Source organism: Allofournierella sp. CML151, assembly GCF_027853465.1.
GTDB lineage: Bacteria > Bacillota > Clostridia > Oscillospirales > Ruminococcaceae > Allofournierella.
This window is the reverse complement of the sequence record NZ_JAPNNW010000013.1, coordinates 57,672-99,980: the sequence shown is the minus strand read 5'-3', so window position 1 is coordinate 99,980 and position 42,309 is coordinate 57,672. Positions and strand designations below refer to the sequence as shown.

At 60.2% G+C, this 42,309-nt stretch carries 43 protein-coding genes (1 of these 43 cut by a window edge); 8 read left to right on the top strand and 35 right to left on the bottom strand.

The genetic code is table 11. The features are described 5' to 3' along the window. Window positions 1–77: 77 nt before the first annotated feature. The 4 genes from PH256_RS10560 to PH256_RS10545 form a co-directional block, all read right to left on the bottom strand. Window positions 78–431, bottom strand: coding sequence for a hypothetical protein (locus tag PH256_RS10560; RefSeq protein ID WP_270914141.1), 354 nt, complete (start codon window positions 429–431; stop codon window positions 78–80). Window positions 432–544: 113 nt separating this feature from the next. Further along, window positions 545–784, bottom strand: a complete 240-nt coding sequence (locus PH256_RS10555; RefSeq protein ID WP_270914140.1) for a hypothetical protein — start codon at window positions 782–784, stop codon at window positions 545–547. 41 nt (window positions 785–825) lie between these two features. Then, window positions 826–1,038 carry a hypothetical protein gene (locus PH256_RS10550; RefSeq protein ID WP_270914139.1) on the bottom strand — a complete coding sequence of 71 codons (213 nt, stop codon included), beginning with the start codon at window positions 1,036–1,038 and terminating at the stop codon, window positions 826–828. Window positions 1,039–1,042: 4 nt separating this feature from the next. After that, window positions 1,043–1,330, bottom strand: a complete 288-nt coding sequence (locus PH256_RS10545) for a hypothetical protein (protein WP_270914137.1) — start codon at window positions 1,328–1,330, stop codon at window positions 1,043–1,045. Window positions 1,331–1,632: 302 nt separating this feature from the next. Here PH256_RS10545 and PH256_RS10540 point away from each other — a divergent pair, with 302 nt between their 5' ends. From PH256_RS10540 to PH256_RS10530, 3 genes are all read left to right on the top strand, one after another. Beyond that, window positions 1,633–2,481 carry an aldo/keto reductase gene (locus PH256_RS10540; protein WP_270914136.1) on the top strand — a complete coding sequence of 283 codons (849 nt, stop codon included), beginning with the start codon at window positions 1,633–1,635 and terminating at the stop codon, window positions 2,479–2,481. Window positions 2,482–2,519: 38 nt separating this feature from the next. Further along, on the top strand, window positions 2,520–4,046 hold the full coding sequence (gene garD / locus PH256_RS10535) for a galactarate dehydratase (RefSeq protein WP_270914135.1): 1,527 nt from the start codon (window positions 2,520–2,522) through the stop codon (window positions 4,044–4,046). Window positions 4,047–4,117: 71 nt separating this feature from the next. After that, window positions 4,118–5,335 (top strand): NAD(P)-dependent oxidoreductase, encoded by a 1,218-nt coding sequence (locus tag PH256_RS10530; protein ID WP_270914134.1) that lies wholly within the window; start codon window positions 4,118–4,120, stop codon window positions 5,333–5,335. A gap of 49 nt (window positions 5,336–5,384) precedes the next feature. On the opposite strand, the gene PH256_RS10525 is transcribed toward PH256_RS10530, so the two are convergent. After that, a complete protein-coding gene (locus tag PH256_RS10525) occupies window positions 5,385–5,642 on the bottom strand; it encodes a LysR family transcriptional regulator (RefSeq protein ID WP_270914133.1) in 258 nt (85 codons plus the stop codon). Further along, the gene (locus tag PH256_RS10520) at window positions 5,639–6,619 is read right to left on the bottom strand and encodes a LysR family transcriptional regulator (RefSeq protein WP_270914132.1); all 981 of its coding nucleotides are present in this window, start codon (window positions 6,617–6,619) and stop codon (window positions 5,639–5,641) included. Before PH256_RS10520 ends, PH256_RS10525 begins: the two co-directional genes overlap by 4 nt. A gap of 247 nt (window positions 6,620–6,866) precedes the next feature. Between PH256_RS10520 and PH256_RS10515 the strand changes: the two genes are divergently transcribed. Both PH256_RS10515 and PH256_RS10510 read left to right on the top strand, forming a co-directional pair. Beyond that, the gene (locus PH256_RS10515) at window positions 6,867–8,150 is read left to right on the top strand and encodes an SLC13 family permease (protein WP_270914131.1); all 1,284 of its coding nucleotides are present in this window, start codon (window positions 6,867–6,869) and stop codon (window positions 8,148–8,150) included. A gap of 27 nt (window positions 8,151–8,177) precedes the next feature. Next, the gene (locus tag PH256_RS10510) at window positions 8,178–9,101 is read left to right on the top strand and encodes an alpha/beta hydrolase (protein ID WP_270914130.1); all 924 of its coding nucleotides are present in this window, start codon (window positions 8,178–8,180) and stop codon (window positions 9,099–9,101) included. A 157-nt stretch (window positions 9,102–9,258) separates the two neighbouring features. Here the strand turns inward: PH256_RS10510 and PH256_RS10505 are convergent, their stop codons facing one another. The 18 genes from PH256_RS10505 to ppdK all read right to left on the bottom strand — a co-directional run bounded on the left by PH256_RS10505 (window position 9,259) and on the right by ppdK (window position 29,670). Beyond that, window positions 9,259–10,611, bottom strand: a complete 1,353-nt coding sequence (locus PH256_RS10505) for an enolase C-terminal domain-like protein (RefSeq protein WP_270914129.1) — start codon at window positions 10,609–10,611, stop codon at window positions 9,259–9,261. 323 nt (window positions 10,612–10,934) lie between these two features. Next, window positions 10,935–12,167 (bottom strand): glycerate kinase type-2 family protein, encoded by a 1,233-nt coding sequence (locus PH256_RS10500; protein ID WP_270914128.1) that lies wholly within the window; start codon window positions 12,165–12,167, stop codon window positions 10,935–10,937. A gap of 31 nt (window positions 12,168–12,198) precedes the next feature. Beyond that, complete coding sequence (gene garR / locus PH256_RS10495; RefSeq protein ID WP_270914127.1) at window positions 12,199–13,080, bottom strand: 2-hydroxy-3-oxopropionate reductase; 882 nt, start codon at window positions 13,078–13,080, stop codon at window positions 12,199–12,201. Window positions 13,081–13,136: 56 nt separating this feature from the next. Next, entirely contained in the window at window positions 13,137–13,559 is a 423-nt protein-coding gene (locus tag PH256_RS10490) for a PPC domain-containing DNA-binding protein (protein ID WP_270914125.1), read from the bottom strand. Window positions 13,560–13,581: 22 nt separating this feature from the next. Continuing rightward, a complete protein-coding gene (locus PH256_RS10485; RefSeq protein WP_270914123.1) occupies window positions 13,582–14,502 on the bottom strand; it encodes a dihydrodipicolinate synthase family protein in 921 nt (306 codons plus the stop codon). A 6-nt stretch (window positions 14,503–14,508) separates the two neighbouring features. Further along, window positions 14,509–14,679: a hypothetical protein gene (locus PH256_RS10480; RefSeq protein ID WP_270914121.1), complete on the bottom strand. Its 171-nt coding sequence runs from the start codon at window positions 14,677–14,679 to the stop codon at window positions 14,509–14,511. A 77-nt stretch (window positions 14,680–14,756) separates the two neighbouring features. Continuing rightward, complete coding sequence (locus PH256_RS10475; RefSeq protein ID WP_270914119.1) at window positions 14,757–16,652, bottom strand: sigma 54-interacting transcriptional regulator; 1,896 nt, start codon at window positions 16,650–16,652, stop codon at window positions 14,757–14,759. A gap of 183 nt (window positions 16,653–16,835) precedes the next feature. Next, window positions 16,836–18,167, bottom strand: a complete 1,332-nt coding sequence (locus PH256_RS10470) for an enolase C-terminal domain-like protein (protein ID WP_270914117.1) — start codon at window positions 18,165–18,167, stop codon at window positions 16,836–16,838. A gap of 204 nt (window positions 18,168–18,371) precedes the next feature. Next, a complete protein-coding gene (locus PH256_RS10465) occupies window positions 18,372–19,370 on the bottom strand; it encodes a mannonate dehydratase (protein ID WP_270914115.1) in 999 nt (332 codons plus the stop codon). 95 nt (window positions 19,371–19,465) lie between these two features. Further along, complete coding sequence (locus PH256_RS10460) at window positions 19,466–20,314, bottom strand: MBL fold metallo-hydrolase (protein ID WP_270914113.1); 849 nt, start codon at window positions 20,312–20,314, stop codon at window positions 19,466–19,468. A 28-nt stretch (window positions 20,315–20,342) separates the two neighbouring features. Beyond that, entirely contained in the window at window positions 20,343–21,185 is an 843-nt protein-coding gene (locus PH256_RS10455) for an MBL fold metallo-hydrolase (RefSeq protein WP_270914111.1), read from the bottom strand. 57 nt (window positions 21,186–21,242) lie between these two features. Further along, window positions 21,243–22,424, bottom strand: a complete 1,182-nt coding sequence (locus PH256_RS10450; RefSeq protein ID WP_270914109.1) for an SLC13 family permease — start codon at window positions 22,422–22,424, stop codon at window positions 21,243–21,245. A gap of 834 nt (window positions 22,425–23,258) precedes the next feature. Continuing rightward, window positions 23,259–23,591, bottom strand: a complete 333-nt coding sequence (locus PH256_RS10445; RefSeq protein ID WP_270914107.1) for a hypothetical protein — start codon at window positions 23,589–23,591, stop codon at window positions 23,259–23,261. A gap of 25 nt (window positions 23,592–23,616) precedes the next feature. Next, window positions 23,617–25,005 carry a relaxase/mobilization nuclease domain-containing protein gene (locus PH256_RS10440; protein ID WP_270914105.1) on the bottom strand — a complete coding sequence of 463 codons (1,389 nt, stop codon included), beginning with the start codon at window positions 25,003–25,005 and terminating at the stop codon, window positions 23,617–23,619. Window positions 25,006–25,008: 3 nt separating this feature from the next. Then, window positions 25,009–25,287, bottom strand: a complete 279-nt coding sequence (locus tag PH256_RS10435; RefSeq protein WP_270914103.1) for a plasmid mobilization protein — start codon at window positions 25,285–25,287, stop codon at window positions 25,009–25,011. A 198-nt stretch (window positions 25,288–25,485) separates the two neighbouring features. After that, window positions 25,486–25,839, bottom strand: a complete 354-nt coding sequence (locus PH256_RS10430) for a TnpV protein (RefSeq protein ID WP_270914101.1) — start codon at window positions 25,837–25,839, stop codon at window positions 25,486–25,488. A gap of 13 nt (window positions 25,840–25,852) precedes the next feature. Then, window positions 25,853–26,728, bottom strand: coding sequence for a ParB/RepB/Spo0J family partition protein (locus tag PH256_RS10425; RefSeq protein ID WP_270914100.1), 876 nt, complete (start codon window positions 26,726–26,728; stop codon window positions 25,853–25,855). Window positions 26,729–27,027: 299 nt separating this feature from the next. Further along, entirely contained in the window at window positions 27,028–29,670 is a 2,643-nt protein-coding gene (ppdK, locus tag PH256_RS10420; RefSeq protein ID WP_255396691.1) for a pyruvate, phosphate dikinase, read from the bottom strand. Between the two features lie 322 nt (window positions 29,671–29,992). On the opposite strand from ppdK, the gene pth reads away from it, so the two are divergent. The 3 genes from pth to PH256_RS10405 all read left to right on the top strand — a co-directional run bounded on the left by pth (window position 29,993) and on the right by PH256_RS10405 (window position 33,119). Further along, window positions 29,993–30,583 (top strand): aminoacyl-tRNA hydrolase, encoded by a 591-nt coding sequence (gene pth, locus PH256_RS10415; protein WP_087184501.1) that lies wholly within the window; start codon window positions 29,993–29,995, stop codon window positions 30,581–30,583. Between the two features lie 64 nt (window positions 30,584–30,647). Then, complete coding sequence (locus PH256_RS10410) at window positions 30,648–31,649, top strand: WG repeat-containing protein (RefSeq protein ID WP_270914098.1); 1,002 nt, start codon at window positions 30,648–30,650, stop codon at window positions 31,647–31,649. A gap of 90 nt (window positions 31,650–31,739) precedes the next feature. Beyond that, window positions 31,740–33,119 carry a D-alanyl-D-alanine carboxypeptidase family protein gene (locus tag PH256_RS10405; protein ID WP_270914097.1) on the top strand — a complete coding sequence of 460 codons (1,380 nt, stop codon included), beginning with the start codon at window positions 31,740–31,742 and terminating at the stop codon, window positions 33,117–33,119. Window positions 33,120–33,189: 70 nt separating this feature from the next. Here PH256_RS10405 and PH256_RS10400 read toward each other — a convergent pair whose 3' ends face one another. The 11 genes from PH256_RS10400 to PH256_RS10350 all read right to left on the bottom strand — a co-directional run. Beyond that, window positions 33,190–33,933, bottom strand: a complete 744-nt coding sequence (locus PH256_RS10400; RefSeq protein WP_270914096.1) for a nitroreductase family protein — start codon at window positions 33,931–33,933, stop codon at window positions 33,190–33,192. Window positions 33,934–34,039: 106 nt separating this feature from the next. Further along, the gene (locus PH256_RS10395) at window positions 34,040–35,314 is read right to left on the bottom strand and encodes an ABC transporter permease (protein ID WP_270914094.1); all 1,275 of its coding nucleotides are present in this window, start codon (window positions 35,312–35,314) and stop codon (window positions 34,040–34,042) included. Then, window positions 35,311–36,024, bottom strand: a complete 714-nt coding sequence (locus PH256_RS10390; RefSeq protein ID WP_270914093.1) for an ABC transporter ATP-binding protein — start codon at window positions 36,022–36,024, stop codon at window positions 35,311–35,313. The genes PH256_RS10395 and PH256_RS10390 overlap by 4 nt, the downstream gene beginning before the upstream one ends. Then, window positions 36,021–37,007, bottom strand: coding sequence for an efflux RND transporter periplasmic adaptor subunit (locus PH256_RS10385; protein ID WP_270914142.1), 987 nt, complete (start codon window positions 37,005–37,007; stop codon window positions 36,021–36,023). The genes PH256_RS10390 and PH256_RS10385 overlap by 4 nt, the downstream gene beginning before the upstream one ends. A gap of 36 nt (window positions 37,008–37,043) precedes the next feature. Next, entirely contained in the window at window positions 37,044–37,187 is a 144-nt protein-coding gene (locus PH256_RS10380) for a hypothetical protein (RefSeq protein WP_270914092.1), read from the bottom strand. A 249-nt stretch (window positions 37,188–37,436) separates the two neighbouring features. After that, entirely contained in the window at window positions 37,437–38,435 is a 999-nt protein-coding gene (locus PH256_RS10375; protein ID WP_270914091.1) for a helix-turn-helix transcriptional regulator, read from the bottom strand. Window positions 38,436–38,438: 3 nt separating this feature from the next. Continuing rightward, window positions 38,439–39,305, bottom strand: a complete 867-nt coding sequence (locus PH256_RS10370; RefSeq protein WP_270914090.1) for a prephenate dehydrogenase — start codon at window positions 39,303–39,305, stop codon at window positions 38,439–38,441. Further along, window positions 39,298–40,572 carry a 3-phosphoshikimate 1-carboxyvinyltransferase gene (gene aroA / locus PH256_RS10365; RefSeq protein ID WP_270914088.1) on the bottom strand — a complete coding sequence of 425 codons (1,275 nt, stop codon included), beginning with the start codon at window positions 40,570–40,572 and terminating at the stop codon, window positions 39,298–39,300. The genes PH256_RS10370 and aroA overlap by 8 nt, the downstream gene beginning before the upstream one ends. Before the next feature lie 24 nt (window positions 40,573–40,596). Then, window positions 40,597–41,628, bottom strand: coding sequence for a 3-deoxy-7-phosphoheptulonate synthase (gene aroF, locus PH256_RS10360; protein ID WP_087181292.1), 1,032 nt, complete (start codon window positions 41,626–41,628; stop codon window positions 40,597–40,599). A 46-nt stretch (window positions 41,629–41,674) separates the two neighbouring features. Further along, the gene (gene aroQ, locus PH256_RS10355) at window positions 41,675–42,118 is read right to left on the bottom strand and encodes a type II 3-dehydroquinate dehydratase (RefSeq protein ID WP_087184492.1); all 444 of its coding nucleotides are present in this window, start codon (window positions 42,116–42,118) and stop codon (window positions 41,675–41,677) included. Further along, a protein-coding gene (locus tag PH256_RS10350) for a shikimate kinase (RefSeq protein ID WP_270914086.1) crosses the window boundary here: on the bottom strand, window positions 42,084–42,309 show its 3' end. It continues 1,043 nt past the right edge of the window; 226 of the gene's 1,269 nt are visible here — the last part of the coding sequence; its start codon lies off the right edge, out of view; it ends in the stop codon at window positions 42,084–42,086. The genes aroQ and PH256_RS10350 overlap by 35 nt, the downstream gene beginning before the upstream one ends.

The following is a 42,309-nucleotide window of genomic DNA, read 5'->3' as shown; positions in this document are numbered from 1 at the left end:
AACCGCTCTGGCTTGATTGTCACAGCAGGTTTTTCTACAAGCTGAGGCGCCACAGCAATAACTGTGGCGCCTTTTTCTTAGCTATGATTGCTTTCCAAATGCCGCCGAACATCCTCTTCATAAATCAAGATCTCTTGCAAGCATTTGTCCAGACAAGCAAAAATCTCTTCTTTGGTTGGATTCTCACTGAAACGCATTGTTTTTGTTCTGAACAGTGTGCGCCATTGCCATTCCTTTCTTTCCAATTTTGCCGGATTCAGCTCATTAATCTTATCACTTAACTCAATAAAACTTGACGTTGCATTTTTTGCGCTGACTGCTAATTTGATATATATGCTGTTTCCTGTGGAATTCACGATTTCATAGAAATACCGATTGGGTGTATTCCATCCACTAACAGCATCTGGCGTATCCGGAATAATCTTTGACATTGCTTTTGTTGTAAATCGTGTCAGCTTACTCTGATACATCCGATGATGCAGACAACCTTTCCTTTGAAACGGAATAGTTTTCAATCTATGTAGCAACAGGAATTCACCGTCTATCAATCTATTTTCTCCGCCATAACCCAATTAATATTCCCTTTGGAGTTGCACCGGCAGGCAAGGCGAATCTTCTCGCCGGTATCCTCATCGGTGAAGCAACAGAACAGGTACATCCGCTTGTCCCAAGTGCGATAGTTCAGACGCAAATTGAAAGTCCCGGCTTTCTCGGAGCGGCTGTACTGCTCCAGGTTGGCTTCCATTAGCTCTTTGTCGTTGGTCAGAATTCCGTAGTAGTTCATAGTCGTTTGTCCTTTCTTCTTTTGTGTTATCGTTCTACATGTTACTGCTCCTGGGCGTTCAACAAATCAATTCTTTCCCGCATCCGGTCTGCCCGGGGCGGGATTTTTTGTGCGGTGCGCAGCTCTTTGTGTACCGCGCAAATTTTTTTGGTGAGCTGGTCTTTCTCGGTATGCAGGGCGGCGCATTCTGCCGGATCGTGGCAGCGGCGCAGTCGGTTTTGGCAGTGGGTGCGCCGGGCTTCCAGAGTTTGCACTTCCTCAGTTTTCTGCGTGATGAATCGCTCCACTTCCTCCCGGGTTTGCAGCGAATATCACTCCAGCAGATGCAGCTGGGCTTCGATCTGCTCCCAGTAGCGCAGATTCCTCCCGCATGGCCGGATGGGGCCGACGATGGTTGGGAATCTTCTCAGGCAATCTTCCCAGCAGATAGCAATAGTACAGATAGGTGCGGTAGATGCCCAGCGTTTTGAGCAGGGCCTTTTTGAACTCCTTCTTTTTCCACCGGTCGTGGGGATAAACCGGGGGATAGCATATGGTAGACGACACCGTTGTCCACAGTAGTGTTCACGCAGTGTATGTGCTGTCTCCATTCTACAAGTTCCTGACTATTCCATCACAATTTATGAAAATCACAGCACAGCGGAACTGTATTTTCGCTCCCCCAGTCGTGCTTTCCTGTGCCATTTCATTTCACATCATTTCATTGAAAACGAAACATTATACCTCGCTTGTGCAGTCTTTACAACTTTATCCAACACAGCTGTACAATTTATCCATTGTCTGCCTTGCTGGGCGGCGACTACAATAAAAGCGGAGTATTGTTCTTTAGCACGAAAGGATGAAGCACAATGGAATTCATCACGGAAAACGGCCGGGCGGTAAGCCGGGTGGGCCAGGGCACCTGGTACCTGGGTGAAAACGCCGCCACCGCCGCCCGGGAGCGCAAAGCCCTGCAGGCGGGCGTGGAGGCCGGTATGAATCTGATCGATACCGCCGAGATGTATGGCGAGGGCGCGGCGGAGCATCTGATCGGCAGCGCCATCCGGGGCATGGACCGGGCCTCGCTGTATCTGGTGTCCAAGGTTTACCCCTTCCACGCGGACCGGCGCAACATCTTTTTGAGCTGCGAAAACTCGCTGCGGCGGCTGGGCACCGATTATCTGGACCTGTACCTGCTGCACTGGCGGGGCGCGGTGCCCCTGGCCGAGACGGTGGAGTGCATGGAGCAGCTGAAGGCGAAGGGACGCATCCGGGCCTGGGGCGTTTCCAACTTTGACGCGCTGGACATGGACGAGCTGATGGAAGTGACCGGCGGCAGCCGGTGCGCCTCCAACCAGGTGCTCTATCATCTGGGCAGCCGGGGCGTGGAGTTTGACCTGCTGCCCTGGATGCAGCAGCGGGGCATGCCCATGATGGCCTACTGTCCCCTGGCCCAGGCGGGCAGCCTGCGCCGGGACCTGGCGGGCTGTGCCGCAGTGCAGAACGCCGCCAAGGCCCACGGGGTCTCGCCCTGGCAGGTGCTGCTGGCCTTCCTGCTCACCCGGCCGGACGTGTACCCCATTCCCCGCAGCAGCCGGGCCGAGCACACACTGGACAACGCCGCCGCCATGAACCTGGTGCTCAGCGCCGAGGAGCTGGCCGCGCTGGACGCCGCCTTCCCCGCACCCACCCGCCGCACCCCACTGGATATTGTGTAAGATAGCTGGAATTTGATCACAGAAGGAGCGAATGAAACATGCCTACCGAATCCCCGAAAATCATTCAGATCAAGCCCCAGGACAACGTGGCCGTGGCCGTGCATGACCTGGAGGCGGGCGTGGAGGCCGCCCCCGGCCTGGTCACTCTCCAGCCCATTCCCCAGGCCCACAAGATCGCCCTGACCCACATTCCCGCCGGGGGCGAGATTCTGCGCTACGGCGTGGTGCTGGGCTACGCAAAGGATGACATCCCCCGGGGCAGCTGGATCAACGAGCACATGCTCACCCTGCCCCAGAGCCCTACCCTAGACGACATGCCCTACGCCATCAATCTGGTGCCCGCCGAGCAGCTGCCCGCCCCCACCCGCACCACCTGGATGGGCTACCGGAACAAGACCGGCCCCGCCGGTACCCGCAACCTGCTGGGTATCGTGACCACAGTACAGTGCGCCGCCGGCGTGCTGAAGGTGGCAGTGGAGCGCATCAAAAAGGAGCTGCTGCCCAAATACCCTCACGTGGACGGCGTGGTGGCGGTGACCCATCCCTACGGCTGCGGCGTAGCCATCAACGCGCCCATGGCCGAAATCCCCATCCGGGCGATCACCAACCTGATCCGTCATCCCAATTTCGGCGGCGAGATCATGGTGGTGGGCCTGGGCTGCGAAAAGCTCACCTACGACCGGGTACTCCCGCCCGAGGACATCACCCCGGAAAACGTGCTCACCCTGCAGGACTGGGCGGGCCACGACGCCATGATGCAGGCGATTCTGAACATGGCCGACAAAAAGCTGCAGAAGCTGGACCAGCGACGCCGGGAGGAGCTGCCCTTAAGCGAGCTGCTCATCGGCATGCAGTGCGGCGGCAGCGACGCCTTCAGCGGCATCACCGCCAACCCCAGCGCGGGCTATGCGGCCGATATGCTGGTGCGGGGCGGCGCCACCGTGATGTTCAGCGAGGTGACCGAAGTGCGGGACGGCGTGCGCCTGCTGGCCGCCCGCTGCGTGGACAAGACCTGCCGGGACAAGCTGGCCGCCGAGATGAAATGGTACGATGACTATCTGGACGCGGGCGGCGTGGACCGGGACGCCAACCCCACTCCGGGCAACAAAAAGGGCGGCCTTGCCAACATTGTGGAAAAGGCCATGGGCTCCATTGCAAAATCCGGCACCAGCCCCATTGTGGAGGTGCTCAGCCCCGCGGAAAAGCCCACAAAGCACGGTCTGATCTACGCAGCCACCCCCGCCAGCGACATCGTGTGCGGCCCCAGCCAGCTGGCCAGCGGCATCGGCCTGCAGGTGTTCATGACTGGCCGCGGCACTCCCTACGGGCTGGACGTGGCCCCGGTGATCAAGGTGTGCAGCCGCAACGAGATGAAGGAGCACTGGTTCGATCTGATCGACATTTCCGCCGGCGGCGTGGCCACCGGTGAAGCAACCATCGCTCAGGTGGGGCAGGAGATCTTCGACTTCATTCTGGACGTGGCCAGCGGCGAAAAGCAGCCCTACAGCGACCAGTACGGCTTCCACAACGACCTGTGCATCTTCAATCCCGCTCCTATTACCTGACCGCCGCACCCCGGCTTTTGCCGGGGTGCTTTTCCACCCTTTTTTCACCATTGGCAAGGAGGAAACACAATATGGCCATCCATGTGGTAAACGAAGCCCGGCGCTGTTTGCACTGCAAGGTACCCCAGTGCCGCACCGGCTGCCCCATCAACACCCCCATTCCGGACATGATCCAGCTGTTTCTGAACAGCCAGCTGGACACCGCCGGCGAGATGCTGTTTGAGAACAACCCCCTGAGCGTGGTCTGCTCGCTGGTGTGCGACCACGAGAAGCAGTGCGAGGGGCACTGTGTGCTGGGCCGCAAGAGCGCCCCGGTGCATATCTCCAGCATCGAGAACTACATCTCGGACACCTATCTGGACCGGATGAAGATCCAGCGGGAGGCAAACAAGGGCAAGCGGGCGGCCATCATCGGCAGCGGGCCCGCGGGCATCACCATCGCGGTGCTGCTGGCCCAGAAGGGCTACGATGTGACCCTGTTCGAAAGCCGGGAGAAGATCGGCGGCGTGCTGCGCTACGGCATTCCTGCCTTCCGGCTGCCCAAGTCGGTGCTGGACCGGTACAAGGATCAGTTGGTGAAGCTGGGGGTGAAGATCCGGCCCAACACCTCCATCGGCGGGGCACTCACGGTGGATGATCTGCAGCGGGACGGCTATCAGGCCATCTTCATCGGCACCGGTGTGTGGCGGCCCAAAAAGCTGGGCATCCCCGGCGAGAGCCTGGGCCATGTACATTTTGCCATCGACTATCTGGTGGATCCGGATGTGTATGATCTGGGCGATGATGTGGCGGTGATCGGCGCGGGCAACTCGGCCATGGACGTGGCCCGCACCGCCCTGCGCAAGGGGGCAAAACATGTGACCATCCTCTGCCGGTCCGACAGGGCCGCCGCCAGCGTGCGAGAGGTGGACTACGCGCTGGCCGACGGAGTGGAATTTCTTTACGGCATCCACAGCGAGCGCATCACCGATCAGGGCGTGGAGTACCGGCAGGCATCCTTCGATGAAAACGGTCAGGTAACCCAGCTGAGCGAACCGGCGCTCTTTCCGGCGGACAGCGTGATCATCGCGGTGAGCCAGGGCCCCAAGGACAAGATCGTGAACACCACCCACGGCCTGAACACCACCGATCACGGTCTTCTGGCCACCGACGAGACCGGCCACACCAGCCGCCCGGGCATCTTCGCCAGCGGCGACGTGGTGCTGGGCGCCCGCACCGTGGTGGAGGCGGTGAAGTATTCCAAGACCGTGGCCGCCGCCATGGACGAATACCTGCAGAGCCTGACTTAAGACCCATACAAAAAGAGCCTGTGCACCGCACAGGCTCTTTGTTTGCCGCTCACATGTGATAAATTTGATACAGTGCCTTGTTGTAAATATCCAGTACACGGCGGGCTCCGTTCACATAAACGCGGCCCGCATCGGTGAGCACCAGATGACCGTGCTGGCGCTCGAACAGCTTGGCATCCAGCTCTGTTTCCAGCCGCTTCACATGCTGGCTCAGGGCGGCCTGGCTGATCAGTAACCGCTCCGCCGCCCGGGAAAGGCTTTTTTCCTCGGAAATGGCGATCACATATTCCATACTCTGCAGGTTCATCGTGCGTCCTCTCCTCCAAATTCCTTCAGAATTTGCTGGGCTTTCACATTCAGGCTTCGCCGGTAAACCGGTTTTTTCAGATCGCTCTGAATCACCAGATAGGCCAGATACCGCTCTGCTTCGCTCAGCTCTGCCCGTCCGGGAGGAAGCAGCATGCCCAGATGAATATAATAACGGGGATAAATGGAAAAGTAAGTCACCGCTTGCCGGTTGTCCTCCATGGCACTCACCGGCACCAGTGCCGCTCCCACACCCTGACGAACCATCCGGCAAAGCACCTGCATGTTGTTGGTCTCAAACACCTCGGTGGGGCGCAGGCCCTCCTTTTCCATGATCCGATCGTAAACCGTGCGCACCGTGTTTCCCTTTGCCGCAATCACGAAGGGGGAATCCGCAAAACAGCTGATGTCCACACAGGGCAGCGCGTCACCCCGTTCCCTCGCCATAGCCGCCATGGGGTGAAAGTCCGGCACTGCCGCCACGATCTCCTCCTTCATGGTGGCAATCGCCTCAAATCCCTCCTCGCCGCTCACATAGCTGGCAAGGGCGCAGTCCACCTGACCTCGGCGCACCCAGTCCTTGATGTCCCGGGTATAGCCCTCCCGGATCACCAGCTCCACATCCGGAAAGCGCCGACTGAAAGCGGGGAAGATCTCGGCCACCAGCAGTGAACCTCGCAGCGGGCTTGCCCCGATCACAATGCGGCTGCTTTGGCGGTGGGTCAGCCAGTGGATGGTCTGATAGGTATGCTCCTTCACCGCCACGATCTCCCGGGCGGCATTCAGCAGCACCCGGCCCTGCGCGGTGGGCACAAGGCAGCGACCCTCCCGCCGGAACAGCGCCGCGCCCAGCTGCTGCCCCAGCCCCTGCACAAACACCGTAAGGGTCGGCTGCGAAACCTTCAGCAGCCGACCCGCGGCGGAAAGGCTGCCTGTTTTTTCAATGGCCAGCAGATATTCCATTCCCCGCACATTCATGCCCGCTTCCTCCCGTTTTCCGTTCTGACTTTATTGTATCGCTGCGAATGGTCAGGCGCAAGAGCATCCATAGTTTTTGCTTATAATTTGTATAGTCTTCGCTGGATTGTGCGTCCGTCATTTTCTCTGTAATATAGTGATATAGAGAAAAAACAACAGATATTTCGCACAATTTTGCGGCCGCACCCCCAGGGGAATCGTCGATTTTTTCCTGTTGTTTTTCAACCAAACAATCAGGAGGATCATCATGACCATAGAAATGATTATCGTTTTGGCCATTCTTGCCTTCATGGTCGTCATGCTGCTGACCCGCGCCATCCCCTACGGCGTCACCGGCATGATCTGCTGTGTGGCCTTTGTGCTCACCGGCGTATGTGATTTGAGCACTGCCTTTTCCGGTCTTTCCAACAGCACTACAATCATGGTTGCAACCATGATTGTAGTGGCCAGCGCCTTGGGCAAAACCAGCCTGGTGCACCGCCTGCGCGGTATAATGACCAATTTACAGGGCAAACAGGGTATTTTTCTGGTGGTTGCGCTGTATGTGATCACCATCGCCCTGTCCCAGCTGATGGGCCAGATCGCCTGCCTGTCCATCATGCTGCTGTTTGTGCAGACGCTGGACGAAAAGAGCTCCATCTCCCCCGCCCGCATGCTGTTTGCGGTAGCTTGCATCAACACCATCTGGACTTCCAAAATTCCCATCGGCATGGGCGCCACCATACCCGGCACCATCAACTCTTTCTATCAGGGCATGGTAGGCCCTGAGGATCTGCTGGCTATCACCGATTACTTCAAAGCAGGCATTCTGCCCGCCATTGTCGGCACCGTTTACTGTATCCTGTGTTATAAGCTGATTCCCAGTGGCAAGATCGACAACTCCCAGGTAAAGGACGTGAAGGAAACCGAAGCCCTCAGTCGGCGGGATGAAATCATCACCTTCTTGGTATTCTTCCTTGTTATGGGTGGTTTCATGCTCTCCAATCAGCTGGGCAGCGATGTCACCAATGTTCTGCCCGCCGCCGGCGTACTGATCCTGATCCTCACCAAGGTTCTCAGCGTTAAGGAAGCCGTTTCCACCCTCACCAGCGACATGGTCTGGATGATCGCCGGCATGACTGTGATGTCCTCGGTTCTGGGCAGCACCGGCGTGGGCGATTTGATCGGCAACACTGTATTGAACATTCTGGGCTCCAATCCCAGTGGCTTGTTTGTGTCTATCGTGTTCTGTGTGGTCACCACCATCCTCACCAACTTCCTTTCCAACATGGGCACCATGGCCCTCATGTGCCCCATCGCCGCGGCCACAGCACAGGCTGGTGGCATGAATGTGAAGGCCGTGGTTCTGGTGGCGGCTGTTTCCAGCTGGTTCGCCATTGCAATGCCCACCGGCTGTGCCGGTGCCATGATGGCCTTTGGCATTGGTAATCACAATGCCTTCAAGGTGATGAAATTCACCCTGCCTCTGGTATTGCTGCTCATGATCTCGCTGATTATCGGCGTGAATCTCTTCTTCCCCATCTATAATTAACCCTTATCAAACATACGAGGCAACAACATGAAACAGTACATCGACCCGGGCCATAAGCGCAAGGCCCTGAATCTCATCGACAACGTGGTCTATGCCACCCGCACCGATCTGGAGGGCAATCTCCTGGAGCTGAAGCTCTCGGTGCTGCTGCAAAACGGCAACAGCGAACAAAAGCTCGCTATCGGCGAAGACGATCCCCGGGAGGACCACTCCCCCAAGCCCGCCCTGGTCTGGATTCCCGGCGGCGGCTGGCGCGGCGCAGACAAAAACCTGATGCTGGGCGAGATGAGCGCCTTTGCCGACGCAGGCTATGTGGTGGCGTCCATCTACTACCGCAGCAGCACCCAGGGCCACTACCCGGATCAGATCCGGGATGTGAAGGAAGCCATCCGCTTCCTTCGGGCCAACGCCACGAAATTCGAAATCGACCCCGAACACATTGGTGTGTTCGGCCGGTCGGCGGGCGGCCATCTGGCGGCCATGGCAGCCATGAACCTGGACGGTGACGACGTGGGTGAACACCTGGACCAGTCCTCCAGGGTGCAGGCCTGCTGCGATATGTTCGGCCCGGTGGATGTGCTGGCCCTGATGGAAAACGAGGAAAAGCGCTTTTCCGACCCCTCCTTCCGCTGGCACCGTTTGGAGGACACCCACGGCGGCGCGCTGCTGGGCGGCGATCCCGCCACCATGAAGGAGCGTGCAGTGGCAGCCAGTGTGCCCGGCAAGATCAACCCAGGGATGTGCCCCATCCAGATCCTCCACGGGGACAACGACCCCATTGTTCCGCTGGAGCTGAGCAGCGAGCCCTTCTATCAGGCCATCTGTGACGCCGGGCTGGAGGACAGAGCCGAATTTTATGTGCTGCGCCACGGCGGCCACGGCTCCCGTGAATTCTTCCAGCCTTCGGTCAAGGAGCTGATGATCAGCTTCTTCGACCGCCATCTGAAATGATTTTCCCCCTTTTCAACCTTGCGTTTTTGGAACCGTCTTTCTCACAAACTCTCCGGTCCAAATAAAACGAAGAGCGCCCCGGCGAAAACCGGGGCGCTCTTCGTTTTGAGAGAGGTTAAAAAGAGAAAAGGAGAAATCCATTCATTTTCCGCCCTGCTCAGCGCACCAGGCAGGGCTTTTTGTGATCGTACTTCCAGCCGGGAATCAGGTACTGCATGGCCATGGCGTCGTCCCGGTCGTGGCTGGGCAGGCTGTTGTACAGGGCGTTGGCCTGCATCACCCGCTCCATGTTCAGGTGCACGCCCAGGCCCGGGGCATCCGGTACCTGCAGCTTGCCGTTCACGATCTGGGGGGTGTCCACCAGCAGATTCTGGCCGTCCTGCCAGATCCAGTGGGTGTCCAGCGGGGCGGGCTCGCCGGTAGCCGCCGCGCCCACCTGGGCAAAGGCCGCCAGGGTGATGTCGAAATGATTGTTGGAGTGCACACCCCAGGTCAGGCCCCATTTTTCCAGCAGCTGCGCCATGCGAATGGCCCCGTCGAAGCCCCAGAAATGGGGGTCGGCCAGGATGATGTCGCAGGCGTTCAGGCTCACGGTGTGGTAGAACTGCCGCCAGTCGGTGGCGATCATGTTGGTGGCCACCTGGAACTGGGTGGCGTTCTTGAACTCCCGCATGATCTCCCGGCCGGAATAACCCGCTTCGGGGCCGCAGGGGTCCTCCACATAGGTGATCACATCGTGCATGTTCTTGCACAGGCGAATGGCCTCCTCCAGGCTCCAGGCACCGTTGGGGTCGATGTTGATGCGGGCCTCGGGGAAGGCCTTTTTCACCGCCCGCAGCGTTTCCATCTCCTCCTCGCCCCGCAGCACGCCGCCCTTGAGCTTGAAGTTGTTGAAGCCATATTTTTCGTGCAGGGCCTGGGCCTGCTCCACCATCCGCTCAGGGGTGAGCATCTCCTGGCGGCGCAGCCGGAACCAGGCATCAGAGCTGCCGCTCTCGTCCAGATACTGCAAGCCGGGGGCGGTGTACTTTTCCTTGTCGGACACATAGAACATGTAGCCCAGCATTTCCACCTCGGTGCGCTGCTGGCCCTCGCCCATCAGCTGGCACATGGGCACACCCAAAAACTGGCCCATCAGGTCCATCATGGCGCACTCGATGGCCCACTCGCTTTTCACCACGAATTTCAGCTTGGAGATATCCAGCGTCTGGATACCCTCGCCGTCGTCGCCCTCGGCCCGCTTGGCCAGCTTGTGGATGCGCTGCAGTACCTGGCGGTAGCAGGCCACCGGCTGGCCCTCCACCAGAGGCTTCACCGCGTTCAGGCACTCGCAGGTGTAGTCGCCGCCGTGAATCTCGCCGATGCCGGTGTGCCCGGCGGTATCGGTCAGAATCACCAGGTTGCGGGTGAAGCAGGGCGCGTGGGCGCCGCTCAGGGTCATGAGCATGCTGTCGTAGCCCGCCACCGGGATGACCTGCATAGTTTTGATAACAGGGGATGTTGCGTTCATTCTTATTTCCTCCGGTATACTGGGCCCCACCGTGGGGCCGGGCATTTTTTCTGCCTTTATTGTAGCCCGTCGTGCCCCGCTCTCACAAGCGGCAAACCCGACGGGATATACCCTTCCGTGCTGTGCGCTTTGGCAAACCGTTCATTTTCCTTGCAGCTTCCTTTCATCCGGCATTCATTCCTGTACCGGGTATTTCAATCCTGCAAAAAAGCAAACACCGCCCGCGCTCCGGGAACCCCGGAGCCGGGCGGCGCCTGCCTTATAAGGAGAATATTAAAATGAGAGGTATGATAACAGTTCGGTTGGGTGTGTATCGGCTCGGCTCAGCGCACCAGCGCCAGAGCCACGTCGTTCACATTGGTGCCGGTGGGGCCGGTCACAATCAGTCCCCCGGTCTTCTGCAGGGCATGGTAGGCATCGTTGTCTGCCAGTACCCCGTGCACGGTCAGTCCCTCAGCCAGCAGCGCGGCGCGGGTGCTTCCGTCCACATAGCCGCCCGCGGCGTCGGTGGGGCCGTCGGTGCCGTCGCTGCCCACGCTGAACACCGCCGCATTCTCCATGCCCGCGATGCCCTCGGCGGCGGCCAGGGCAAGCTCCTGGTTGCGGCCGCCCTTGCCCTTGCCGGTGAGCTGAACCACCGTTTCACCCCCGGCGATAAAGGCCATGGGGTGCTCAGGGCAGGCGTGGGTCTTGACGATGGAGGCCAGGAAGCTTCCCGCCTCCTTGGCCTGGCAGCACAGCTGGTCGGTGAGAATCACCGGCTCGTAGCCCAGCTGGCGGCAAGCTTCGGCAGCGGCGGCGCACAGCTGGCGTACGCTGCCGGTGATCTGTGTTTCCACATTGTCCAGCTGCTTGGGGGTTTCCTGCTTCAGGCACTCCATGGCAGCATCGCTCAGGTTCAGATGGTACTTTTCCACCACCGCCAGTGCCTGGGCGCAGGTGGAGGAATCCGGGCAGGCGGGACCGGAGGCAATCATATCCAGCGGGTCGCCCAGAATGTCGCTGAGCACCACCGCGAACACCTTCGCCGGCGCGCACAGCTGGGCAAAGCGCCCGCCCTTCACAGCACTCAGGCGCTTGCGCAGGGTATTCATCTCCACAATGTCCGCCCCGCAGGCCAGCAGCTGGCCGGTGATGTTCTGCAGCTCCTCGCCGCTCACCAGCGGCTTTTCAAACAATGCGCTGCCGCCGCCGGACAGCAGGAACAGCACGGTGTCGCCCTCGCCCGCGTCCTTGACCAGGTCCAGTGCGGCCTGGGTGGCGGCGAAAGAGTTCTCGTCCGGCACCGGGTGGCCCGCCTCGTAGCAGGTGCAGCGGGGAATGGGCCCCTTCACGTGGTCGTATTTGGTCACCACCACACCGGCGGTGAGCCCGTCGCCCAGCTGGGCCGCGGCGGCACTGGCCATCTGCCAGGCCGCCTTGCCCGCTGCCACCAGCAGCACCCGGCCGGAAAACGCCCGGCCGCTCAACGCACGGCGCACTGCCTCGTCCGGCAGAACAGCCCGGATGGACTGTTCAATGATGGTATTCGCATCGCTGCGCAAGCTGCTGTTCATGGCACATTCCTCGCTTTTTTCTTGAATGGAATCAGCGGCCGATCTGAATGTCGGTCAGCTTCTCGTAGTACTGGGCAATGGCGCTGTGGTCCGCCTGACCCTTGCCGTTGTTGTGCAGCCACTGCATCACTTCCTGCACGGCGGCGGTCATGGGCAGCGGAGAGCCAACGGTGTGGGCGCAGTCCAGCGCGTTGTTCAGGTCCTTGATGTGCAGGTCAATCTTGAAGCCGGGCTTGTCGTTGCCAGCGATCATCATGGGAGCCTTGGCGTCCATAACGGTGCTGCCGGCCAGGCCGCCGCGGATGGCCTGGAACACCAGCTCGGGGTCCACACCGGCCTTCTGGGCCAGGGTCAGGGCCTCAGCCAGAGCCTGGATGTTGCAGGCCACGATGATCTGGTTGGCCAGCTTGGTGGTGTTGCCGGCGCCCACGTCGCCGCAGCGCACAACAGAAGCACCCATGGCGCCCAGCAGGTCCTTGTACTTGTCGAACACTTCCTGCTTGCCGCCCACCATGAAGGACAGGGTGCCGTCGATGGCCTTGGGCTCGCCGCCGGAAACGGGGGCGTCCAGCATGTCGATGCCCTTGGCCTCCAGCACAGCGGCGATCTCCTTGCTGGCAACCGGGTTGATGGAGCTCATGTCGATGAAGGTGGAGCCCGCCTTCATGTGGGCGGCAACACCGTCGTCGCCCAGCATAACTTCCTTCACCTGGGGGGAGTTGGGCAGCATGGTCAGTACCACGTCGCAGGTCTCGCCGATCTCAGCCTGAGTGGCGTAGGTGGCACCGGCGGCCACTACCTCGTCGATGCTGGCCTGGTTGCGGTCGTTTACCACCAGCTCGTAGCCGGCCTTCAGCAGATTCTTTGCCATGGGCTTGCCCATGATGCCCAGTCCAATCAAACCAATTTTCATGATAAATTACCTCGTTTCTTTTGTATAGTGTTTCTCCGAAAGAAGTTCGGGGGAAATCATAAGAATTTGAACAGGTTCAGCCCGATCTCGTCGCTCAGCTGGCGCTCCACCGTGCCGTCCACCACATCCAGCACCATCTCGCAGGTGCCGCCCACCACTGCGTGGCTCATGTGGCCGCCCAGGGCCTTGTTGTCCAGCCCTGCGGCACTCAGATGCAGGTGAGCGTAGTGCTCGCCCTCCTTGGTGGTCACGGTGCCCCACAGGCTGGTGATCTCGGTCAGCTCGTGGTAGGTGTGGCTGTCGTATTGTTTGGTGTCGGGGTTGAACAGGCCCACGGTGAACTCGCTCAGCGCGCCCAGGGCCTTCACCTCGGCCAGGGTGATGTGCTCGGCCTCACACAGCTTTTTCAGCTGCTCCAGGATCTCCTCACCCCGGTCGATGCGCACAAACACCTTGTTTTGAAAGCGGCGGTATTCCATCGGTCCTCGCTCCTTTCTCGGATCAAAGCAGGTCCATATCCTCCAGCACCTTGCGCAGCTTTGCCTTCTGGTCCGCGTTCAGCTCCTGGATGGGGTCCAGACATTTGCCCACCGGCAGGCCCTGCATCACCAGTGCCTCCTTGATGGTCTGGGGGAAGGTGCCCATGTTGGTGGCGATGCGCAGCGGAGCCAGCTTGTACTGAGCCTCCAGCGCACCCGCCAGATCGCCGTCCTCCCATTTGTCGTAGATGTCGGCGGTGATGCGGGGGGCCACGTTGGCGCAGCTGGCAATGGCGCCGGTGGCGCCGTACATCAGGGCAGCGAAGATCAGGGTGTCGCGGCCCATGAGCACGTTGAAGTGATCCCGCTGGTCACGGGTCAGGCGCAGGTACTCCTCGCTGTTGGTCATGTCGCCGGTGGAATCCTTCACCGCCACGATGTTGGCGCAGTCCCGGGCCAGGCGGGCCACCGTCTCGGGAGCGATGGTCACGTTGGTCTTGGGCTTGTTGTTGTAAAGGATCACCGGCATATCGGTGCTGTCGGCAATGGTCTTATAGTAGGTGTACAGCTCGTCCTGGGTCTGGCTGATGAACATGGGGGTGAGCACACTCACCGCGTCGTAGCCGCCCACCTGCTCCACCAGGCGGATCAGATGGATCACGCCTCGGGTGGTAATGTGGTTGCAGCCGGCGAACAGCTGAATGGGCCGGCCCTTGCGGGTGGTCATGCCGGCCACCGCATCCTTCACGGTGGTCAGGATCTTCACGAACTCCTCGTCGTTCACCGCGTAAAACTCACCGGTGGTTCCCATGGGGAACAGGCCGTGCACGCCGTTTTCCACCAGCCGCTTGCTCATCATGGCCAGGGTCTCATAGTCCACCGATCCATCCTCATGGAAGGGGGTGATAATGGGGGGCGTGATCCCATAGGGTACAAAAGCCACGGTTTATCATCCTTTCTTTCTCCATGGCGCATCGGCGCGTAGCGCCGCCGCCTTATTCTTGACACTACCCATTATAGAAAAAAGGCCCGTCAAAACAATTGACGGATAAGCCAAAGCACCGCTTTCCCTTTCATTGCAAATTGCCAGTCTTTCAAAAGAGAGCGAAAAGCGTTTCATTTTTATTTCATCCTGAAATGAAAGGTCTGTCAAAGCAGTAAAAAAGCCGCATCCTGTTTGCAGGATGCGGCTTGGGTTTAAAGCTCAATGCCCAGCTTTTTGATTTTCCGCCACAGGGTGGTGGTGCTCATGCCCAGCTCCTGAGCGGTGAGGGCCCGGTTGCCGTCGTTGCGCTCCAGCGCCTCCAGAATGCGCTGGGCCTCCCGGCTCTGGCGGGGTTCGGCGGGCTGCTTGACATCGTCCGGCTGGCGGGGGTACATCTCATCATACAGGCTGCGGATGGCCGTCTCGTCAATGCTGCGGTGGCGGGCGGTGAGCACCAGCCGCTCCAGGAAGCCGTTGATCTGGATGATGTTGCCCGGCCAGTCCAGGCTTTTCAGCAGCTCCATGCCGCCGTTTGTGATCACATGGTAACGGCGCAGGTTCTCGCACAGCCGCTGGAAGGTATCCTGCAGCAGATCCGCCAGGTCCTCCGGGCGCTTTTTCAGAGGCGGCAGATCGATGCGCAGACCCGCCAGAAGATAATACAGATCCATACGGAACTGGCCCTGGCAGGCCAAAGCGTACAGATCGCCCTCGGAGGTAACGATGATGCGGGTGTTCACATGCACCGGCCGCTCCAGATTGCGCTGGATCACCCGGTGGTAGCGCACCGCCTGGTAGATGTTGGACTGCACCGTGTACGAGAGCTTGTCCACCTCTTGCAGCAACAGGGTGCCGTTCTCGGCCATGCCCAGCACGCCCAGATCCACCTCGCCGTCCTTGTTCTTGTAGCCGGTACCGAACAGGGCGGTCATCTGGTCCTCCGGCTCCAGGCTGGCGCAGTTCAGCTGCACGAAGGGGCCGGTTCGGTTGGTGCTGTTGTTGTGAATGCACTGGGCCAGCAGGCCCACCTCCAGCCCCTGGGGTCCCGCCAGCAGGATGGGCGCGGCGGACTGGCTGAACAGCCGGGCCTGGTCCACCGCCCGGGCCATGGCGGGTGAACGGTGGTGCACGTTCTCAAAGCTGCGCTGGGTCAGATTGCCCTGCAGCAGCTCGCCGTCCTCGGCGCGAGGGTCCAGCTGGATGGAACGGTGTACCTTGTGGCAGGAGAGAATGGCCCCGTCCACCTGGCCGTCCTCCAACCGGATGGGGGCGAGAATGGCCACCATGGCCTGGTACCGGATATGCAGGAAGGTGGAGTAGCTGTTGCCGCCCGCCAGCACGTTGTCGATGACCTCCTGCTCCAGGCCGGGGATCACCTCCTGCAGCGGGCGTCCCAGCAGCGCGTCGCTGCCGCATTCCAGCGCCTCCAGCATGATGTCATTGCACTTGGTCACCCTTCCGGCCCGGTTCAGCTGTATGTAGCCGTTGGTGGTGTTGTTCAGCAAAGCGTCGATCTGGGCGTTGGCCCGCTGGTTCATCTCGTTGGCCATCAGCGCGGTTTCCGCGTTCTGGATGGCATCGTTGAAGGAGTCGTCGCTGAAATCCAGAAACAGGCTGGCGCAGCCCGCCTCTCTGGCCATGTCCATGGTCAGATCGCCGCCGATGATCACATCCGGCTTGCTGGCCAGCGCCTTGCGGTTCATCTCCTCGTACTCCTCTTCGGTGCGGTAGGCGAAAATCTGCAGGTCCACCCCGAAGAGCATGCTGCAGCAGCTGGTATCGCACAGCATGTCGCACACCGCCACCAGCGCCACCCGGGGCCGGGGCTCCACCGTGAGGCGCTTGGCCTTGCACAGCAAAAGACCGATGCCCTGGGCGGTGAGCTTCACGCTCACCACCGGCACGTTCAGATTTTCCCGGATACGCAGCGCCTGCAGGCCCCGGCAGATCAGGATTCCCGCCCCGTTCTGAATGGAGGTGCGGGCCTCCTCCACCGCGTTTTCGGTCTCGATCTGGCGGATCTCGGCGATGGAATAATGCCCTTTGGCCAGCTCCCGGGCCTGGAGCACCAGGTCGTCCTTGGGCAGTAAAATTGCAATGTGGCTCATAACAGCCCCTTTCCGGCAGCGGCGCTGCCCGCGTGATGGCTCTGCAATCAAATTGCAAGTATTCTGAAATGAATTATAGCATCTTTCCTCCCGCCACACCAGCGGCAGGCAAAAAAGGGACGGGCCGGTCCCGGCCCGTCCCTTTGGAGGGGTTTGGCGTTTTTACAAACGGCGGCCTGCCGCTCAGCGCACCATGCAGGGGCGCTTGGGATCAAACTTCCAGCCGGGGATCAGGTACTGCATGCCCTTGGCGTCGTCACGGGCGCCCAGGCAGTTGTCCACATACAGCTGATGGGCCTTCATCACCTGCTCCCGGTCCACTTCGATGCCCAGGCCCGGCTTCTTGGGCAGGTCGATGCAGCCGTCCACGATCTGCATGGGCTCCTTGGTCAGCCGCTCCAGACCCTCCTGCCAGATCCAGTGGGTGTCGATGCCGTTCATCTTACCGGGGATGGCGGCGGCGCACTGCACCACCATGGCCAGGCTGATGTCGAAATGGTTGTTGGAATGGCAGCCCCACATCAGGCCGAAGTCGTTGCACAGCTGGCCCACACGAACCGAGCCGTTCATGGTCCAGAAATGGGGGTCGGCCAGAGGGATGTCCACGCTCTGCAGGGCGATGCAGTGGCACATCTGGCGCCAGTCAGTGTTGATCATGTTGGTGGCGGTGGGCATCATGGTGGCCTTGCGGAATTCGGCCATCACCTCACGGCCGGAGAAGCCGTTCTCCGCGCCGCAGGGGTCCTCGCAGTAGGCCAGCACCTTCTTCAGCTCGGGGGCGATCTCCAGCGCCTCGGCCAGGCTCCAGCAGCCGTTGGGGTCCAGATCCACACGGGCGTTGGGGAAGGCCTCCTTGATGGCCTGCACCGCCTTCAGCTCCTCCTTGGGCTCCAGCACGCCGCCCTTGAGCTTGAAGTCCTCAAAGCCGTATTTCTCGTGGGTGGCCTTGGCCAGAGCAACAATGGCCTCGGGGGTCATGGCCTCCTCATGGCGCAGGCGGTACCACTCGCAGTCGGAATCCGGCTCGGAAGCGTAGGGCAGGTCGGTCTTCTTGCGGTCGCCCACATAGAACAGGTAGCTCAGGAAACGCACCCGCTCCCGCTGGATGCCATCGCCCATCAGCGCGGCGGCGGGCACATCCAGATACTTGCCCAGCAGGTCCAGCAGCGGGGCCTCAATGGCGGTGACCACATGCACGCCGGTGCGCAGATCGAAGGTCTGCTGGCCGCGCACGTCGTCCTTGATGTTGGCATCCAGCCAGGCGCGCACCTTGTTCAAGGTAGCCTTGTAATCGCCGATGGCGGTACCCACCACCAGGTCCTTCACATTCTCCAGCGCGGCGGTGATCTTCTGGCCGCCGGGCACCTCGCCCACGCCCTCAGTGCCGGTGGAATCGGTGAGGATGACGATGTTGCGGGTGAAATAGGGCGCATGCGCACCGGAAAGATTCAGCTCCATGCAGTCCCGCCCGGCAACGGGATATACTTCCATCTTGGTGATCACAGGTGTTTTCATAATTGATGCTCCTTTTGCAGATGTTCAGGATCGGGCGGGCCGCCTTTGGCCCGGTGCCCGGCGCTCAGCCTTTCGTCTGGTATAAGCATACCAGCAGCAGGCAGCGGCGGCAATCTGCAATGCCGCCTAAAATCCCCGGTTCCCATTGTGCGCTTCGCACGGGATTGCACAAGGGCGTTTCATTTGTTGCAACAGCATTTCAAATCATGCAGACGGGCCGCCGGAATACGGGTTTTGGCCGCATTCCCGCATTGCAGCCTCCCACAGGCCTTTCATGTGACCGGTGGGATAGGCAAAGGCGCCCAGCGTCCCGCCCATGGACGGATACCCTGCAAAGGCGTGGTCCACCGACATATAGCCCTCGTAGCCGCAGCGCACGAACTGCTTCATGATTGCGTACATATCGGCATAGCCGTCCTCGCTGAGCGTCTCCTCAAAATAAGGCAGCCGGCCGGACACGTTGCGGAAGTGTACCACCAGGATCTTGTCCCGCTCGCACAGGCTGCGGATGTCCTCCATCAGGTTGCCGAAGGCCTCGCCGCCCTCCAGCCAGCAGCCCACGCAAAGCTTGATGCCCAGTGCCGGGCTGTTGTTCGCCAGCCGGAAGGCCCGTTCGTAGCAGTCGGTGTTGTAGATCAGGCTGTGCACGCCGCCCAGGGATTTCACCGGCGGGTCGTTGGGATGCAGCGCCAACCGCACTCCGCTGGCCTCGCACACCGGAAGCACCCGGCGCAAAAAGTACGCAAAGTTGGCCCAGATCTCCTCTTCTCCATATTCCCGGTCATTGCTGACGGGCCGGGCCGCAATCTCGGCCATATCCGCATAGGCAGATACCCCGCCCCGGGTACAGGGGCGGCAGGCCCGGCCGGTACGGAAGATTCCGTTGGGTTGCCAGGCCACCGAGACGATCTTCACGCCCATACGCCCGGCCAGCCGCACAAAGGCGCAGAACTGATCCAGCTGCTCCTCCCGGTCCGGCCGGCCAAGGATAATGGCGGGATTTTTCTGCAGCGGCGGGCAGGCCAGGTCCGAGATCTCCAGATCAAAACGGGCCAGCCGTTCCTTCTCCCGCTGCAGGTCCTCCTCGTTTGCCTGGGGCGGCATTACATTCAGATTCAGATAGCGGATGCCCATCTCCCGGATGAAGGCCAGTTCCTCATCGGTGTGGCCCATACGTGCGGGCAGCTGAAAACGAACCGGCATCGCGGTTTCTCCTTTCCTGTAAACAGGCAAAGGGCGCATCCCCTGCCCCGCAAAGGACGGGAGATGCACCCGCATGCCTTATGATTGATGTGCGATCAGCCGGCGGAATAAACCTCCGGATACATCTTCTTCACAGCCTCAGCACGGTCCCGCAGCACATCGCCCCACAGCTCGCCGTCGATCCAGACCCGGTAGTCGGTCTTGTCCTCGGGGATGTTGGGCTTCACATTGCCCTGGTTCAGGTGGCTGGGCAGGCAGATGTCCACCTTCCAGCTGTCGGCCATCTCCAGGCAATCCTTGATGAAGATGTGGGGCAGCTCCAGAGAAAGCCCGTTCTCCTCCAGGTAGCTCTTCGCCATCAGGCCCACGCCGATACCGCCATGCATGGCGCAGCGGAAGGTCTCACCGGTGGTCTCGTCGGTATCGTCGAACCAGAAGGAGGTGGCGCCGGGAGTATGACCGGGGGTAAGGCGGGTGTGTATCGAGAAGCGACCCAGGTCGATGGTGGTGGAATCATCATAGAAATGATCCGCCCGGTAGTCCACCATGGGCAGCGGGTCGGTGCGGTCCTTCCACAGCTGGTGCTGCTCCTCATCCGCCTTGGAGATCCATACCTCGGCCCCGGTCAGCTCCTGCAGATAACGGGCACCGTTCACATGGTCCCAATGCCAGTGGCTGAGCAGAATCTTCTTGATCTGTTTGGGATCGTAGCCCGCCCGCCAGATGCGATCGATCAGCAGATAAAAGGAGGCACGGTACCCGGTGTCAATCAGAATCAGGCCTTCGCCGGAATCCAGCAGATAAGCGCACACATCGTCCTGGCCGCCCACCTGCCACACATGGGGCGCCGCCTTATAGGCAGGCACCGCATATTTCCAGGGGTGCTCCAGATCGTCGCCGCAGCGGGGATGCTCCACCGGCGCGTAAAACAGTTTCTTTTCCATAATCAGCGGCTCCCTTCCTGTTCTAATTTTATTTGCCGGCGTAGTGCTCAGGGTAATATCCCTTCACCACTTCCGCCCGGCCCAGCATGGTCTCGCCCCATGCTTCGGGGTCGATCCATGCCTGATAATCGGTTCGGTCCTGGGGAATGTTGGGCAGCACATTGCCCATATTCAGATGGCTGGGCATCATGATGTCCACCTTCCACTTGGCCAGCTCGGCGCAGTCCTCCACAAACTGGAAAGCGATCTCCTTGGTCAGGCTCCACTCCTCCAGATTCTCCGGACGCATCATGGGCACGCCGATACCGCCGTGCATGGCGCAGGCATAGGTTTTGCCGGTCTCGTCGTCGGTGTCGTTGAAGAGGAACGCCACCGCACCGGGGGTATGGCCCGGGGCCAGCTTGACCTGGATGGAGAAGCGGCCCAGCTGAATGGGCGCATCGTCGTAGAAATTGGTAACGGTGAAATCCACCATGGGCAGGTGATCGGTGCGGTCCTTGTGCATCTGGTGCATGACCTCGTCTTCTTTGGACAGCCACACCTCACAGCCGGACATCTCCTGCAGGTAACGCGCACCGTTCACATGGTCCCAGTGCCAGTGACTGAGCAGAATCTTCTTGATCTTGGCGGGGTCATAACCCAGCCGCCAGATCTGGTCCAGCATCAGGTAGAAGGAGGCCCGGTAGCCGGTATCGATCAGGATCAGGCCATCGCCGGAATCCAGCAGATAGGCACACACATCGTCCTGGCCGCCCACCTGCCATACATGGGGCGCTACCCGGTAGGCATCCACCGTATACTTCCAGGGATGCTCGATATCATCGCCGAAGCGGGGATGATTGACCGGTGCGTAAAAGATTTTCTTTTCCATAACGTTTCCTCCCGGCCGCCCCGCGCAGCGGCGGGGCGGCGTTTCGACCTTTGTGGATCAATACAGCGGATACATGAGCTGGGCAGAAACCGCGCAACTCACAATGGCGATCAACACATACGGCAGGGTGAATTTAAGAATCTTCACCGGGTTGTAACCGCCGGCCGCGAAGGTAACGGCAGCCTCGCCGGAGCCGGAGGGGAATGCGATCGCGAAGTAGTTGCAGGTACCGATAATCAGGATCAGGCCGCGGGGGTCCCAGCCACCGGCCAGTGCCACAGAAGCGGCAATGGGGACCAGCACGGTCTGGGTGGCCAGGTTGGAGATGAAGGTGGTCATCAGCACGGTAACAGCAGAGAACACCAGGAAGACGATGAACTGGTTGTCGATGTGACCCAGAACGCTCAGCAGGCCGTTGCCGACCAGATCACCAGCACCGGAAGCGCCCAGAGCGTCGGCAACCACCAGAACGCCGGCCAGCATCCAGATCATATCGGCGGTCATGTGCTTCACGGTCTCCTGCACGCCCAGGCAGCCGGTGTAAACCAGCACCAGAACGCCGGCGGCGGGAGCCAGGTACATCAGGTTGCCGGTCCATTTGTTCAGGATCATGACCAGCATCACAACAACGAATACCACGTAAACGATGATCTGCTTGTTCTGGGGCAGCAGGTCCACCTGCTGCGCCTTCTTCAGAGCGCTCTGGTCCAGGGTGCCGTCCTTGGGCATCAGCTTCCAGCACAGCACGCAGTAAATGACCAGGCAGATGCCGGGCAGAATGGCGAAGAAGAAGGGGTCCAGCATGGTCAGTGCATACTGGCTGTCCGGGATAACGCCCTCGTACATGGCGTTCAGGGTTGCAAAGGTGGTGGCGCCCAGGCCAATGGGAGCGCGGAACTTCCAGGCCACCATAACGCCCAGCAAAGGCATGAGCAGGCGGTTGGCAGTAATGTCGCCGGTCTTGCTCAGGGTGTTCAGGAATACGATCAGAATCGCGATGGCTGCAGTGGTGGGGATAAACTGGGCGAAGATGATGCCCACGGCATAGAAGGCAACCACCAGCAGCAAGCCGTGTGCGCCTTTGATGCGGTCAAGCAAAGCGCTGATCTTGCCCACCAGGCTGGTTTTCGTCAGCACCTGGCTGATGGCCAGCATAGGTGCAATGAGGACCACGATTTTATTGGCAAAGCCGCCGAATGCAGCGCCCAGATCCACCACGCCCGTGGCCGCAAGAACCACTCAGCAGGTCATCGTTGTAACGCCGAACGGCACTTTGTGCCATACAAACATCACCATCATAAAGAGGGTGACTGCAAGCACGATATACATGTCCATTGTTCATTCCTCCGGTTTTGGTTTCTGTGTCTTGGGGATGTGCTCCCGAAGCAACCGTGGCCACAGTTGTCTTTCTCACAGTGTCATCATACCAGCCTGTTTCCCGGCTAACAATCGACAAAAATCACCAAACCGGCCCCGGCCCCTTGTATCATTCTGCCGAGATTTCGTTTTGTGTTCCATTTGTGTTGCAGGAATTGCATAATTCTTTCAGTTTGCGGCAGTTCCTGTTTGGTATACCGACAATTGGCAAACACATTTTTATTCTGACGCTAAGGTACTGTAAAGTCATTGTAGCCTGCTTATATCCTTGTGTGCGGTTTGTCGGTTGCTTTACATTTCCAGGTGTTTCTTCTTGTCGAAAGACGATATATTCCGTACAATAAACAATAATGCTGGCGAGGCAGACTATAGAACGAATGTCCGAACAGATAACCCAGCGGTTACAGAAAAAGCATTATATTGCACCGGACCATTCAGCATGATACCATTACACTGTGATTGACAAGCACATCAGGGAGAATGGAACCATCGCGCCTAAACCGGAAGATTGTATCACTATTCTCCACCCCCAGACTGATAGCCTAACTCTAGTCTGATTAAATAAAAAAATTTAATTAGCAGATAATTGATTTCCCTATCCAGATTTCTGTTCCAAGGTTGTGAAAGTTTGCAACAACAGAATTCAAAGAGCTATTGGCTCCCTGTTTTTCACATTCATACATATTTTCGCAAAAATCAATCAATTTTCTCCGCCATAACCCAGTTAATATTCCCTCTGGCGTCCTCTTCCAGTGTGCAGCGCCAGAGGCTATCCGTGGGAACCCGGGCGAAATCGATATCAGTGCACTTCCGGGGTGCGTAGTGCTCTTTGGCGTTGCGCCAGCAGGCAAGGCGAATCTTCTCGCCGGTGTCCTCATCAGTGAAATAACAGAACAGGCACATCCGCTTGCCCCAGGTGCGGTAATCCAGGCGCAGATTGAAGGTCCCGGCTTTCTCAGGGCGGCTGTACTGCTCCAGATTGGCTTCCATGCGCTCTTCGTAGTTGGTCAGAATTCCGTAGTAGTTCATAGTCGTTTATCCTTTCTTTTTTGGGTTATCGTTCTTCCCGGCAAGCGGCATGTTGCTGCTCCTGGGTGTTCAACAATTCAATTCTCTCCCGCATCCGGTCTGCCCGGGGCGGGATTTTTTGTGCGGTACGCAGCTCTTTGCGTACCGCACAGATTTTTTCGGTGAGCTGGTCTTTCTCGGCATGTAGGGCGGTGCATTCCGCCGGATCGTGACAGCGGCGCAGCCGGTTGCGACAATGGGTGCGCCGGGCCTCCAGAGTTTGCAGCTCCTCGGTTTTCTGGGTGATGAATTGCTCCACTTCCTCCCGGGTTTGCAGCGAATATCGCTCCAGCAGATGCAGCTGGGCTTCGATCTGCTCCCAGTGGCGCAGGTCCTCCCGCATGGCCGGATGGGGCGGGCGATGGTTGGGGATCTTCTCGGGCAATCTGCCCAGCAGGTAGCAATAGTACAGATAGGTGCGGTAGATGCCCAGCGTTTTGAGCAGGGCCTTTTTGAACTCTTCCTGTTTCCACCGGTCGTGGGGATGAACCGGGGGATAGCATCTGCGGTACCGTTCCTGCCGCGTAAAGAGAGAAGAATACACAGTGTTTTCGCAGACGCGGTCAAAGAGGGCCTCTTCCGAGTACCGTTCACCCAAGGTTTTAAAGCGGACGGCATGTGCGTCACCGGGCATTTTGATGGTGGCGTATTTGCGGTTCGGGCTGAAATTCACCTCATAGCCCATTTTCCTCAGGCGGGTGGGCAGCTCTTCGAAATGGTTGCATTCAAGGACTGCCCGGTCGATGTCCTGCCGCATCACGTTGTAACGGGTGGGTTCGCCCGCCTTTTCCGCCTGAAAGAGATTCCGGGGTGTGCGGTGACGGGAGGGGTCTTCCACCACTGAAAGCCCATGCTCCCAGCAGAGCGTATCCGACGCCTTTTGCAGCGCCCGATAGGTTTTCCGGCAATCGTTGTACCGTTTTCCGTCCACAAAGGAGACGGAGTTCAGCACGAAATGGTTATGGCAGCAATCGGTATTCAGGTGAGTGGCAACCAGCACCTGAAACCGGTCACCCCAGAGCCTGCGGGCCAGCTCCACTCCAATGGCATGGCATTCTTCCGGGGTGACTTCTCCGGGCGGAAAGCTCTGGTAGGCATGAAATGCGACGATGCCTGCCGTGTCGCCAAACTGCCGTTTGGTCAGTTCCATCTGCTGGCGGGCGATCTCGGGCAGGCAGTTCACTCCGCTCACAAACAGCTGGCGATCCTGTGTTGTTTTGGAATGGTTGGCTGCGTACTGGAGCACCTCGGTCAGATCGTCCTTTGCCGGAGCCAGTCCCGTCAGGTCCGGCATTCGGGTTTTCTCTTCGTTTTCGGCGTAGCGGATGAGGGAATCCAGACGGCCCCTCACCGGCCAGATTTTGGTCACAGCCACAGGTCAGGTCTCCTTTCTGGGCAGGGTAGTGGCCTGGATGGCCAACAGGGTATTCAGCAGTTCTGCCTGCACCTGTGGGGTATTCTCCCGCTGGTAAAGCTCGGTGAGGCGGGCGAGAATCTGCTGGTATTCCAGCGGCGGAGTGGGCTGGGGTACTCGCCCGCTCAACCGCATCCGCACATAGCGAGACAGAGACAATCCGCAGGCTTTGGCGGCCTGCTCAAACCGCTGTTTTTCTTCCTGGGTCACGCGGATATTCAGTTGGATGGTTCGGTTCAGCATGTGTTTTCTCCTTTGCTAATGAAAAAGGACCGGGCGGTCTGGCCCGATCCTTTTGTGTTGTTGCGTTGTTGGGTTGATCGGGGGTTGCAGGGGGATTTCCCCCTGTGCAGAGCGAGGCTCTGCGGCGGCGTATGGCTTTCAAAAAGCTATACAAAGCCAGTGCTCGTTCCCCCTGTGGACAGGCGTTTTTCTGTCCGGTCATCCTAGAGCTTCCGGATAGAGAAATTCCGGCAGAATCGCCTGCTCCGCAGCGTCCCGGATCAGGTTCATCCGGCGCACCCACTCCATGGGATTTGCGCGCTTGAGGGCTTCGTCCACCTGTTGCTGGCGAGCCATCCGGGCCACACATTCCTGCACGGCCTGCCGGGCCTCTTCGTCCACCTGGGACAGGTGCTGATTGAGCCGATTCTCCAGCAGCAACTGGTCCAGCAGGTCGGGGCGATGGTTCTCCAGAAACTGACAGCGCATCTCACCGTAGCGGCCAATGGGGCGGACCGTATCGGTGGACAGTAGATTGGGCAACAGATAACCGTTGACGTTTGTGTATTGCATGGTAAGACCTCCGTTATCGCTCGGGTTGATTTTTGTTGTAGCCTCGTTTGTGCTGCCAGTTACGCAGCAGAAGCAGGATGGTATTGTGCATCTGTTCCGGTGTGTAGCTGGGCGGAAAGAACTTCTTCACGTCCTCCTGATTCAGAAAGAACTTCTGCCGCTGATTGGGCTTTTCTTCGGTGAGCAGATGGTGCAGGTATTCCCGCGTCAGAGTTCCGGCCTGACTCATCTGCTTGAGGGTACGGGACTGGGTGAGGGAAGGCGTAGCCTGGCAGGCATCCATTTCATCTTTCAAACGCTGCTGATCTTCCTCGGTGAGATAGGAGATCTCCACCGCCGGATTGAAGGCGATTCGGCCTTCGTCCACCATCTGAAGAATAGAGGGAATGAGATAGGTCAGACGGATATAACGCTGAATTGTACGCGCACTGTCATTACTTTGTTCAGCCAATTTACCATCTGACCGTGTGTTCGTGCCAAGTTGGCACGAAGTTGCCTTTCCCTGATGCTTGATCGCCTCCATCTTCATTTTGTACGCAAAGGCTTTTTCACTGGGCAGAATATGTTCCCGCTGAATGTTGCTGTCCACCAGAAGGATGATCGCTTCATCGTCGGTCATCGGGCGCACCAGCACGGGCAGGCGGGTGATGCCCAGCGCCTCGCAGGCAGCTTTGCGGCGATGGCCGCTCACGATCTCATAGCTTCCGTTCGGCAGCGGGCGGGCCAGCAGGGGAGAAAGCACCCCGTATTCCTGAATGCTTTCCTTCAGCTGGTCCATTTCTTCGCCGGTGGCTACCCGGAACGGCTGGTTCTGAAAAGGCACCAGCACCCCGGCATCCAGCATGGTCACCACCTGAGAATCGGGGGTATTTTGTGTGGTTTCGTTCATCTGTAACACGCTCCTTTATCTGCAAAAATGATGCGCTGCAAAGGGGGAAATGGGCCCGAAAATGTACACCGCAAAGTGGGTACATTTTTGAAAATACGGGCCGGAGCCCCAAAGCCTTGTGGAAAATAGGCAGAAAAAATCCCCCTGCGCTGTTTCCAGCGGCAGGGGGATTGGCGTATTACAGGTATACTTCCAGGTCGATGTCATGCCATCGACTGGGCTTTACCACGCAATTTCGCGCTTTCTGGAACGCATGGGCGTTCTCAAAGTGCAGCGTCAGCTGCATGAGCCCGATCGGATTACTTCCGGGGGTTCTTGATGGCTGCCTGAGCGGCGGCCAGACGGGCGATGGGTACACGGAAGGGAGAGCAGGACACGTAGTCCAGACCAACCTTGTGGCAGAACTCCACGCTCGTGGGATCGCCGCCGTGCTCACCGCAGATGCCCAGACCCAGGTCGGGACGGGTCTTGCGGCCCAGGGTTACAGCCATCTCAACCAGCTTGCCTACGCCGTTCTGATCCAGATGAGCGAACGGATCGTTCTCATAGATCTTGTTGTCGTAGTAGTAGTTCAGGAACTTACCGGCATCGTCACGGCTGAAGCCGAAGGTCATCTGGGTCAGGTCGTTGGTGCCGAAGCTGAAGAACTCGGCTTCCTTGGCGATCTCGTCCGCGGTCAGAGCGGCACGAGGAATCTCGATCATGGTGCCCACTTCATACTTCATGTCCACACCGGCAGCCTTGATCAGCTTATCGGCGGTAGCAACCACCACGTCCTTAACGAACTTCAGCTCCTTGACTTCGCCTACCAGGGGGATCATGATGTGAGGAACGATCTTCAGACCGGTCTCACGGCTTACGTTGATAGCAGCGTTGATCACTGCGGTGGTCTGCATCTCGGCGATCTCCGGGTAGGAAACGGCCAGACGGCAGCCACGATGGCCCATCATGGGGTTGAACTCATGCAGGCTGTCGATCACGTTGTGCAGATGCTCAACGGTGATGCCCAGATCCGCAGCCAGCTCCACGATATCCTCTTCCTTGGTGGGCAGGAACTCGTGCAGAGGCGGGTCCAGATAACGGATGGTCATGGGACGCTCGCCCAGAACCTTGTACATGGCCTCGAAGTCACCCTGCTGATAGGGCATGATCTTAGCCAGAGCCTTCTTGCGGTCCACCACGTTCTCGGCCACGATCATCTCGCGAACAGCCTTGATGCGGTCGGCCTCGAAGAACATATGCTCGGTACGGCACAGGCCGATGCCTTCGGCGCCGAACTCTACAGCCTGCTTGGCATCGCGGGGGTTATCGGCGTTGGTGAAGACCTTCAGCTGACGGGCAGCGTCGGCCCAGCTCATGAAGCGGCCGAAGTCGCCGCTGATGGAAGCGTCAACGGTGGGCAGAGCCTTGCCGTAGATGTTACCGGTGGAGCCGTTCAGGCTGATCCAGTCACCGCGCTTGTAGGTCACGCCGCCCAGAGTGAACTGCTGCTTGTCGTATTCCACAACGATCTCGCCGCAGCCAGATACGCAGCAGGTGCCCATACCGCGGGCCACAACGGCAGCGTGGCTGGTCATACCGCCGCGCACGGTCAGAATGCCCTGTGCAACGGCCATGCCCTCGATGTCCTCGGGGCTGGTCTCCAGGCGAACCAGGATGACCTTCTTCATCTCGCCGCTCTCAACGGCGTTCTTGGCGTCCTCAGCGGTGAATACCACCTGGCCGCAGGCAGCGCCGGGGGAGGCAGCCAAGCCCTTGCCGATCACTTCGGCGTTCTTCAGGGCCTCGGGGTCGAACTGGGGATGCAGCAGGCTGTCCAGCTGCTTGGGATCAACGCGCAGAACGGCCTCGTTCTCGTCGATCATGCCCTCGTCCACCAGGTCAACGGCGATCTTCAGAGCGGCAGCAGCGGTGCGCTTGCCGTTACGGGTCTGCAGCATGTAGAGCTTGCCATCCTCGATGGTGAACTCCATATCCTGCATATCCTTGTAGTGATTCTCCAGACGGGTAGCGATGTCCACGAACTGGGCATAAACCTCGGGCATCTGCTCCTGCAGGTGCGCGATGGGAGAAGGCGTACGGATACCGGCCACAACGTCCTCGCCCTGAGCATTGATCAGGTACTCGCCGAACAGAGCCTTTTCGCCGGTGGCGGGGTTACGGGTGAAGGCCACGCCGGTGCCGCTGTTGGGGCCGGTGTTGCCGAATACCATGGCCTGCACGTTAACGGCGGTGCCCCACTCGTAGGGGATCTCGTTCATGCGGCGGTATACGTTGGCGCGGGGGTTATCCCAGCTGCGGAACACGGCCTTGACTGCCTCGATCAGCTGAACGCGGGGATCGGTGGGGAAGTCGGTGCCCATGTGGCTCTTGTACAGGCTCTTGAACTTGAAAACCAGAGCCTTCATATCGTTCTCGTCCAGCTCGGTGTCCATCTTGACACCCTTCTCGGCCTTCATCTGGTCGATGATTTCCTCGAACTCAGACTTGGGCAGCTCCATAACCACGTCGCTGAACATCTGAACGAAACGGCGGTAGCTGTCGTAAGCGAAGCGGGGGTTGCCGGTCTTGGCGGCCAGGCCCTCGACCACTTCGTCGTTCAGGCCCAGGTTCAGGATGGTATCCATCATGCCGGGCATGGAAGCGCGGGCACCGGAACGGACGGAAACCAGCAGGGGGTTGGCAACGTTGCCGAACTTCTTGCCGGTGATGTCTTCCATCTTGCCGATGTATTCATAGATGTCGGCCATGATCTCATGGTTGATCTGACGGCCGTCTTTGTAGTACTGGGTGCAGGCTTCGGTGGAAATGGTGAAGCCCTGGGGAACAGGCATACCAGCGTTGGTCATTTCGGCCAGGTTGGCGCCTTTGCCGCCGAGGATGTCGCGCATGTCGCGGTTACCCTCGCTGAACAGATAAAGGTATTTTTTCTTGTTCAAAATCTTCAACCTCCAATGGTAGCACCGGGCGGGGCTGAGCCTCGGGCGATGCCGATATTCCGTTTGTGATGAACACATTATAACAGATTCGAGAAAAAAATACCAGAACTTTTTTCAGAATTTGGAAACTTTTTGTGTCAAATCACTGTAAAATTCGACAAATAACGGTAAAAAGCCGCTTTGCGGGCATAGTAAGATTGGTTCCTGCACTTGAAAATTTTAAAAAAATTGGTATGCTTATAATTGGTGTAATTTTTAGATTTTCCGGCCTCTTCTCTTTATTTAGAACGCGTTTTATTTAAGGCCGGACCTGTGAGGTCAAAGAATGTTTTTCAAAAAGCAGACCGCCGGGGCCGACTGGCTGGTGGCGGGCCTGGGCAATCCGGGCAAAAAATACGAAGGTACCCGTCACAATGTGGGCTTTGACGCCATTGACCATCTGGCCAAAGAGTGGGGTGTGAGCGTTACCAAGGCCAAGTTTGAGGGCCTGTACGGGCAGGCAGCACTGAACGAAGGCAAAGTGCTGCTGCTCAAGCCCCAGACCTTTATGAACCTCTCCGGCCACAGTGTGCAGGCCGCGGCAGAGTTTTTCAAAATTCCGCCGGAGCATGTGATCATCCTGTGTGACGATGTAACCCAGAAGCCGGGCAAGATCCGCATCCGTCCCAGCGGTTCAGCGGGCGGCCACAACGGCCTGAAGGACATCATTGCCTGCCTGGGCACCGACGGCTTTGCCCGGGTGCGGCTGGGCGTGGGCGAAAAGCCCAATCCGGAGTACGACCTGGCCAACTGGGTGCTGGGCAAGCTGGGCGGCGAGGACCGCAAGGCCTTCGAGAGCCGGTTAAACGACGTGGAAGCCGCAGTGCGGCTGATTCTGGCGGGCAAGCTGAGCGAGGCGCAGAATCGATTCAATTGAGCCAGCGGGCCCGGATTTCCGGGCCCGTTTTGTTTTTCTTACGGAATACAAAGGAGGAAGCGGCATGAAAGCGATTTGCAGAATGGCCGCGGCCGGGCTGCTGCTGGCCCTGCTGGCCGGATGCAGCACCGGGCAGAGCAGCTACGAATGGGTGGTGGAGCCCCAGCTGCAGGCGGACAAGATCGAGCCCCTGGCGGTGAGCGGGGGAGGAATTCTGGAGGGCCGCCTGCCGGAGGATGAAGCGCTTCGTGCCCTCTGTACCGCCCAGCAGGGTGAGCTGTGGGGTCTTGTGGACGGGCGCAGCGGCGAGTGGGTGGTGGAACCGCAGTTTTCTCAGCCGCCCGCTCTGTGCCCGGACGGACATCTGCTGGCCACCGGTCCGGACGGCGCGCTGCTCTCTGACCCGGAGCTGGACCGGCAGCTGGCAGTCTATGACCCTGACCTCCAGACCGAGCCGGGCCATGGAGGCCTGGGCGTGGAGTATGTGTGGGATGAGGAGTCCGGCCAGGTGCGCCGCCACAGCTGGAACGAAAGCGGGGCACAAAGCCCCGTGCTGGAGTCGGACGAAACCGGCGAGCTTCTCCCGGTGCGGCAAGGTATTTGGGAATACAACCAACTGGAGGGCGCACAGGTGATGAAGGCCGAGCCAAAAAGCCTTTATGCCGTCGCCACGGCTGACGGTACGCTGCTCACGGATTTTGTTTATGAACAGGCCCGCCCCGGCAGCGGTGGTCTGATCGCGGTGGAGAAAAAAGGCAAATGGGGTTATCTGAACCGTCAGGGTGAGCTGGTGATTCCCTGCAAATACGACGGTGTCTGGGGGCAGACCACCGACCGGGATGCGCAGGGCAACGACAGCGCGGTCTGGCAGCGAATCTGGCCCGCCCCCTGCCTGGAGGCAGGCGTGGTAGTGCGCAAGGGCGGAGAATACGCCCTGCTGAGCAGCGAGGGCAAAAAGCTCATCGGCTTCGGAAGCTATCAGGCGCTGGCCCCGGCCCCGGACGGTCTGGTCTGGGCCAAACAGAACGGCCTTTGGGGGCTGCTGCGGCCGGTTTCCGCTTCCTGACCCGATCTTTTTCAAAAACATTTGCGTGCGCAGGCCTAAAGCCGGTATAATAATCGCTGGTAAGAATTCCACAGTAAGGGAGGAAGATGGTTGAAAACCAGACTTTTGTGCGCGGTGATGCTGCTGGCGCTGGCCATCGGACTGGCCATGCCTGCCGCCGCCCAGTGGGAACCGCCCCAGGGCGCAGCGGACATGGCTCAGGCTGTGTATCTCTATCAGCTGGACACCGAGACCCTGGTCTATGCAAAAAACGAAGAGGAGCAGCGGGCTCCCGCCAGCCTGACCAAGCTGATGACCGCGCTGCTTCTGGTGGAGAGCGGTCAGCCTCTGGACACGGCCTTCACCATTCCCGCCGGGCTGCAGCCGGAGTTCAATGAAATACGGGCCAACTACGGCACCACAGCAGGCCTGCTCTGCGGTGAAACGGTAACGCTGGAGGACCTGCTCTACGGCTGTCTTCTGCCCAGCGGCAACGATGCGGCCAGCGCCATCGCCTGGTATCTGGGCGGCGGGGATGAGGCCGCGTTTCTGGAACAGATGAATCAAAGGGCTGCCGAGCTGGGCTGCACCAGCACCCATTTCAGCTGCCCCCACGGTCTGGACGGCATCGCTCAGGGCAACTACAGCACCGCGCAGGATATGTTTCGAATCGCCCGCGCCTGCATGGAGAACGAGACATTGATGGAGATCATGTGCTCCACCGATTACTGGATGCCCCTGACCGAGCTGCACACCCAGGCGGACGCCGGTGCGCCGGAGGGAAAAAGCTACCAGATTCACAGCACCGTGGTGATGCAAAATCCGGACTCCCCTTTGTACCGAAACTACATCCGGGGCATGAAGACCGGCTTTACCGACGAGGCGGGCCGATGCTATGTATCCGCCGCGCAGCAGGGCGGGGCCAGCTGGCTGCTGGTGGTGATGGGCGCGCAGGACGGCCTGGCGGAGGACGGCGTAAACTACGCCTTCCACACCGCGGCCAATCTGTATGACTGGGCACTGGAGTCCCTTGCTCCCACCGCTGCAGTGAACACCGAGACCCCGGAAGCCCAGCTTCCGCTGCGCTGGTGCGCGGAAAGCGACACCGTGGGCCTGTATGCCAAAGACCCGCTGGTGGTACTGGCTGGAACCGGTGCCAACGCGCCGGAGATTCAGATCGAGACCGTTGTCGATTCCCTGGATGCTCCGGTACAGGCCGGGCAGGTACTTGGTCGGCTGACCGTACAGGTGAACGGTGAGACCGTCGGCTCCACCGAGCTGGTCGCTCTGCAGGATTACGAGCGCAGCTTCCGGCTGTATGCAGTAGACCTGCTTCGCCCCTGGCTGCCGCTGCTGGCCGCGCTGGTGTGCGTTCTGCTGATCGTGCTGGTATTCCTGGTTCGTCTGTTTGCCCGCCGGGCAGCAGTGCGCCGCAGGCGCAGAGCGATTCGGGTGGCGCCGCCCCGAAATAAGCCTCCGCAAAACAAATAATCCTTTTCTTTATAAAAGCAAACAAAAATGCCCGGATTCGATTAGTTATCGAATCCGGGCATTTTGCCGTTTATTTCAAAAAGTCCTTCAGGTATTCCGCGGCGCTGCGGCTCATCTCCCGGGAGAAATCGCTGCCATATTTGCGCTGCTCAAAGGCCTTGACCCACTGATCAAAATCAAAGGTCTCATTGCCGCCCCGGGCGGCCCGGTCCTCCAGCGCCTGCCGGTGCTGCTCGCCGGTGAAGGTCGGGTACTGGTTTTCCGCCACAATGTAATTGCGGGCGAAGCGGGCAGGCTTTTTGCGCTGCTGCTGTTGGCGGGTGGGCCAGCCGATCACCAGCATGGCCGCCGGGACCACCTGAGCGGGCAGAGCAAGCTCCTGACGCACCTGCTCGCAGTTTTCCAGAATGTCGCCGATGTAGCAGCTGCCCAGTCCCAGGCTTTGGGCGGCCACCACCACGTTCTGAGCGGCAATGCAGGCATCCGCCACCGCCAGGAAAAGATCGCCCGCGCCGGCAGGCCGGGGCTCACAGCCCGCCTCCTGATACACCTGGGGCCAGCGGGCACAGTCCGCCAGGAAAACCAGCACCACCGGGGCGGTGGCGATGAAGGGCTGATGGTCGCACAGGTCGGCCAGCCGGGCCTTGCGCTCCGGGTCCGTGATATCCAGAATGGTATACAGCTGCTGGCAGCCTGCGGTGGGGGCCTGGAACGCTGCCTCCAGCAGCTGCTCCTTCATTGCCGGGGTAACGGGCTGATCCAGAAAGACACGCACGCTCTTGCGGTCCTGAATGCCTTGTTGGGTGGGATTCATGGGGATGCCTCCTTTTGCAGCGGGCCGGTACGGCCCTGCTTTTTTCTGATTATAGCACGTTTGCATACAAAAAACACCCGGATGCCGTCCGGGTGTTTTGGTCTGTTTATTCGTAGCGCAGAGCCTCGATGGGGTCCAGCTTGGCGGCCTTGTTGGCCGGATAATAGCCGAAGAACACACCAATGGCCATGGAGAAGCCCACTGCCACCAGCACGGTGCCCAGGTCCACCCGGGCGGGTGCTCCGATGAGGGAAGCCCCCAGACTGCCCAGACCGAAGCCCACCAGAATGCCCAATGCACCGCCCACCAGGCAGATGACCACCGACTCCACAATAAACTGGGTGCGGATGGCCCCGTTGGTGGCGCCCAGCGCCTTGCGCACGCCGATTTCCCGGGTGCGCTCGGTGATGCTCACCAGCATGATGTTCATCACGCCAATACCGCCCACCAGCAGGCTGATGCCCGCAATCACCCCAATGGCCAGAGAGATGGTATCCAGTACACTGGTGATGGAGCTCATCTCGTTCTGCAGGTTGTACACGGTGACCAGAAACTGCTCGTTGTTTTTGTAATAGCTCTCTTCGAAGAACTGCTCACTGCGCCGCTGAAAGGCGTCCGCATCCACTCCGGCGGCGGGCACCACCTCGCACCAGAAATAACTGCCCTCGGCGATGCCGTTCATCTCGTGCAGAGTGGTAAGGGGCAGATACAGGTCGGTGGTGGTGTTTTTGTTCACGGTAGCGCTGCCGCCCAGCAGTGGGCTCATGGTCTGGTAGGCGTACACGCCCACGATGGCAAACTCATGCACCGCGCCGCCGGATTCCGTTACCTCGATGGTCTGCCCCAGGGCCGCCTGATCGTCGCCCCCGAACAGGTTATCCACCAGCACGTCGCTCACCAGTGCCACCTGGCGCACGCCCTCCTGATCCTTTTCATTCAGGGCCCGGCCCGCCACCAGCTCGTACTTGTCCGCATCGAAATAGCCCTGGTTCACGCCGGTAATGCTCACCTTTGCGGTGTTCGCGCCCTGCTGAATCTTGCCCGCGCCGCCACTCTCGGTAAGCACCACCGCCTTGATCTGCTGGGCAAACCGTTCCTCGTAGGCCTGCAGCATCTCGTCGTTGAGCAGGTCGCTTTCCTGATAGCTGTAGCTGTTCGGGTAGTCGCCGTTTTCGTCCGGCCGGGGGTCCACACTCAGCTGCAGATTATTGCCGCCCATGGCCACCAGGCTTTCGCTCACCGTACTGGTGAGCGAGTTGCCCACGGTGACGATGGCGATCACCGAGCCGATGCCGATGATAATGCCCAACATAGTGAGCAGCGCCCGCATCTTGTTGCTGCGCAGCCCGCCCAGGGCCAGCTTGATGTTTTCCCAGATCACTGTGCCACGCCCCCCTTCACTTCGCCGGTGATGCGTCCGTCCCGGATGGTGATAATCCGCTCACACTCGGCGGCCAGCTCCCGGGAATGGGTGATGAGCAGGACGGTCTTGCCCTGCTCCTTGTGCAGCTTGTGGAACAGGTCCATCACCACCCGGCCGGTGGCGGAGTCCAGCGCGCCGGTGGGCTCGTCCGCCAGCAGCACCGCCGGGTCGTTTGCCATTGCCCGGGCAATGGCCACCCGCTGCTTCTGACCGCCGGAAAGCTCGTTGGGCTGGTGATTCATCCGCTTTTCCATGCCCACCAGCTCCAGCAGTTCCTTGGCCCGGGCGGTGCGCTTTGCCGCGCCGATGCCATTGTACAGCATGGGCAGCTCCACATTTTTCAACGCACTGGTACGGCCGATCAGGTTGAAGGTCTGGAACACAAAGCCGATCTTGCGGCAGCGCAGGGCGGAAAGCTCGCTGTCCTTCGCGGCGGTCATGTCGATGCCGTCCAGCCAGTAGCTGCCCTGGGTGGGCTTATCCAGCGCACCCACGATGTTCATCAAGGTGGACTTGCCGCTGCCGGACTCGCCCACAATGGCCACGAACTCGCCCTCGTACACATCCAGATCAATGCCGTGCAGGATTTCCAGCTCATTGGGCTGGCCGATGTAAAAGGTCTTTACAATATCCCTCAGCTGGATGATGGGCTTCTTCTCCCCGCTCATGCCATCGCCTCCGGATCGGCCAGGCTGCGCAGCTCCATGCCCTCGGTCAGGCCCTCGCCGCTCACCTCAACGGACAGCTCGGTCTCCATGCCGGTGGTCACCGGGATCGGCGTGAAGGTCACGTTGCCTTCCGCATCGGTATCCTTGCGGTAGACCACCGCCTCGCCGTTTTCATCGGTACCCACCGCATCCAGCGGTACGCTGAACACGCCCTTCTTTTCCTCCAGCAGCACCTTGGCCTTGGCGGTCATGCCCAGACGCAGCGCCTCGGTGGCGTCGTCCACCGAAACCTTCACCGCATAGCTGGCCTCGCCGTTCTCGTTCACGGTGGCCTTGGGGGCAATCCAGGTGATGGAGCCGTGGAACACGTCCTTCGCGCCGGAGGTGAGGGTCACGCTCTGACCCACCGCCAGCTGGTTGATGTCGTATTCCCGCACGCTGAGCAGCGCCTCCAGAGCGCTCTGGTTCTCGATGGTGGCAATGGCGCCCGCTGCGCCGCCCACCACGGCCTTCACCTGGGTGACGGTGCCGGAGCAGGGTGCGGTAATGGTGCACTGCGCCTTGGCGCTCTGCAGGGTCTTCAGCTGCTGAGCCGCCGCGCTGGGGGCATCTGCCGCTGCCACCGCATTCACCAGTACGTCCTGGGCATCCTCAATGGCCAGGCTGTCCTGCCGGAGCTTGGCGTCCTTTTCGGTCTGCTCCCAATCGGCGGTAACGCCCTCGTCGATGGCCTTCTGGTTGCGGGCATCCTCCAGACGGCGCTGGGCCTGGGAGATGCTCAGCTCGTTCTGCTGCTTCTCCGCGGCCACCGCCTCCTGCTGAACCTGGATCTGAGCGTCCAGGTCGGTGGTGTCCAGCGTGGCAATCACATCGCCCTCGGCCACCACGTCGCCCTCGCTCACCAGCACCTCGGCCACCGGGTAGGTCTGGGCCGCAGCCACCTCGGTCACCTGGGCGGACTGGATGCTTCCGCTCACGCTCAGAGTCCGGCTCAGATCACCCTTTTCCAGCGTGAATGTTTATACCTGCTGTTCCGCCGCTTTTTGCGCGGCCACTGCCGCCTGATTCATCCGCGTCCAGCCGAACGCGCCCACTGCAGCCAGAATCGCCAGCGCGATCAGCGCCTTTTTATGCCGGCCAAAAAACGATATGATCCTGCTCATCCCTCATCGACTCCTCTTCATTTCATGGTTGGAACGGTCTGTGCAAGACCGTCGATTTTCAAAACGCCGGGCAGGCAAACACCGCCCTTTTCCTTTTTCGTCGCCAGCGGGCAAACCGTTCAAAATTTGTTGCCGGGCGTTTTCTTTACAAACGTAAAGACGAGTTGTGACCGGGATATTCTTCATTCAAAGGGAATTTTTTACACAAAAAACAGGGCCCGGTTTTCCGAGTCCTGCTGACAGCGTGGGCTATACGTTTTCTTTTGGTTGATAGGCTTTGGAAATGGTCTCCAGCGTCTGGCGCAGCTGCTCCCGGGCCGCCGCGGGGGAGACCAGCTCCACCCGGCCGCCGAAGCCGCACAGCCAGCCGAAGAAGGGCGGGCTGACCACCACGTCCGCATACAGGGTAAACCAGCCGTCCGGCTGGGGCAGGATGGTCACGCCGGTGCCAAACCGGTCCAGCATGGGGCCGATGACGCTGTTTTCGCACCGCAGCTCCACCCGGCTGACCGGACCGCCGAACATGCCGAACATGGGCTTTGCGTAGTCGCGCATCTTCTGAGGGTCGAACTCCTCCCGGCCCAGGCGGGGCTGGTCCAGAAGGGCGATGGAGGTCATCTTGTCCACCCGGTAGTGACGCATGCCCTTGCCCTCTTCGAAGGCCACCAGGTAGTAGTTCTCCTCCTCCCAGAGCAGCGCCCAGGGGCTCACCTGGTAGGCGCCGCCGCCCCGGCGGGCCACCTTCTTTTTGTCCAGATTCCACTCTTGGTACACAAAGCGGACCTGCCGGTCCGAGGCGATGGCCCGGTGCAGCGCATCCACGTTGTAATAGATGCTCTCATTCATGCTCTTCACCCGGCTGGAGGCGAACACCTGCCGCTGCAGCTCATTTGCCTCCCACTGGCTGGCAAACTGGCTCAGTGCGCGGATCAGCTGGTCGCTCTTTTTGCGGGTGATGAAGCGGGAGGCCTGTACCGAGTCGGCCAGCAGCTTGAGCTCGGGCAGCTGGAAGGGCCGGCTGGCCAGATAATAGCCGCCACCCCGGCCCCGGTGCTGCACGATGTCGTAGCCCAGCGCCCGCAGGGTGGCGATGTCGTCGTACACGCTTTTGCGCTCAGCGGCCACCCCCTCGGCGGCCAGCAGCTCCAGAATGCGGGGCACATTGATCAAATGTTCTTCATCGGTGTGGCGGGCAAGAATGCGCAGCAGCCATATCAGCTTGCCCTTCTGACCTTCGCTGCGGGGCATGGCTCACTCCTCCTTTTCCTTCTTGTCAAAGGCGGCCCGCGCCCGGGTGGACTGGCGGAACATCTCCTCCAGCGCAGCCCGGTCGCCCTGCTGCAGATAGCCCTTTAACGCCTGCAGCCGGGCGGTAAAGCCGTCGATCTCGTCGATCAGGTTTTCCCGGTTCCACAAAAACAGCTCGGCCCACATGGTCTCGTTGATGCGGGCGATGCGGGTCAGATCCCGGAAGGAATCGCCGGTGTACTCGGCGAACCGCTCGGCCCCCGGCGCACACATCAGGCTCACTGCAATGGCATGGGTGAGCTGGCTCACGTAGCCGATCATCCGGTCGTGCTCGGCGCAGCTGAGCACCCGAATGTGGGCAAAGCCCAGGGCCCGGCCCAGCTGGCGGGCAAACTCCACCCCCTCAGGGGTGTTGCGCTCAGTGGGGGTAATCAGGAAATTGGCGGGGGAGAAATCCACCAGATGGGCGTTCTCCACGCCGCTGACCTCCTTGCCCGCCATAGGGTGGCTGGCGATGAACTCCACCCCTTCGGGCAGAGCCGCCTGCACCGTTTCCACGAGACCCGCCTTCACGCCGGACACGTCGGTGCAGATGCAGCCCGGGCGCAGCAGCGCACCGTACCGGGCCACCCAGCCTTCCAGCGCGGTGGGGTAGAGGGCGAAGACCACCCGGTCCGCCATTCGCACCAGTTCTTCAAAATTTTCGGTTGCGCCATCCGCAATGTAGCCCTTATCCCGGGCAAACCGGATGGCTTCGGGGTTCGTGTCGATGGCGTATACCTCCCCGAACCCCGCGCGGGTCAAGCCCCGAGCATAGCTACCGCCCAGCAGGCCCAGGCCCACAATGAGAAAACGGTCGTTCTTATTCATCCCGCACCTCGATCTGCGCACCCGCGCGCTCCAATACCCGGAAAAAGTCCGGCCAGCTCTTGGCCACCGCGCCCGCGTCCCGGATGGTCACCGGCACCCCGGTGCAGAGGCCCGCCATGGCAAGGCTCATCACCACCCGGTGGTCGTTGTGGCTGTCCAGCTCCGCCGGGGCGTGCAGCGCCGCCGGGCGGATGGTCACGGTATCCTGGGTGCTCTCAATATCCGCGCCGAATTTGCGCAACTCCTCTTCCATGGCGGCAATGCGGTCGCTTTCCTTGATGCGCAGCCGCCCGGCATTGATGATCCTGGTCTCGCCTTCGCAGAAGAGGGCCATCGTCATCAGGATGGGGCCCAGGTCCGGGCAGTCGGCCAGATCAATGACCGTGCCGGAAAGGGGAGCCTTTTCAAAGGTCACGCTGCTGCCATCCCGTACAAAACGGGCGCCGCAGCGCTCCAGAATGGGCAGAATGGCCCCGTCACCCTGCAAAGAGTCCGGGCGCAGGTCCTCGATGGTGATGCCGCCCAGCACCGCGCCCAGCACGGCGAAGAAAGCTGCCTGGCTGTAGTCGCCCTCCACCCGGTAGTCCCGGCCGCGGCCGCACTGGCCGCCGGGGATCAGCAGCTTCATGCGGCTCTCGTCCGCCCAGTCCACCTGCACGCCGAAGTCCCGCAGGGCGGCCAGCGTCAGCTCCACATAGCTGCGGCTTTCAAAGGGCGGGGTGATGGTGAGGGTGCTATCCCCCTGCAGCAGGGGCAGGGCAAACAGCAGCCCGCTGATGAACTGGCTGGACACATCTCCCGGAATGGTGTAGTCGCCAGAGGCGAGGGGCCCGCGGATGGCAAGCCCCCCTTCGCTCTGGTCAAATTCCAGGCCCTGGGCCCGGAACAGCTTCTCGTATACACCCATGGGCCGCTGCAGCAGCCGTCCCCGGCCGGAAAATTCCACCCGCCGGCCGCACAGGCTGAACACCGGAATCAGAAAGCGCAGGGTGCTGCCGCTCTCGCAGCAGTCCACCGGGCCGTCCGGGCAGGCCACGCTGCCGCTGCCGGTGATCTGCGCCCAGCCTTCGCCCCGCTCCACCTGCGCGCCCAGCCGGGCGGCGGCGGTGAGGGTGGCGTCCACGTCCTGGCTGAATTCCAGGTTCTCCACCCGGGAGGTTCCCCGGGCCAGCGCGGCGCAGAGTACCGCCCGGTGGGCCATGCTCTTGGAGGGCGGCGCGGTGATCCGGCCGCCGATGGCGGCCGGGGCTTGGATATGGGCGATCATGGGAGTTCCTCCTTTTGGGTCTGCTCAGTCAAGGGGCTGACGCACGCCCCGGCCCAGCACCTGGGCAATCTGACGGCACTGGTCGATGGTCTCGCGGAACTTGTCCGGCTTGAGGGTCTGGGCGCCGTCACTCCAGGCATGCTCGGGGTCGGTGTGTACCTCGATGATCAGGCCGTCGGCACCAGCGGCCACGGCGGCCCGGCTCATGCTCTCCACCAGACGCCAGTCGCCGGTAGCGTGGCTGGGGTCGATGATGATGGGCAGATGGGTCTTCTGCTTGATGATGGGCACCACAGAAAGATCCAGGGTGTTGCGGGTGTACTTCTCGAAGGTGCGGATGCCGCGCTCGCAGAAGATTACGTTCTCGTTGCCGCCGGCCATGATGTACTCGGCGCTCATGATCCACTCCTCGATGGTGTTGGCAAGGCCGCGCTTGAGCAGCACCGGCTTTTTCATCTTGCCCACTGCCTTCAGCAGCTGGAAGTTCTGCATGTTGCGGGCACCGATCTGCACCACGTCCACGTATTCCTCGAACTCGTCGATCTTATCCTCGCTCATCAGCTCGCTCACGATGGGCAGGCCGGTGGCCTCGCGGGCCTTCACCATGGCCAGAATGCCCTCGGTGCCCAGGCCCTGGAAGGCGTAGGGGGAGGTGCGGGGCTTGTAGGCGCCGCCGCGCAGCATGCAGCCGCCCGCCGCCTTTACAGCCTGGGCAATCTTCATGGTGGACTCGTCGCCCTCCACGCTGCAGGGGCCGCCGATGATGACCAGCGGCTCGTTGCCGCCGATCTTGATGCCGTTCACGTCCACGATGGTGTCGGCCTCGTGGAACAGGCGGTTGGCCTTTTTGTAAGGGGCGGACACACGGGTCACGCTGTCCACCCAGGGGTTGGCGGCAACGACCTTCTCGTTGATCTTGGTGGTGTCGCCCACCAGGCCGAACACGTTGTAGTCGGTACCGCGGATCAGAGTGACCTCCAGACCCTGGCTCTCGAATTCGGAAATAATCTTCTGCAGCTCCTCCTGAGGAGTGCCGCGTTTGGTGGAGATAATCATACGCTGTTTCTTTTCCTTTCCCTATGTTTTATTTTCCTGTGGCTGGTTATTGCTTGTTTTTCTGAACGGTCTCTAGGAGAAAATCCACCGCGTTCAGGTAGCCCTGCAGGCCCTGGCCGATGAAATGCCCCTGGCAGGCCATGCCCGCGTAGCTGATCTGGCGGAAGGGCTCCCGCTTGGTCACGTCGGTGATGTGCACCTCCGCCGCAGGCAGCGCCACCGCCTTCAGCGCGTCCAGAATGGCCACGCTGGTGTGGGTGTAGGCTCCCGGGTTGATGACGATGCCGTCGCAGTCGAAGCGTGCTTCCTGGATGGCGTCCACCAGGTCTCCCTCGTGGTTGGACTGGTAAAAGCGCACCTCCACGCCCAGCTCGTCGCATTTTTTCTGAATCAGCTCCAGCAGGCCCTGGTAGTCCACCGTGCCGTACAGGCCCGGTTCCCGCACGCCCAGCAGGTTAAGATTCGGCCCGTTCAATACCAAAAGCTTCATACAACGCCTCCTGCGCGGCCTTCGTTGCCCTGCTGAAGGGCTCGCCGCTGTTTTTCACGCAAAGGTCCGCTGCCGCCTCATAAAGGGGCCGGCGCTCGGCCTCCATCTGTTTCAGTCCCTCCATACTGGTGGAGAGGGGGCGGTTTCCGCCCACCTTCAGCAGCTCCACCGGCCGGTCGATGAACACGATC

Coding starts and splice junctions, on each gene's coding strand:
- PH256_RS10560 (WP_270914141.1), bottom strand. CDS start 431: ATGTCAAAGATTATTCCGGATACGCCAGATGCTGTTAGTGGATGGAAT.
- PH256_RS10555 (WP_270914140.1), bottom strand. CDS start 784: ATGAACTACTACGGAATTCTGACCAACGACAAAGAGCTAATGGAAGCC.
- PH256_RS10540 (WP_270914136.1), top strand. CDS start 1,633: ATGGAATTCATCACGGAAAACGGCCGGGCGGTAAGCCGGGTGGGCCAG.
- garD (WP_270914135.1), top strand. CDS start 2,520: ATGCCTACCGAATCCCCGAAAATCATTCAGATCAAGCCCCAGGACAAC.
- PH256_RS10530 (WP_270914134.1), top strand. CDS start 4,118: ATGGCCATCCATGTGGTAAACGAAGCCCGGCGCTGTTTGCACTGCAAG.
- PH256_RS10525 (WP_270914133.1), bottom strand. CDS start 5,642: ATGAACCTGCAGAGTATGGAATATGTGATCGCCATTTCCGAGGAAAAA.
- PH256_RS10520 (WP_270914132.1), bottom strand. CDS start 6,619: ATGAATGTGCGGGGAATGGAATATCTGCTGGCCATTGAAAAAACAGGC.
- PH256_RS10515 (WP_270914131.1), top strand. CDS start 6,867: ATGACCATAGAAATGATTATCGTTTTGGCCATTCTTGCCTTCATGGTC.
- PH256_RS10510 (WP_270914130.1), top strand. CDS start 8,178: ATGAAACAGTACATCGACCCGGGCCATAAGCGCAAGGCCCTGAATCTC.
- PH256_RS10505 (WP_270914129.1), bottom strand. CDS start 10,611: ATGAACGCAACATCCCCTGTTATCAAAACTATGCAGGTCATCCCGGTG.
- PH256_RS10500 (WP_270914128.1), bottom strand. CDS start 12,167: ATGAACAGCAGCTTGCGCAGCGATGCGAATACCATCATTGAACAGTCC.
- garR (WP_270914127.1), bottom strand. CDS start 13,080: ATGAAAATTGGTTTGATTGGACTGGGCATCATGGGCAAGCCCATGGCA.
- PH256_RS10490 (WP_270914125.1), bottom strand. CDS start 13,559: ATGGAATACCGCCGCTTTCAAAACAAGGTGTTTGTGCGCATCGACCGG.
- PH256_RS10480 (WP_270914121.1), bottom strand. CDS start 14,679: ATGAAACGCTTTTCGCTCTCTTTTGAAAGACTGGCAATTTGCAATGAA.
- PH256_RS10475 (WP_270914119.1), bottom strand. CDS start 16,652: ATGAGCCACATTGCAATTTTACTGCCCAAGGACGACCTGGTGCTCCAG.
- PH256_RS10470 (WP_270914117.1), bottom strand. CDS start 18,167: ATGAAAACACCTGTGATCACCAAGATGGAAGTATATCCCGTTGCCGGG.
- PH256_RS10465 (WP_270914115.1), bottom strand. CDS start 19,370: ATGCCGGTTCGTTTTCAGCTGCCCGCACGTATGGGCCACACCGATGAG.
- PH256_RS10460 (WP_270914113.1), bottom strand. CDS start 20,314: ATGGAAAAGAAACTGTTTTACGCGCCGGTGGAGCATCCCCGCTGCGGC.
- PH256_RS10455 (WP_270914111.1), bottom strand. CDS start 21,185: ATGGAAAAGAAAATCTTTTACGCACCGGTCAATCATCCCCGCTTCGGC.
- PH256_RS10445 (WP_270914107.1), bottom strand. CDS start 23,591: ATGAACTACTACGGAATTCTGACCAACTACGAAGAGCGCATGGAAGCC.
- PH256_RS10435 (WP_270914103.1), bottom strand. CDS start 25,287: ATGCTGAACCGAACCATCCAACTGAATATCCGCGTGACCCAGGAAGAA.
- PH256_RS10430 (WP_270914101.1), bottom strand. CDS start 25,839: ATGCAATACACAAACGTCAACGGTTATCTGTTGCCCAATCTACTGTCC.
- PH256_RS10425 (WP_270914100.1), bottom strand. CDS start 26,728: ATGAACGAAACCACACAAAATACCCCCGATTCTCAGGTGGTGACCATG.
- pth (WP_087184501.1), top strand. CDS start 29,993: ATGTTTTTCAAAAAGCAGACCGCCGGGGCCGACTGGCTGGTGGCGGGC.
- PH256_RS10410 (WP_270914098.1), top strand. CDS start 30,648: ATGAAAGCGATTTGCAGAATGGCCGCGGCCGGGCTGCTGCTGGCCCTG.
- PH256_RS10400 (WP_270914096.1), bottom strand. CDS start 33,933: ATGAATCCCACCCAACAAGGCATTCAGGACCGCAAGAGCGTGCGTGTC.
- PH256_RS10390 (WP_270914093.1), bottom strand. CDS start 36,024: ATGAGCGGGGAGAAGAAGCCCATCATCCAGCTGAGGGATATTGTAAAG.
- PH256_RS10380 (WP_270914092.1), bottom strand. CDS start 37,187: ATGAGCAGGATCATATCGTTTTTTGGCCGGCATAAAAAGGCGCTGATC.
- PH256_RS10375 (WP_270914091.1), bottom strand. CDS start 38,435: ATGCCCCGCAGCGAAGGTCAGAAGGGCAAGCTGATATGGCTGCTGCGC.
- PH256_RS10370 (WP_270914090.1), bottom strand. CDS start 39,305: ATGAATAAGAACGACCGTTTTCTCATTGTGGGCCTGGGCCTGCTGGGC.
- aroA (WP_270914088.1), bottom strand. CDS start 40,572: ATGATCGCCCATATCCAAGCCCCGGCCGCCATCGGCGGCCGGATCACC.
- aroF (WP_087181292.1), bottom strand. CDS start 41,628: ATGATTATCTCCACCAAACGCGGCACTCCTCAGGAGGAGCTGCAGAAG.
- aroQ (WP_087184492.1), bottom strand. CDS start 42,118: ATGAAGCTTTTGGTATTGAACGGGCCGAATCTTAACCTGCTGGGCGTG.